Source organism: Sphingomonas sp. CFBP 13706 (genome assembly GCF_014842355.1).
Taxonomy (GTDB): Bacteria; Pseudomonadota; Alphaproteobacteria; order Sphingomonadales; family Sphingomonadaceae; genus Sphingomonas; species Sphingomonas aerolata.
On record NZ_JACYVM010000021.1, the window covers coordinates 1 to 40,495 of the forward strand.

A 40,495-nucleotide genomic window follows, 5' to 3' on the forward strand; every position below is an offset into this window, starting at 1 on the left:
GCCAACGATGCCGACGGACTGGCGCATCTGGCTGAGGTCGGGTTCTACAAGGAAGTGCGGGTCAAGAGCTTCGACAGCATGCTCACTCGCACGCTGGTAGCGGCATGGACTCGCCTCGTGCGGATTGGTACCGAGCTGTCGAACCAGATCCGGGGCCTGATGAAGACGTTCGGTCTCGTCGTTCCCGCTGTGACGGGCAGCAAGTTCGAGCATCATGTTCATGCGCTGCTGGCCGACAATATAGACCTGGGGCAGATCATCCGTCCGCTGCTTGGAGCCTGGCACGCAGTTCGCCTCCGCACCGCAGAGCTCGGACGCAAGCTTCTCGCGGATGCGCGGCGCAACGCCGCCTGACAGCTGCTGATGTCGATCCCCGGTGTCGGTGTTGTGACCGCCACGTCGTTCGTTAGCGCGATCGAGGAGCCCGCCAACTTTAAGCATTCGAGATCGGTGGGAGCGTTCGTCGGGCTGACGACGCGGCGCTATCAGTCTGGCGAGATCGACTATGACGGTCACATCTCCAAGCGCGGTGATAGCCACCTGCGCGGGCTCCTTTACGAAGCCGCGACAGTCCTCCTCACGCGCAGCCGATCCGAATGCGATCTACGCAAATGGGGGCTGCAGCTGCGAGAAAGGCTTGGCTTCAAACGCGCCACGGTCGCAGTTGCCCGCAAGCTCGCCGTCATCATGCATAGCATGCTGATCACCGGTGAACCGTTCAGGGAGAAATCCGTCGCAGCTTAAATTCCCGAGCTCGTCCGCGTCGCAAGGCGCCACGAAACGTCCTGCCGGGACGTAGGCTGATCCATTCCGCGACATTCGTTGCACCTTATGCCTTCATGGCAATGAAGTGCGTGATGAACCTTGGAAGGGTTACCCGCGAAGCCCCATCATGCGGCGGCATATGTCGACCGCGAAGACGACCATGCTCTCGGCAACGACATCTCAGAAACCTCTTGCAACCAACGCGATTAGACGACGAATGTCTGAAGTTGAGAATTTTAAAGGAACGCGCAAATGGCCGGTTGTGGGTCAAGCTATAGCAATCCTGAGATCTCACCGATCTCCAATCAATCTTTTAATACAGGGGCCAATCGTAATGTGAAACGAACGGGCGCGAGTGGTACACGGTATTTCGGCAACGGGCGGCCTTGTGCGTTCCATGTCGTATCCCCGCCCAGGCCCGACTGCAGAGCATCGACAAGCACCGAGACATGGTCGTGAGGCACGATATCGGTGCTCTTGCGCGTGCCGGGCGCGCGGCGCGCGAGATCTTCATAGGGGAATGCGAGCGCATTCATCGACAGCGGACGATCGCCTGCCAGCTTGAGCCCGGTCTGGCCGTCGCCGTCCAGCGTCATCGAGCGGACATCGCTTTTGGTGCCGGTTTCCTGCGGGCGCATGAAGTTGTGGTTCTGATCGGCGATGGCGCCGCGCCACAGGCCGATCGCCGCGCTGGTCTTGCGATCGGCATAGTTCTCGTGCGGACCGCGACCATAATATTCGATGGTCTTGAACCGGCTCGGTGCCGCGAACTGAAAGCCGATGCGGAGTGGGTCCGACAGGTCCTGCTTGAGCGGCGTGAACGCGCCGGCGATGTCGACGCTGCCGTCGCCGCGCATCGTGTAGCGACTGGTGAAGCGGACCGCATCGTCGCCCATGACATAGCGCACGGTGACCGCCGCCGCACCCGAACCGATGCGCTCGGCCCTGACCGACTCGACCGTGCGCGCGGCGGACATCGCCAGCCACGGCGCGTTCGCGGCCTCGCCCCGCGTGCCGATATCATTGTCGGTCAGCGCCCGCGCGAAATTCGGCGCTCCGCCGCTCAGCAACTCGTCGCGCCCCACCCGATAGCTGGCGATCAGGCCGGTCCTCCGGTCGATCGTCAGGCTGGCGTCACCCGCAGTCAACGCGATCATCCCGCCGGTTTCCTGAAAGGTCGTGCGACCGCGCGGTATCGTGATGCGCGCCGGGATCGGGACCCCCAGCGCGAACTGGTCCCAGCCGACGACGTGGCCCGCCGGCACCAGCGGGATCGTGCCTGCCTTCGCGCGAGCGCGGATCGTGACCAGATACTCCGCGCCCGGTTTGGGCGGCAGTTTCGGCAAGGACAACGTGAACGGCTCGGTCGCATGCGCGGTGGTATGCAACGCCGGTACGGCGCCTTGCGCGATGGGAACGCCGTTCTCGTTCACCGTCCAGTCGAAATCGAAGCCGGACAAATCACGGAAATCGTCGCGGTTGGTGACGGTGAACCGCCCCGCGACCGCATCGACTGCGGTGAACTGGACCGGTGCGTACACCTTCTGCACCTCGAACAGCTGTGGATGCGGGGTGCGGTCGGGGTTGAGTAGCCCGTCGCCGAATTCGATCTCGCCGCCGGGGTTGGGGCCGTATTCGCCGCCATCGCCCCAGTACCGCCGGCCGTCCTTCGTGTACCGATACATCGACTGGTCGACCCAGTCCCAGATGAAGCCGCCCTGCAACCGGTCGGGCCGGGCGTAGATCGCGTCCCAATATTCCTTGAAATTGCCGCCGGAATTGCCCTGCATATGGGCGTATTCGGACTGGATCATTGGCTGCTTGAACTCGGGATGCTGCGCATAGTCGAGCATCCTGGCCGGGCTGTCGTACATCGGCGCATAGATGTCCGCGTATGCGTTCGGCTTGAAATCGTTGATTTGGCTGTAGCCGAGATACGAGATCAACCGGGTCGGATCGACCGCGCGTGCGGCCGCCGCGGCCTTCTCGAAGCTGGGACCGGTGCCGGCTTCGTTGCCGAGCGACCAGAAGATGATCGAGGGATGGTTCTTGTCGCGCTCGACCATGTTGACGACGCGGCTGACATGCGCGGCTTCCCAGGCGGGGTCGTAGCCGATCTGGATGCTCTCGGGCGTGCGTCCGCCGCGGTTGGCGGCGGACATATACGCGTGACTCTCGATATTGGCCTCGTCCATCACGTAGAGGCCGTATTCGTCGGCGAGGTCGTAGAGCCGTTCGTCGTTAGGGTAGTGCGAGGTGCGTAGTGCGTTGACGTTGTTGAGCTTCATCAGCTCGATATCGCGGCGCATCGACGCGAGCGAGATGACGTGGAAGGTCTCGGGATCATGCTCGTGGCGGTTGACGCCGCGGATCGTGATCGACTTGCCGTTGACCGTGACGAGGCCGTTCTGGATCGCCACGGTGCGGAAGCCGATGTGGCGGGCGGTCGCCTGCACGGTGTTGCCCTTGCGGTCGAGCAGTTCGACGAGCAGCGTGTAGAGGTTGGGCGTTTCCGCGGTCCAGGCGCGGATGCCGGGCAGCGTGCCGGTGAGCGACAGCTTGGCCCCCGTCGCAGGCGCGGTCTTCGTCAGCAACGTGCGGTCGCCATCGATCACGGTCGCGCGGACAGTGTGACCGCGCGCTGCGTTTGTGAGGTCGAGCGCGATATCGAGCGTGCCGTCGGTATAGTCTGCGCTGAGGCCAGCCTTGACGAACGTGTCGGCAACCCGGGCTTTCGGCGCGGCCATCAGATACACCGAGCGCTCGATCCCCGACACGCGCCAGAAATCCTGGTCCTCGAGATAGCTCCCGTCGGACCAGCGATAGACCTGGATCGCGACGCTGTTGCGGCCAGGCTTGATCCAGCGGGCGACGTCGAACTCGGACGGCAGCTTGCTGTCTTCCGAATAGCCGACCTTGTGGCCGTTGACCCAGACGTAATAGGCCGAGCCCGCCGCGCCGATGTGGAGAATGACGTCGCTTCGCCTCCAGTCGCGCGGCACCTCGACGTCGCGGCGGTACGAGCCGACCGGGTTTGTGGCGTGCGGGATCAGCGGGCGGTTGGCGGGGAAGGGGTAGGTGACGTTGTTGAACCGTGCCTGGTCGTAACCCTCGGCCTGCCAGTCGGCGGGGACCTTGATCTCCTTCCACTGCGACACGTCGTAGGTAGGGTTCGCGAATTCCTTCGGCGCCTTGTCGGCGTCGGGCGAGAAGGCGAACTTCCACTGGCCGTCGAGCGTCACGAACCGCGTCGAGCGTTCCATCGTCCCATCGAGCGCGGCGGCGCGGGTTTCGAACGGGAAGCCGGTGGCGCGCGCGCGCTCCTTGCCGATCGCGAAGACCGCGGGGTTCTCCCAATCGGGCCGGTCGGCGGAGACCTGCGGCTGGATCGGGACGGCGACCGGCGCCCGCTGTGCGGTAATGGGCGCGGCGGTTACCAACAGGGCGGCAAGGAGAGGGCGGTAGGTCATCGGGTCGGCGAATTCCATTCGAGGATGTCGGCGCCCTGCGGGAAGACGAGCCGGACGAAGCGGGCTTTCGCGACAGCGGGGAGGGTAATTGGCGAACCACTGGCGGCGCGTTCGGCTGCGATCTGTTGCCAGACCTTGCCGTCCAACGAGGCCTCGACGCTGAACCGGACCGTCGCCGTTGGGTAGGCCGGGCGGAGCGTCGTCGCGTCAATGGCCTTCACCGTGCCAAGATCAGCCTGCAACCACGCTGCGCCGGGGTTGGAGTGCCAACTGGTGGCGTAATTGTCGTCGCTGGCTGCGGTAGCGGAATGGGAGGGGTCAGCGGAGCCCGACGCGGTCAGCCGGCCAAGCCTCGTTCCCGATCGCCGCGTCGCGGTGCCGGGAACATCTGCGCCACGATGCGTGGGGACGATCGCGAGCCGGTCGCCCGAGATGGCGAGGCGATCGACCGCGACCTGGCGCAGCACCATGTCACGGACTGGCGTGAACGGTAGCGCCTGCCGGTGGTAAAGGACGAAATCTTCGCCCCCCGCGCTGAAGATCGCGTGATGGCCGGGGCTGATGATCTGCCGCTTCGCATCGGTAGCGAGCAGCGGCTGATCCGACACTTCGCTGAAAGGCCCCATCGGCGAGCTGCCGACCGCATAGCGCAGCTGGTACGTATCCTTGGTCGTGTTGCCGAAGGAGTAGGTGAGGAAATATCGCCCGCCACGCTTCAGCAAGAACGGGGCTTCGAAATAGTGCGGCGGGGTGACGTCGCGGGGTTCGCCGTCGAACGTCACCATGTCGGGCTTGAGCTTCACCACGAAGCAGTGGCCGTTGACCCAGTTCAGCCCCGATCCCCAGTAGAGATAGGCCTGGCCGTCGTCGTCGACGAACGCCTCGGCGTCGATCATGTGCAGGCCTGGGCGGAAGTTGCGCGGGATCAGCGGCTTGCCGCCATTGGCATCGCGCCACGGGCCGGCGGGACGATCCGCGCTGCCGACCCAGATCTCGCTGCCGACCGACACGTACATCCAGAATTTGCCGTCGCGACCCTTCACGACCGAGGGTGCCCAGACCTTGCTCTTGCCTGACGTCGGGCTGGTCGCGGCGGCCTTGGTCGGCCAGTTCGGCGTCTCGAAGGTCCAGCCGCGGAAGTTGCGCGAGCGCCACAGGCCGAGTGTGTCGGCGCCCCACGGATCGATCGTCGCGAAGACGAACCACTCGTCCCCATCATGGACGATCGACGGGTCGGCGAAATAGCCGGGCAGCAGCGGATTGCGCATGCCCGGGTCGAGCGCGCCGTCGCGACCCAGCGCGGGCGTTGCTGCCAGTGCTAGCAGGCTGGCGATCAGCAGCCGCGAGGCGCTCACAATGCGGTCTCGATCGCTTCGAGCGAACGGCGCTTGGTTTCGGGGAAGAACGCGAGGACCACCGCGAACTGGAGCGCCATCATGCCTGCGAACAGGATGAATGGTGCGCCGCGTGAATAGGCGGCGACCAGCGGGAACGCCATCGCGATGATCGCATCCATGAACCAGTGCGTCGACGAGCCCAGGCTCTGCCCGCGCGAACGCACGTCGGTCGGGAAGATCTCGCTGATATACACCCAGATGACCGCGCCCTGCGAGAAGGCGAAGAAGGCGATGAAGCCGATCAGCAGCCACAACAGCATGTCCTGATGCTGGCCGCTGAGGAACACATAGGCGACGCCCGACAGCATGACGGTGAGACCCGCCGCACCGATCAGCAACAGCGTCTTGCGGCCGATCCTGTCGATCACGGTCAGCGCGAGCGCGGTGAAGAACAGGTTGCACGCACCGATCACGATCGCCTGGCGGTCCGCCGAGACGCTGTCGAACCCGGCGGCGGCGAAGATGTCGTTGAGGTAATAGAGGATCGCGTTGATGCCGGAGAGCTGGTTGAACGAGGCGATCCCGAACGCGAGCAGGATCGGGCGACGGTGCCGCGCCCAGCTGAGGCGGGGCTTACGCGCGGCGGCGGCGACGTTGGATTGGCGATAGCTGGCGATGTCGGCGGCCGGATCCGCCACGCCGAGCGACTGGAGCACAGCTTCGGCTTCGGCTTCACGACCGCGGGCTGCGAGCCAGCGCGGGCTGTCGGGGATCGTGAACATCATCACCAGCAGCAGCAGCGCCGGCAATGCGGTGACGCCGAACTTCACGTGCCAGTCGAGCGCGCCCAGATCCATGCCGGTGACGATCGCGTTGCTGAGATAGGCCACCAGGATGCCGAGCACGATGTTAAGCTGGAACGCCCCGACCATCATGCCGCGCTTTTCGGCCGGCGCGATCTCGGCGATGTAGACCGGGGCCAGCACCGACGATGCGCCGACCGCGAACCCGGCGAGCACGCGGAAGGCGAGCAGCGATCCCCAGTTCCACGCGGCGAAACAGCCGATGCCGGAGACCAGGTAGATCAGCGCGATGACCTTCAGCGACGTCCGCGCGCCGTAGCGATCGCCGGGCACGCCTGCGAGCAATGCGCCGGCGAGCGTACCCCAGAGCGCGCTGGAGACGGTGATGCCGACCCCCGCCGCATCGAGGCCGAAAGCGGTGCGGATGCCTTCGGTCGTGCCGGCGATCACCGCGGTGTCGAACCCGAACAACAGGCCGGCGAGCGCGCCGACCAGGACGCCGCGGAACAGGGTTGCATTCATGCGTCTTGGCTCCAGTATTCGGGGTCACGCCGGCCGGTATTCGCCCCTGCAATCCTCCCCTTTTTGGGGGAGGATAGTAAGGTCAGAACGTGAAGCGTACGCCGGCGCGGAAGGTGCGGCCGATCGAGTCGAAGTCCTGGACGCCCGACGGGCCGTTTGAGACATACGGGTTGATCAGCTGGTTGAAGACGTTGGTGACGCTCAGATACGTCTCGACGTCGCCTCCCATCGGCAGCTTGTAGCCGATCCGCGTGTCGACCAGCAGCTGGCCGTTGAAGTGGCGCTGCGCCAGATCGGTCGGCACGGTGCCCTTGTCGTACGCGCCGCCGCCGATGAAGCGGCCTTGCGTGAAGACGCTGAACGGCTTGGCGTCGAGCTGAACCTGCCCGGTCATCCGCCAGTGCGGCGCGGTGCCGATCTGGCCGGCGCGATCGACCGCGACGACGTTGGGCGTGCGCTGGATATAGCGATCGACATAATTGCCGAGCAGCCGCAGCGACAGGTTCGCGTCGGTCGCGATACGCGATTTATAGCTCATCTCGAAATCGATGCCGCGGGTGTCGAACGCGGCGAGGTTCTGCGTCACCAGATCGATCTGGATTAGCTGGCCCGCATCATTGCGGCGGACGAACGCACAGCTCGCCGAACTGCCGTTGAAGCAGTCGTCGAGCGTCTGCTGGAACGACAGCGAGGCGATCGCGTCCTTGATTCGGATGTCGTAGAAATCGATCGAGGCGTTGAACCCGCGCAGGAACGACGGCGAATAGACCGCGCCGAACGTCGTGGTCTTCGCGACTTCGGGCGTCAAATTGAGGTTGCCCAGCACGACCGAGCGCACGTTGGTCGCGGTGCTGTTGGTCGCGCGGTCGAAAACCTGCGGCTGGAAGCTGGTCGTGCCGCGCTGGAACAGCTCGTACAGGCTGGGCGCGCGGATATCGCGCGAGCGCGTGCCGCGGAAGCGCAGTTCGTCGTTTATCGCCCAGGTGAGGCCCGCCTTCCACGTCGTCACCGACCCGCTGGTGGTATAATGCGTGCGCCGCACCGCACCGTTGAAGTCGAGCGCCTTGAACAGATTGACGTTGCGGAGCAGCGGCACGTCGACTTCGAGGAAGCCTTCGGTGACCTCATATTCGCCGCTCTGCGCCTTGGCATTGCCGACGCGGTACGCGCCCTCGGCATTGGTGACCGGATTGAACGCCTCCGACAGCGCGTCGACGGTCTGGTTGAAGCTCTGCTTGCGGTATTCGAGGCCCGCCGCGAAGCCGACATCGCCCGCCCAGTTCTGGAACGCGGAACCCGCGATCGAGCCCGCCGCGACGAATTCCTTGAAGCGCTGATCGGCGGTGTTGGTGCCGGTGACGTAGTTCCGCGCGGCGTCGGTCGGCGCATGGAAGCCGAACACGTTGACCGGCACGCAGCCATTGCCGGGCGTGGTCAGCGTCGAGCGACAGACGATCTGGCCGTTCGCCGGGTTCACGACCGCATCGGCGGCGTTGACGTAATTCTGCTGGATGAGGTCGTTCTTGAGCGCGAGATGGCGATCGTTGCGCGCCGCCTCGACATAGGTGTTCCACTTCAGCCCGCCGAACACCGTGCCTTCGAGGCCCAGCACGCCGCGAATCGTCTCGTTGTCGGCGTTCACCTGCGTGCGCGGCAGATCGTCGTCATACCGCCCCATTGTCAACGTCTGCGTGCCGAGCGCGGTCATGCGGTCGCGGATGCTGGTCGGCAGATAGGCGTTGTCGCGACGGATCACGAGCGCGGTGGTGCCGATCTGGTTGCTGTACGACCCGACCTGATAATCATTGTGTGTCTTGCCGTAATTGCCTTCCCCGAAGATCGTCACGCTGTCGGTCAGGTCATAGCTCGCCCGCGTATAGGCGATGTGCTTTTCGAGCTCGGAGATCAGCGGTGCGAACTGCGGACGGGGGCCGCTGCCGCCGATCATCGTCGAGTTGGTCAGGCTGGTGCCGTAGATGAACGGGATCGGCTGTCCGCTTGCGTCGAAGGTCGTGCCGCGGAACGCCGTCGGGCCGGTGATGAGTCCGCCGAAGGTCGCGTTGGCGACGCGCACGTCGCAGGCGAATTCGCGTGACGTGGCCGAACCGGCGGGGAGGGCGATCGGCTGGCAGCTTTTGCGCGAATAGCTCCGGCTCAGGCGATCCTCGACGCCTTCGTTACGGAAGAATTCGCCGCTGATCAGGAAATGGCCGCGGCCCCCGGCGAACGGCGTGCCGTAGGCGAGCTCGTATTTCTGCTCGGCATTGTCGCCGTATGTGGTGACGCCGCCCTGGATCGTGCCGGTCAGCCCAGTGAACTTCTTGTTGATGATAAAGTTGACGACGCCGCCGACCGCATCCGAGCCATACGCCGCAGACGCACCGCCGGTGACGACCTCGACGCGCTCGACCAACGCCTGCGGGAACAGGTTGGTGTCGACCTGGCCGCTACCGTCGTTGGGGATGAAACGGCGACCGTCGAACAATGTCAGCGTGCGCGTCGGGCCGAGGTTGCGCAGGTTGAGATACGCACCGCCCTGGCCGCTCGACGTCTGCGCGCCGCGCGGACCGACCGAGGAGGAAAGCGCGGGGAGCTGCTTCAGCGCCTCGCCGAGCGTGGTCGGCACGGCGGCGTTGAGCTGCGTCGCGCTGGCGACGGTGACCGGCGTGGGCGCGCCGAAGCCGTTGGCGGGGATGCGACTGCCGGTGACGACGATGTCCGCGTCGGCGGTCTCGCTGGGGGCGGGGCCGGCCGAGCTGATCTGCGCCGCGCCGGTATCGGCGGCAGGCGAGGTGCCGTCGGCGGTGACGCTGGCCGAGGGCGATGCGGCAGGGACGGCCGGCTGTGGCTGCGTCTGGACTTGTGCGGCGGCGGTGCCGGCGATCATCATGGCGAGCGCCGAGGCGCCGCCGAATGCGGTCTTGCGGTTGATCATGATATTCCTCCCCTGGGTGACGCGCTTCAGCCCGCCGTTATGTATGTGAAGGCCTTCAGGCCGATCGTTGCGCGGACTGCAGCAGTCCGCGTATGTATCCGTAACAGAATGCAAAATTCTCGGCGCGCGGCGTCCAGACGGGCTTGCCGTCGACGACCAGCGGGTCGTGCATCCCCGGCACGTGATCGGGCATGATCATCCCGTCATAGCCGACCTCGGCATAGGTGCGCAGCGCGCGGACCATGTCGATGTCGCCCTCGTCCGGGAACGTCTCGTTGAACTTGTTGCGCGCGCCGTGGATGTTGCGGAAATGGACGTTGAAGATCTTCTTTCGCTCGCCGAACCAGCGGATCACGTCGAAGACCTGGTTGGCCGGATCGGTCAGGTTCTCGCATACCGAACCCTGGCAGAAATTGAGGCCGTGATACGGACTCTCGTTGATCAGCACGAAGCGCTTGAGGCCGTCGATCGTGCCGAGCACGTTATCGATCCCCTGATAGCCGCCGGGCGGTGTGCCGGGATCCTGCGGGTGGCAGGCGATCCGTACCTTGGTCTCGTTGGCGATCGGCACGATCCGGTCGAGGAAATAGGTGATGCGCTTCCAGAATTGGGTCGCGTCGACCCGCCCTGCGCGGGTCAGCCGGGTCGGTGGCTTGGCCTTTGCCAGATCCCAGCCGAAATATTTCGAGCCGCCACGACCCTCGACGGGCGCGGTGCGGAGCACGCCGAGCAGGCTCATGTTATATTTGACGCACGGGATGCCGACCGCGGCGCAGTTGCTCAACGTGGTCGCGAAGGCCTCGATCTCGCGCTCGCGGTCAGGGTCCTGGCCGAGCATGATGCCGGGGTGCTTCTCGCGGTCGATATGCGTCGAGTTGAGGATTTCGGGTTCGAGCATGTCGAGGCTCAGCCCGTGGCGCTCCGCCATCTGTTTCAGCGCCGTGAGTTCGGCGACGGTCGGATACATCCGCCCATCGGCGACCGTGGCGCGCGCGGAGATGTTGCGGACGCCGTAGCGTGCGAACACTTCGAAATGCGCGTCGGTGGACGGCATGCTCTGGCAGCCCAGTTTCATGCGGTACTGGCTCGCGGCGGGCGGCGTCGCCCGGCGGCGCGACTGCGTCTGGCGGGTCTGCGCCTCTGCGGCCTCGCCGATCACCGACAGCGAAGCGGCGGCACCGGTGCCCAGCATGAACGTGCGACGATGCATCCAGTCCTCCCCTCGATTTCGGCGGCAGATGTTTCCGTCCGTCCGGTCCGGGCATCTCTGGCCCGGACGATGCCTATTGCATCCGGACTGGACCGAATTCCATTGCCAATCCTGGATCGTTCGATGCAATTCGGGACCAGACGAATGGTGATTCCATCGCGTTTGATACCAGACACTGCTGCTTAAGCGTCGTCGCGACTGGCAGATGCTGAATCATGCTAACCACGGCATCGATCGATTGCGCCTTTGGAATGGACCGCATGATACCCCTGCCATAGACCCGGTGATCAGTGATCCAGCGCCGGCGGACAAGGTTCGGCGCGGCAGGGGAGGCAGCATAGAATGGCATTTGGTCCTACAGACGTGGCGAAGACGATCGGCGGCGGGTTGCTGTCGTTCCCGGTCACGCATTTCGACGAAGCGGGCGCGTTCCTCGAAGATCCGTATCGCGCGCATTGCGCCTGGATGCTCGAGCATGAGCTGGCCGGGTTGTTTGCAGCCGGCGGTACGGGCGAGTTCTTCTCGCTGACCCCGACCGAAGTCGTCGACGTCGTCGCCGCAGCCGTCGCCGAGGCCAAGGGCAAGCTCCCGGTGATCTCGGGCTGCGGCTATGGCACCGCGATCGCCTGCGAGATCGCACGCGGTGCCGAGCGGGTCGGCGCGGACGGGCTGCTGTTGCTGCCGCCCTATCTGACCACGTCCAACCAGGAAGGCCTCGCCGCGCATATCGATGCGGTGTGCAAGTCGACCGGGCTCGCGGTGATCGTCTACAACCGCGACAACGCGATCGTGAACGACGAGACGCTGGCGCGGCTATGTGAGCGCAACGCCAATCTGGTCGGCTACAAGGACGGCGTCGGCGACATCGAGTTGATGGCGCGGGTCCATTCGCGGATGGGTGACCGGCTCACCTATATCGGTGGCCTGCCGACCGCGGAGACGTTCGCGACGCCGTATCTGACGATGGGCGTCACGACCTATTCGTCGGCGATCTTCAACTTCATGCCCGAATGGGCGCTCGACTTCTACAAGGCGGTGCGCGCCGGCGATCATGCCAAGGTGCAGACCGAACTGCGCGATTTCGTGCTGCCCTATATCGCGATCCGCAACCGCAGCCGCGGCTATGCAGTGTCGATCGTCAAGGCGGGCATGCGCGTCGTCGGCCGCGATGCCGGGCCGGTGCGTACCCCACTGACCGATCTGACCACGGACGAGGAGCGCGATCTCGCCGTGCTGATCGCCAAGGCAACGCCCGCCGCGGTCAAGCGCGCGGCGTGACATTCTAGTGGCCGGCACTCTATAGATGTCGGCCATGTTCGACCTCAGCCAGCTCCGCTGTTTCGTCGCAGCGGCCGATGAACTGCATTTCGGCCGCGCGGCGCAGCGTCTCAACATGACGCAGTCGCCGCTCAGCCGACAGATCCAGTTGCTCGAACGCATCCTCGACGTGATGCTGCTCGAACGGACCAGCCGCCAGGTGCGGCTGACACCCGCGGGCAGTGCGTTCCTTATCGAGGCGCGCCGTATCCTCCGCCTTGCGGAAAGCGCAGCCTTATCCGCAAGGCGCGTGGCGCGCGGCGATGCGGGGCGCGTCGTGATCGGCTTCACCGCGGTGTCGGGCTACGACCTGATGCCGCGGATCGTCGCGCAGGCGATCGCGCGGCTCCCCAACATCGCGCTCGAACTGCGCGAGATGGTCACGTCCGAACAGGTCGACGCGCTCGTCACCGGGCTGATCGACGTCGCGTTCGTCCGCCCGCCGATCGATCGCCACGAGTTCGAGTCGGTCTGCGTCCTGCGTGAACCTTTGATTGCCGCGCTACCCGCGGGCGATCCGCGGCAGGCGAGGGGCGTGCTCGTCCCCGCCGATTTCGACGGCCTGCCGCTGATCATGTACGCGCGGCAGGGCGCCGGCTATTTCCACGAGATGCTGCTGAAGCTGTTCGCAGAAGCGGGCGCCGAGCCCGACTATGTCCAGCACGTCACGCAGATCCATTCGATGCTAGGTCTGGTCCGCGCCGGGCTCGCCGCGGCGATCGTGCCGCAGGCGGCAACCAGCCTGCACATGACCGACGTCCAGTTCCGCACGATCCAGACCGAACCGGAAAACCCGGTCGAGCTGGTGATGGCATGGCGCCGCGACAATTCGAACCCGGCGCTGTCCCCGATGCGCCAGCTCTGCCTCGATACGCTCGGTTAGGACCGATCGTCAGTCGGCACGCGGCTACATTCTCCGTCAGGCCGGGCTAGTTCCGGCATTCAGGGTGCCGCATCATTTAAAGGGATTGGTTCGCGGGACCGTTGACCCCGGAACCAGTCCGGGGTGACGGATAGTTTTTGGTGCGGTCGCAGTTCAGACCGCCGAAGCCGGTACAATCAGTTGGATACCGCGCTAAAGCGTCTTACGCCTTAAGCTCGACCCGCTTGATCGGCCCCACCACCACCAGGAACGCGAAGATCGTCAGCAGGCAGTGCAGCCCGACGAACACCAGCGCGCCGTCGAACGATCCGGTCCCGGCAACGATGAACCCGATCACGATCGGCGTGACGATCCCCGCCACGTTGCCGAACATGTTGAAGATCCCGCTCGCCACCCCCGACAGTTCGCGCGGCGCGACGTCGGACATCACCGCCCAGCCGAGCGAGGCCACGCCCTTGCCGAAGAACGCGACCGCCATCAGCGTGATGACCAGCCATTCCGCCTCGACGAACACGCACGCGATGATCAGCGTCGCGAGCAGCATGCCGATCACCAGCGGCGTCTTCCGCGCGATGTCGAGCGAGCCGGTGCGGCGCAGCAGCGTGTCCGACAGATACCCACCGACCAGTCCACCGACGAACCCGCACAGCGCCGGCGCAGCGGCGGCGATTCCCGCCTCCATGATGTTCAAACCGCGTTCCTTGACGAGGTAGATCGGGAACCACGTCACGAAGAAATAGGTCAGCACATTGATGCAATATTGACCGAGATAGATGCCGAGCAGCATCCGGTTGGCGAGCAGCTGGCGGACATTGTGCCAGCTGAACACCTGCTTCACGCCAGCACCTTCCTCCATGTGGATCAGTCCGCCGCCCGCCTCGATCAGCGCGAGTTCGGCGGCGTTGATGCGGGGATGGCGGACCGGGCTACGGATGAACAGCCAGAACACCGCAGTCGCGACCAGCCCGAGCGCGCCCATCACCCAGAACACGCTGCGCCAGCCATGCTCGTGGACCAGCCAGCCCATCAGCGGCGCGAACACCACCAGCGAGAAATACTGCGCGGAGTTGAACACGGCCGATGCGGTGCCGCGCTCGCTGCCGGGAAACCACGCAGCGACGAGCCGAGCATTGCCGGGAAACGACGGCGCCTCGGCAACGCCGACCATGAAGCGCAACGCGAACAGCATCGCCAGTACGGGGAGCGCGACCAGTCCCGCTAGCCCCTGCATCGCGGTCAGCAGTGACCAGATCGCGATAGCGCCGGCATAGACCCGCCGCGTCCCGAACCGATCGAGCAGCAACCCGCCCGGGATCTGCGCGAGCACATAGGCCCAGGCGAAGGCCGACAGGATGAAGCCGGTCTGCACGGTCGAGATGCCAAGATCGTGCGATGCCGCACTGCCGGCGATCGAAAAGGTCGAACGATCCGCATAGTTGAGCGACGTGATGATGAAGATCAGCGCGATAATGCCGTACCGAACCCTGGTCGGCTTGCCGCCGAGCGGCTTCGCGTCATGCTCGTAAATCGCCACGTCCACACTCTCCCGAACGCCATTTTTGTGCATGGCTCTTTGCCATTATACGGGCAGTAGGACGAGCAGTCCAAGCCGGTTAGCAACTCGATCCAGTCGGGGATTCGCTCGATCGGGATCGCCGCGTTGAGAGAGAACCGAACGTTGAACGGGCGTGCGCAGCTAGTGAGGTGCGTAACCAGAGAGTACCGTTCCGCGTAATCGAAGGCGTAATCGTTCGCGATGAACGAATGACCGAAGCTGGGTAGGCTGTTGGACACGCAAAGCGTCCGCTTCTGGGTCGCTAAGGCTGAGCAATTATATTGGACGATCTTTGTAACGGGCGGACAGTCAACCGTGACACGCGAGATCAGCGGATCGATACTGACGCTCCGTTTGGTTGCTCGTGCACAGCAGTTTTGCGGTCAGATCCCCACGCGACCGACCAGATCGCCAGTCCGCCGAGTGCGAGTAGGCTGCCCACCCAGCCACTCGCGGTCCAACCGAAACCTGCGGTGATCGCGAGACCGCCCGCCCAAGGACCAAGCGCGTTGGCGAAGTTAAACGCCGAATGGTTGAGCGCTGCGGCCAGCCCTTGGCCTTCCTTGGCCAGGTCCATTAACCGAGTCTGGAGCACCGTGCCGAGACCACCGCCAAGGCCGATCGCGAAGACCGCCAGCGTGATCGTCCATAGCGACCCCGCCGCCAGCGAATATAACGACAACATTACCGCGCTCCAGACCAGCAGCGCGCCTGCGGTCGGCATCAGCGCGCGGTCGGCGAACCGGGGCACGATCACATTGCCGAGCGTCATGCCGATCCCGAATACCGCGAGCACCGCCGGTACGGTCGCCTTCGATACGTGGGTGACGTCGAGCAGCGTCGAGGCGAGGTAGGTGTAGACCGCGAACAGCCCGCCATAGCCGATCGCGCCGATCGCCAGCGTCAGCCAAATCCGACGATCGCGCAGCACGCGCAGTTCGGCGAGCGGATGGCTAGTCCGGTCGGGAACGTCGTGCGGTGCGACCAGCGCGATCGCCGCGGCGGTCGCGGCGGCGATGATCGCGACGATCCCGAAGCCCCAGCGCCAGCCAAGCATCTGCCCCAGCGCATTGGCGAACGGCACGCCGACGATCGTCGCGACGGTCAGCCCCAGCATCACACGGGCGACCGCCTGGGTGCGTTGCCCGTGCGGAACGAGCGAGGCGGCGACCAGCGAGGCGATGCCGAAATAGGCGCCGTGCGGCAGCCCGCTGACGAAGCGGAACACCAGCATCGCGCTGTAGTCGGGGGCAAGCGCGCTGAGCCCGTTGCCGACCGCGAACAGCAGCATCAGCGCGATCAGCACAGTGCGCCGGCTGAACCGGCTAGCGATGACCGCGAGCGCCGGCGCGCCGACCACGACGCCCAGCGCATAGGCGCTGATGACATGGCCGGCGGTCGGCTCGTCGACGTGCAGCCCGGCGGAAAAGGACGGGAGCAGGCTCATCGTCGCATATTCGGTGGTGCCGATCGCGAACCCGCCCATCGCGAGCGCGAGGTGGACGAGACCGACGGGAATGGCGCGAGGGGCTGATCCAAGGGACACGGAGCGGGACAAGGCGAGGCTTTCTGTGCGGGTAGCGGTGTAGAGCGGTGTGAAGCGGTGGCTCAGGCGACGGTGACGGTGCCGGCGAGGCCGAACGGGACTGCGCGGCCGCCGGTATCGAACAGCAGTTGCAGGACATGCTCGCGCAGTCCGGCGGGCAGCGGCACGATCACGCGCGCGGTTGCCGGGTCGGTCTTGGTGACCAACAGCCGCCCGTCGAGCCAGATCTGCGCTGCGCCCGCGACCGCGGCGAAGACGACCTGCCCGCCCTTGGCGGCGACCGCGCGGCGGGGTGTGAACGCGACCCGGAACAGGATGTAGCGGGCAGCCGGGCCACCGGTCTCGGTCGATCCGGGTTTCAGCCACGCCCAGCTGTTCATGTCGCCTTCCACAATCGGCCGGTCGAGATCGGGAAGCGTGGCCGAAGGCGGCGCCTGTCGCCATTCGGTCAGGCTCTGGCGGCCGTCCCGCTCGGCAACGGTGGCGCGCGCCTTCGGTACGACCACCAGCGGCAGGCGCGCGGTCTTCAGTCCGTCGGCCTCTGCGGTCAGTACCAGGCGCGATCCCGCCCCGGAATGCACGAGCACCTGTGCCAGCCCGTTGAACAGGCGGCGCGTCGCGGTGCGTCCGGCGGCAGAGGGCAAGTCGCTTTCATGGCTGTTGGGATCGCCGTTGCCCACGCCGAGGATCGTGCCGCCGTCGATCGTGAAGCAGATCGCGGTCTGGGCGACCGACACCGCACGTCCCTTCGTGTCGAACGCCTCGACCGTCACCGGCACCGCGTCGCAGCCATCACCGGCCAGCGTGCCGCGATCGGGCATCAGGCGCAGGGCGACGGCAGGCCCCGCGGTGTCGACCCTGCAGTGCGCAACCGCGCGGCCGCCGCGGTAGCCGATCGCCTCAAGACGGCCGGGGGCATAGGGTAAGGTGACGCTCGCCATCGCGAACCGATCGACCGGGAGGTCGGCGACCGGACGGCCATTCAGCCGCAACACGACGCGCTCGGCATTAGTGATCACCATTACCGTGATCGGCTGGCCCTCAAGACCCGGCCAGGTCCAGTGCGGCGAGAGTTCGATGACGGGCGCGTCGCTCCACAGCGCGCGGCGGATGTGAAAGGCGCTCTTGGCGAACCCGCATTGGTCCATCGCGCCGAACGACGCGCCGACGCTCGGCCAGTCGAACGGGGTCGGCTCGCCGCGATAATCGAAGCCGGTCCACACGAACCCGCCGGCGATGAACGGCCGCGTCGCGATCGATGCCCAGGCTGCGCGGTGGCTCAATCCCCAGCCGGCATGTTCGCTGTCGTCGTCGGCGAGGACGTGCGCGGCGCGATAGGTGCGCAGGGCGCCGCGGGTCATGTACGCCGACGTGTCCTCCGAACTCAGCAGCGGCCGGTCGGGATAGGCGGCGTGATAGCGGTCATACTGCGCGGTGCCGTAGTTGAAGCCGACGACGTCGAGTTCGTCGGCGATGTTGGGGGCCGCGAACATTGCGCCGTTCAGCGCCGCCGTAATTGGGCGACTGTCGTCGAGCGCGCGCACCACCGCCTTCATCCGCCGGATCATTGCGACGCCGACCGCGCTCGATTGCAGCGATTCCTCGTTGCACAGCGACCACAGGATGATGCTGGGGTGATTGCGGTCGCGGCGGATCAGCCAGCCGAGGCGGTCGAGCGTGTCATCGGCGGCGCTGAGTTCGCGGTGCTCGTCCATCACCATGATGCCGAGCCGGTCGGCGGCATCGAGCAGTTCGGCGGCGGGTGGATTGTGTGCGCAGCGGAGCGCGTTGGCACCCATCGCCTTCAGCCTGCGCAGGCGGTAATCCCACAGGCTGTCGGGCACCGCTACGCCGACGCCGGCATGATCCTGATGCGCGCACACGCCTTTGATCTTCAGCGGCTGGCCGTTGAGGAAGAAGCCGCGCGCCGCGTCGAACCGCAGCGTGCGGAAACCAATCGCGGTGTCGGTCGCATCCTCGACGCGGCCATCTTGGATCAGGCGCATTATGACCCGGTAGAGCGTGGGCGTATCGGGCGACCAGGGCTGCGGCATCGCGATCGGAAGCGATACATGCGCCACGGCTTCGGCGTTTGCGGCGATCGTGACGGTCGTCTCTGCCCGCGCGATCGGGTGGCCGGCGGGGTCGAACAGCGTGGCTTCGACCGTCACGCCGGCGGTGCGAGCAAGCCCGTTAGCAAGCGACACGGCGACCGGCACGCGCCAGCTGTCGCCGTCGTTGCGCGGATCGGCGTGGACCCCGTCGGTGACGATGTGGACCGCGCCGCGCTTCACGAGCCAGGCATGGCGGTACAGCCCGGCGCCTTCATACCACCAGCCTTCGGTGGCGTCCGCATCGACGCGGATCGCGATCGTGTTGAGATCGTCGCCGAACAGCGCGAACGGCCCGAGATCGATCGTGAAACCGGTGAAGCCGCTCAAACTCCGGTGCGCAAGCGTACCGTTGATCCAGACCGTGGCATGCGTCGCGATCGCATCGAACTGCAATTCGAGGTGGCGGTCGCGATCGGTCGAATCGAGCGCGAAGGTGCGGCGATACCAGCCGATGCCACGGCGGCGGAATCCCTGGTCGATGTTCTGTGCCGGGTCGAACGGCTGGCCGAGCGCCCAGTCGTGCGGGATCGTTACCCGCGGCCAGTCGCCGTCATCGTAATCGCTCGCTGCGGCCCCCGTCGCATTGCCGGCCTTGGCGTTGGCATAGGCGGCCTCGTGGTCGAGGATCGGCGGAAACGCTATATCGCCCTCGTGAAAGCGCCAGCCATCGTCGAGTGATAGGCGCGCGCGGGGCGTATCGTGTGCCTGGGTCGAGGCGGCGGCGATCGGCGACGCGATACCGCCGACGGCAAGGCCGCCGAGCGCAGCGGAGCCTGCGAGAACGCTGCGTCTCGTGGGCGCGCTCATCTCGAAAAAGTCTCCGTGAAAACCACCTCGCCCGCAAAGCTCCACCGATCGATCGCGGATTGCCTCGGCGCGGCCAGTACAGGCGGGGTGGCCATCACGGTCTCAGCAATGCTGGCAGGTCGGGTCGAGCAGGTCCGCGAGCAGTGCGCCGGTCGGGTCCCATTCGCCGATCGCCGGGTGGATCAGCAACGCCTTCCGCGCGGTCGGGCGCTCGCCGGTCAACGCCGCCTCGATCGCGGCGCGCTCATATGCCTTGATGCCGTGGACCAGGCCGATCGCGGGATCGGGCAGGGGCGCGATCGGCAGCGGCGTGATGCTGTCGCGTTCGATCCGCGACGACGTCTCGACGATGTCGCGGTCGGGCAGGCCGGGGATCGCGCCGAGGTTGCGCGTGTTGACGACGATCGTCGCGGGCACCGCGCCGGTCAGTCCGCTCATCACGTCGATCGCGATCTTGTGATAGCCGCTGGCGACGCGGAACGGATCGATGTCGAACGTGGAGTCCGGGTGGAACGCGGAGCCGCCCTCCGCCTCGAGCTTCATGTACGAGCCCGAACGGCGGTTGAGATAGGCGGCGTACGCGGTGATCGCGCCGGGCCCGTCGTCTGCGCCGAGGCGATCACGCAATGTCGCGATCAGCTCGACGTTGAGCGTCTCGACCTCGGTGCCGCGGCTCGATCCGTGCTTGCACTGGTTGGCGAGCGCGCGGCGGCGTTCGTAATAGAAGAACAGATATTCAGTCGGGATCAGCCGTAGCGCGCGGATCATCGCCTTGTCGAACACCGGCGCGGAATAGAGCTTGTCGAGCACCGCATCGTCTTCGAGTACGCGGTCGAACACGTCCTCGCCGTGGAGGCGGATGCCGCGCACCCAGCCGAGATGGTTGAGCCCGACATAGTCGCATTCGACATCCGCCAGCGTCGCGCCCAGCGCATGCGCGATGTTGTGGAACAGCTCGGTCGGCGTGTCGCAGATGCCGACGATCTTGGCGTTGGTGTGGTTCGAGATCGCCTGCGTGATCAAACCCGCCGGATTGGTGAAGTTGACGATCCACGCATCGGGGCTCAGCCTTTCCACCAGCTGTGCCTGCTCGATCGCGATCGGCACGGTGCGCATCGCCATTGCCGCACCCGCCGGGCCGGTCGTCTCCTGACCCGGATAGCCGTGCTCGATCGCCTTGCGCTCGTCTGCCGCGCGGCCGGTGATGCCGCCGACGCGAATGCTGTTCATCACGAACGACGCGCCCTCGACCGCGTCCTCGATCGAGGACGCCTCGCGCACGATCAGGCTGCCGCCCTCCTGCTTGACGATCGCGCGGCCGAGCGCCGCCATGATCGACAGCCGGTCGGAATCGGGATCCCACAGGACCAGCTCGCGCGCGCCGAGCGCCTCGGCCGCTTCATTGACGCCGAAGGTGACGAGGGGGGTGCGGACGCCACCGCCGCCGATCAACGTCAGCTTGCGGTCAGTAGGTACGGTCATGGATGCTCCGGAGTTCGTGACGATCGGGAATGGCGGCGAGCGCGCCCGGCTTGCGGGTCGACAAGGCACCGGTGATACAGCCGCGTTGCAGGCGGGCGGCGGCGTTGCCCCCGTCGAGCAGCGCGTCGATAAAGCCTGCGTCGAACGCATCGCCCGCACCGGTCGCATCGACCGCGACGACCGACGGGGGGGCGACGCGGACGAGCTGGCCGTGCTCGACCGCAGCGGCACCGCGGACGCCGAGCTTCAGCATCGGATTGCGGAGCGGCAGTGTGGCGGCGTGTTCGAAGAAGGCGGCGGGGTCGGCACTGCCGCAGAGGAGTTCCGCCTCCTTCTCGTTCGGGAGCAGATGGTCGATCGCGGCGAGCGTCGGCCGGTTGGCCGGGTCACCGAGCCATGCCGGCTGGAAACCCATGTCTAGCGAGGTTGTGATAGCCGCCGCGGCGAGCACCGGCAGAACGACATCGGCGACGTCGCGTGGCAGCGGCATCGCGAAATGGACATGACGCGCCTGTTGCAGCACGGCCAGCCCGGCGCCGGCACACAGCGCGCCGACCTGGTGGTTGACGCCGATGTGCGTGAAGAACGAGCGGTCCTCGGCGGTGGAGACGCTGATCGTCGTGCCGGTCGCGCCGTCGCCGACGACCAGCCCGTCCGCGGCGACTCCGTACTTCGCGAGACCGGTCGCAAACCAGTCGCGGTCGTCGGCGCCGACAAGACCGACGAGTGCGACGGTGCGGCCGAGCTTGGCCAAGCCGCACGCCGTTGCCGCCGCACCGCCGCCCATCGCGCGGACATAGGCGTCGGTGACGACTTCCTCGCCCGGTTTTGGCCAGGATGCGAAGCCGCTGAAGACATGGTCGACATAGATCTCGCCGACAACGGCGACGTCGTATTTTGGCTTGGGCGTTGTCATGCTGCGACTGCCAGGCGGGGGTCGAACGGCCAGCGCGATTCACGGCGGGCGAGCGCGAGGAAGACGATTGCGCCCAGCGCCATCATCCCGAATGCCGCGACGATATGGATCGGGCGGCTGGTGCCGACGATGAACAGCCAGCCAATCAGCGTGACGACGATTGGCAGCGGATAGAGCGGCATTCTGAATACGCTTCCGGCGTCGGCACGCTTCTGGCGGCGCAGTGCGACCACCGCGAAGCATTGCGCGGTATATTGGAACAGAATCTGCACGACGATCAGCACCGCGATCAGGTTTTCGAGCGATACGACCGAGGCTATCGCGGAGGCGATGCCCATGAACAGCAGCGACACGGCGGGGAAGCCGCCCTTGGGATGCAATTTGGCGAACGGCGCGAAGAACTCGCCTTCCGCCGCGGCGGCATAGGGTACGCGCGAATAGCCGAGCAGCATGACCAGCGCGGATCCCCAGCTGGCGATCAGGATTAGGATCGCGACGGTGATGCCGCCGATCGGGCCGTAGATCGCGCTCATGAAATCGGCGACCACCGCTTGGCTCTTCATCGCCTGCTGCCACGGCAGCACGCCGAGGATCGCGAGGTTCAGCCCGATGTAGAGCAGGGCGACGAGCGGGATGGATACCAGAATCGCCCGCGGGATCAGCTTGCGCGGCTCGCGGACCTCGCCGCCAAGCATGCAGACATTATTGTAGCCGCCGTAATCATAGACGCCGATCAACGTCGCGGCGCCAAGCCCCATTAGGAAGCCGTGCGACAGCGTGAACGCGCCGGGTGGAAAGTCGAGCGCGCGCGCGGCGCTGAAGCTCGGCACGCCGCTCGCGATGATCCACAGGCACGCGCCGATGACGATGATGCTGATCGCGACCGACAGGCGCTGGATTGAGCCCACGTCGCGGTAGAGGAGCACGGTGTTAAGAAGACACAGCCCGACCGCGAGCGCGGCGAGGCTCCAGCCGTTTAGCGAGGGCCAGAGGAAAGTCGCATAATGCGCGAAACCGACCGTCCCAGAGGCGATCGACATCGGCCCGATCAGCAGCGTCTGCCAGAGATAGAGGAAGCCGAACAACCGGCCGAGCTTGGCCGACCCGAACGCCTCGCGCAGATAATGGAACGGCCCGCCCGAGCGCGGCAGCGTCGCGCCAAGTTCCGCCCAGACGAACCCGTCGCAAAGGCACAGCAGCGCACCGAGCAGCCAGCCGAGCAGCGCCTGCGGTCCACCCATCGCCGCGAGCGCGAGCGGGATCGTGATGAAAGGCCCGATCCCGATCATGTTGAGAAGATTGGCCGACAGCGCGCCCGAAAAGCCGATCAGGCGGGCGGGGTCGTTCGACGACAGTCCGTCGCTGGAGCGTGCCCCAGCCGGCGTGGTGCCGCCGAAATTGGTCGGTGGGGCAGCCGTCATCGTGGCAGTATCCGATCGTCAGCCATCGCGTCGCCCCCTGCCCGTGCACTCGTAATAAACGAATATTGCCGGGTCTTTGTCAATATAGAAATTTCATTCCATAAACGAACGTTGTAATCGGATCGGCGTTTCGTATGATCGCTGTCAGGGAGACTGGAATGACGGATATGCCGGACACGGGGCCTGTAACAGCGCCCACGACTGCGACCGAACTGCGCGACTCGATCCTCGCGCGCTATGACGGCTTCAGCAAGCGGTTGCAGCATGTCGCGCGCTATGTGCTCGATCATCCCGACGACATGGCCTTGCAGACGCTGACGGTGATCGCTGAACGCTCGGCCACGCAGCCCTCGGCGATCGTGCGTTTCGCCAAGTCGCTCGGCTATACAGGGGCGGGACCGATGCAGCGGTTGTTGCGCGACAGCCTGCTCGCGAACAACGCCTCGCTTGGATATGGCGAGCGCGTCCATCAGTTCACTGCCACGGTCGACAGCTCGGTATCAGCGCGCGGCGTCGGCGCCTTGATCGACGAGTTCACCGAAGCGGATGTGCTCGCGTTGCAGAATACGCGTGCGACGATCGGGCAGGAGGGCTTGGCGGATGCGGTGGCGCTTATCCACAAGGCGCAGATCGTCCACATCGTCGGCATGCGGCGCGCCTTCCCGGTAGCGACCTATCTTGCCTACGCAATGCCGCAAGCTGGCAAACCCACCGTCCTGATCGACGGCGTCGGCGGCTTGGCCTTCCAGCAGTTCCGCGCGATCTCGGCCAAGGACCTGCTGATCGCGATCAGCTATCATTCCTACGCCCCCGAAACCGTCAGCGCGGTCGAGGCCGCCTGCGCGGCGGGTGCCAAGATACTCGCCATCTCCGACAGCCTCGCCAGCCCGATCGCCAAGCTCGCGACGCAGACGCTCGTCGTCCGCGAGTCGCAGGTTCGCGGGTTCCGGTCGTTGTCGGCATCGTTGTGCGTCGCGCAGGCGCTGGTGGTCGGGGTTGCCTATGAACAGGAGCGCGGGGCGGTACGACGGGGGCGTGGACGGAGTCGTTCGCCGGCGGCCGTGGATGCCTCCTAGCGTGATCGCGCAGTGCCGACGCTCGCGAGACATTTGATCTGCCGCAACTCTCAAACGCAATATTCGAAGGATAAATAGAAAATCTCGTTCATATTTATATCAAAGAGAAAAATCATATTGACATAAAAGTGACATTAGCATTCTTTGGCGTCCAAGAATGCCGGCGAGGGGCCGGACGAAATTTGGGGGGCATATGAGCCAGATGAAGCTGCGCGCACGGTTGTTGATGGGGACCATCTCACTGGTCGGGGCGTTTGCCGCGCCCGAACTGGCCTACGCCCAAGAGACATCGCAGACCCTCGTCCAGACACCCGCCGCCGCGCAGGACGCCGCCGCGCGGAAAGCCGACGCATCAGCGCCCGCTCAGGCTCCCGATGCCGATTTGGCGGCGACCCCCGGTGCGGCCGGTGGCGACATCCTCGTCGTCGGCAACCGCTACGACGCGACCGCGCTCCAGATGCGTTCCGCCAATACGACCAACGTACTGTCGGCAGACGATCTGGCGCATACCGCGGTCCACAACGTCGCCGAGGCACTTGGTCTGCTCCCTGGCATCAACGTGATGAACACCGGCTCGGCGTTTGCGGGCGGTGTCGACGGCGCGTCGCGCGGCGAGGGCATGTTCGTATCGGTCCGCGGTTTGAACGCCGAATACAACCTCAACCTCATCAACGGCGTCAACGTCGCGCAGGGCAATCCGTACAGCCGCGGCGTCCAGCTAAGCCTGTTGCCACCGTCGGGTCTCCAGACGATCGTCCTGAACAAGACGTCGCAGCCCGACATGCTGGGCGATGCGATCGGCGGCACGATCGATTTCCGCACGCCGTCGGCCTTCGATTACAGCGACTCGATGCGCGCCAGCGTCACCGCAGGCGGTCGCCTCGAAAGCCGTGCGCGCGCCTATGGCAAGAGCGGCCTTGGCTACAATGTCGGCGGCGATTTCTCGACCAAGTTCGGCCCCGACAAGCAGTTCGGCTTTTATGCCAGCGGCTTCTACGACATCCGCCATTACGCCAATAGTCTGGTCGGCGGTATCCAGGCGTCGGGCTGTTGCGATTTCGGTTATGACTTTGCGGTGCAGAATGCCGACGGATCGAACCCGAGCAACCTCGATCCGGCGGCGAACCTGATTCTGACGGGCGCCAATTTCGGCATGTCGTCGGGCTCGACCGAGCGCTACGGCGGTAACGCGACGTTCGACTGGCGCCCCGACGACGACACCGCGGTCTACGCGCGCTTTACGTATGCGCAGGCGAACACCGAGCAGAACAGTCACCTGACGCAGATCATCGGGATGAACAAGCAGACCGGATCGAACGGCACGCCGCTCGGCAACGGCCTGTACGCGCCGATCATCAGCAACGTCTCGACGCGGTTCTGGTACGAGACCAATCCTGCGCTCGCCAAGCTCGGCACCGCGCAGATCGGCGGCGAGAAGCATCTCGGCGCGCTGACCGTCACGCCCAACATCTTCTACAGCTGGGGTACCAATGCGCGGCCCAACCACATCGAGGTTGCGGCGCGTACATTGGGCACGGACGGCAATGGCCTTGCGTTCGGCGGCGGCACGCTGTTCGGCTACAACAACGGCTATCCCGTGCCGTTGCTGACGCCGGCGCTGTCGACTGCGCTGAACAATATTCCCGGGATGCCGGCGGCGGGTGGTGCGCCCGAATATACCCCGCAGACCAGCAGCCAGAAGAAGGGCGGCGCCAAACTCGACCTGCGGTATGACTTCGAGGGCAGCCCGCTGCAGTTCATCAAGGTCGGCGCGCGGATCGAGAAGAGTCGCCGGATGCTCACCAACCGCGATTACACCGTCCCCAATTATGGCGGCGCGACGACGTTCGGCGATCTTGGCCTGATCTCCAAGACCTATCCCAGCGTCTGGCCGGGCCGCTACGGCTGGGCGGTGCCGGAGATCGACCAGAGCAAGCTGTTTGCCTTGTTCGACAAGCTTGGCGGCGCCACCGACGCGACGATCGACACGTGCGGCAGCAACCCGATCAACAGTTTCAACTGCAACACGCAGCGTGCGACCGAGACGGTGTATGCGACCTATGCGATGGCACAGGTGGATGTCGGCGACCTCCAGCTGATCCCCGGCGTTCGCTACGAGCATACCGATATCCACAACACGTTTTGGGTAACTCCCAATGTCAATGGTGTAACGGGCACCGGTGCGTTCGACAGTAACGTCGCACGGTTCGATGCGCTCCTCCCGAGCATCGCCGCCAACTATCGTCCGAACCGCGAGTCGGTCTACCGTGCGTCGGTGTGGACCAGCTATGTCCGGCCGCCGTTCCTGCAACTCGGTGGTGGCACGAACACCGCAGTGTCCGGTGGCGTCACCACCATCACGCAGGGCAATCCCGACCTGAAGGCTATCCGCGCACTGAACATCGACGCATCGGGCGAGTGGGACTTCAACCAGGGCGGCCACATCATGCTCGCCGGATTCTACAAGCACCTGCGCAACTACATCTACGACAATGGAAGCAGCGCCGGCATCGTCACCGGCACGAATGTCGGAGTGACGCAGGGCACCGTCACCTACAAGCCGCAGAATGGTGGGTCGGGCGATATCTACGGCATCGAACTTGCCGCTCGCCAGAAGTTGTCGGCATTGCCCGGCTTTCTCAGCGGCTTCGGGGTTTCGGGCAACATCACGCGGCAATGGACGAAGGTCGACGTGCTCGGCGACGGTACGCGGATGGACCGAATCCAGAACGCGCCCGACCTGCTGGCCAACGCACAGCTGTTCTACGAGAGTGGCCCGGTGACGTTCGACATCAACTACAACCACGCCGGCAGCTATGTCTCGATCTACGACACGCTCGGCAAGGGATCGAAGTGGGACAATGTCTGGGTCCGGCCGATCAACCGCGTCGACTTGCATCTAGGGTTCGCGGCGACCGATACGATGAAGCTCGACGTGTCGGTGTCCAACGTCTTCAACACCTACAGCTATTGGGCGCATATCGGTAAGAACAGCCTGGCGGTGTCCGATATCGTCAATTCGGGGACGACCTCGCTGCTCACCGCAACCTGGAAGCTGTAAATACGATGGAAACGACGCGCCGCGATCTGCTGACGGGAGGCTTGGCGATCGTGGCGGCGACGTCGGCGGCGGGGCCGGCGCTGGGCCGCGCGACCAGGACCGGACCGGGCGTCGACCCGTGCGACCTGGTCGATCCGTTCATCGGGACCGGCGGGCACGGCCATACCTATCCCGGTGCCGCGCGGCCGTTCGGGATGGTGCAGCTCGGCCCCGACACCGACAATGCGCGCTGGGACGCGTGCTCGGGCTATCATCACGACGACAGCTCAATCCTCGGTTTCTCGCATACGCATCTGAGCGGCACCGGGGTCGGCGACCTGCTCGATATCCTGGTCGTACCGCGCGTCGGGCCGGTGGTGCTTAGCCCGGGTTCGCTCGCCAAACCCGAAGGCAGTTATCGGCAGCGGTTCGCGCATGCCGAGGAACGCGCCTCGCCCGGCTATTACGCGGTATCGTTCCCCGACAGCCGCATTGCCGCAGAACTCACGGTATCGGATCGCGTCGGTCTGCATCGCTATCGCTTCCCGGGCGCGGGACATCTGCTGGTGGATTTCGCGCATGGCAGCCGCGACGAGCCGGATGCCGCGAGCATCGGCTTCGATCGCCCCAAGCCGACCCCGATCACCGATGCGTCGCTGCGGCTGGTCGGGCGCGACATGCTGGTCGGCAGCCGCCGCGTCCAGCAATGGGCGGGCGGGCGCGTGATCCACTTCGCGATGCGGCTTTCGCGGCCGTTCGCCGAAGCGCGGCTCTTCAGCAACGATGCACCGGTCGCGGGCGCGCAGGTCGCCGGCGCCGCGCTGAAGGTCGCGCTGATGTTTCCAGATGCGGGCGCCGCGCCGCTGCTCGTCAAGGTCGCGCTGTCGGGCGTCGATGTCGACGGCGCGATCCGCAATCTCGACACCGAGCTGCCACACTGGGATTTCGACCGCGTCCACCGCGAGGCGCGCGCCGCATGGGCGATCGAGCTCGGCAGGCTGACGGTCGAGGGCGCCGCCGAGAGCGATCGGCGGATCTTCTACACCGCAGCCTATCACGCGCTGCTCGCGCCGACGCTGTTCTCCGATGTCGACGGACGCTATCGCGGGATGGACACCGCGGTCCACACGGTCCCGGCGGACCAGCATAATTACAGCACCTATTCGCTGTGGGACACGTATCGCACGCTGCATCCGTTGCTGACGCTGGTCCAGCCGGAGCGCAACACCGACCTCGTCCGCGGACTGGTCCGGATGACGAACGAAAGCCCGCACGGGCCGCCGATCTGGCCGCTCCAGGGGATCGAGACGCATTGCATGATCGGCTGGCATTCGGCGGTGGTGATCGCCGAGGCGGCGGCCAAGCGCGTGCCCGGGATCGATTACGCCGCCGCCTGGCCGCGGTTTCGCGCGCTGGCTTTCGACCGCGATATCAAGGGCCTCGATCCGTATCGCCGGCTCGGCTTCATTCCCAGCGACAAGGTGGCCGAGGCGGCGAGCAAGACGCTCGAATACGCCTATGACGACTGGGCGATGGCGACGCTCGCCGATGTCGCGGGCGCGACCGAGGATGCGGCGAAGCTGCGCGCGCGATCGCGCAATTACCGCAACCTGTTCGATGCGAAGACCGGCTTCATGCGCCCGCGGCTGGCGGAAGGCAAATGGGCCGAACCGTTCGATCCGCGCGCGCTCGGCCACGACACGGCACACTGGCGCGACTTCACCGAATGCAATGCGTGGCAGGCGACCTTCCTCAATCAGCACGACGTCTACGGCCTGATCGACCTGTTCGGCGGCGACACCGTGTTTGAGGCCAAGCTCGATGCGCTGTTCGCCGCGGAGAGTGGCGTCGCCGGGGATTCCGTGCCCGATATCAGCGGCATGGTCGGGCAATATGCGCACGGCAACGAGCCCAGCCACCACGTCGCCTATCTCTACGCCTATTGCGGCGCGCCGTGGAAGACGCAGGCTCGGGTGCGGATGCTGCTCGCGGGGCAATATCGCGCCGCGCCCGATGGCCTTTCGGGGAACGAGGATTGCGGGCAGATGAGTGCCTGGTACCTGATGAGCGCGATGGGGCTGTATCCGGTCGATCCGGTCAGTGCGGTCTATGTGTTCGGCGCGCCGTTGTTCGCGCGCGCAACCATGGCGGTCGGGCAGGGGCGGCAGGTGGTGATCGAGGCACCGGGCGTCGGCCCGGACGCGGTCTATGTCCAGCGCGTGACTTGGAACGGCAAGCCCTGGACCAAGAGCTGGATCGCGCATGCCAATCTGGCGAAGGGCGGGCGTCTGGTGTTCGAGATGGGCCGCCGCCCCAACCCCGCCTTCGGTCGCGATCCCGCCGACCGGCCGCCCTCGTTCGGTGCTCTCAGACCGTCTGCGTGACCTTGGCGAGATGCGGTGGCGCATCGGGGTCCAGCCCGCGCGCCAGCGACAGCGCGTTGGCCGCGCGGTAGAAGCTTTGGAGCATCAGGATCGGCTCCAGTGCGGGGTGCGCCTTGGCGGCTGGCAACACGCCGCCGATGATCGCATCCGCGAGCAGCACGCGTGCGCCACGGCCGGCAAAGTCCGCGGCGGCCACGCGCACGCTTTCGCCCGACGCATCCGATCCGGCGATCGCGAGGACGGGAAATCCCGGTCCGACGATCGTCATCGGCCCGTGGCGGACTTCGGCGGCGCTGAACGCCTCGGCATGCAGCGCGCACGTCTCCTTGAGCTTCAGTGCCATCTCCTGCGCGATGCCGAAGCCGTAGCCGCGCCCGACGACGAACAGGCTGGTCGCCGATACCAACGCAGTCGACATCGCCCGCCAGTCTTCGTCGAACGCCTTTTCCAGTCGCGCAGGCAGTGCCACGACCGCATCGGCGAACCCGGCGTCGTCTGCGACCGCCGCGACGATCGCGGCGAGCCCGGCCATCGCCGCGATGCATGATTTGGTCGCGGCAACCGAGCGTTCCGGTCCGGCGCTAAGCGCGATCATGGTGTCCGCCCGCAAGGCGAGCGGCGATGTCTCGTCATTGACCAGCGCGACGACGTGCGCGCCAGCGCATTGCCACGCGTCGACCGTCGCCAGCAGGTCCGGGCTGCGGCCCGATTGCGAGATCGCGATGCACAGCGTGTCCGGTCCGCCGCCGGCCGGTGCGCCGAACAGCGACGCGGTCGACGGTGCCGCCGACACGACCGGCAGCGCCAGCATCGTCTCGAACAGATACTTGCCGTACGACGCGGCATGGTCGGACGACCCGCGCGCGCAGGTCACGACCAGTCGCACGTGGCGCGCGCGAAGCGTCGTCGCCAGTGCAGCGATCTTCGCACGATTGGTGCCGAGCAGCCGCGCCACCGCGGCCCCCGCTTCGCGCGCTTCGGTGAACATCGCCGTTGTGCTTTCGAAAGGATCGGTCATCGTGGCCCCCAAATCTAATTATGAACCAAATATTCCATCTTAGTTATAATTGCTAGATTCGTTTCTAATATCTGGATAGCCTCACGATATGACGTTGATCCCAACCCGCCGGACGTTGCTCGCCGGCCTCGCAGCGTTTGCCGGCAGCGGTGCGGTTCCGATCAGGGCCGCGGCGCGGTCGTCACGCCAGACCAAGCGCCCGCCGATCGCTGACCGTCGCTTCGTCAGCCTGGCGGTGGAAACCGAGATTGCGCGCGTCTCGGTGGGAACCGGTGACCCCGAACTGCGGTGGCTGTTCGCGAACTGCTATCCCAACACGCTCGACACGACCGTCGAGATGGGCACGCTCGATCGTCGTCCCGATTCGTTCGTCATTACCGGTGACATCCCGTGCTTGTGGCTGCGCGACAGCGCCGCGCAAGTGCACGGCTATCTATCGCTGGCCCGCAAGGATCCGGCGTTGCAGACGCTGTTCCGCGGACTGATCGCCCGGCATGCGCGCTGCATTTTGATCGATCCCTATGCCAACGCGTTTGCGCGCGACGTCACTGCGGGCACGCCGCTGTCTTGGGCAAAGGACGATCTAACAACGATGAAACCGGGCGTCGCCGAGCGCAAATGGGAAGTCGATTCGCTCTGCCACGTCGTCCGCCTCGCGTACGGCTATTGGCGTGCGACCGGCGACCGTGCGCCATTCGACGCGCGATGGGGCGGGGCAGCGCGGACGATCGTCGCGACGTTCCGCGCGCAGCAGCGCAAGGACGGCCCCGGCCCCTACCGGTTCCAGCGCGCGACGGAGAGCGCGACCGACACGCTGATCCTCGATGGTTACGGCGCGCCGACGCGCAAAGTCGGCCTGATCCACTCGATGTTCCGCCCGTCCGACGATGCCTGCGTCTATCCGTTCCTGATCCCGGCGAACCTGTTCGCTGTCGCCGCGCTGCGCTGGCTCGCGGTTTTGGCGCACGAGACGCGCGGCGACACAGCGTTGGCGACCGATGCGATCGCGCTCGCGGACGAGGTCGACGCGGCGTTGCGCGCGCATGGACGGATTGGCGAGGGCGCGGCGGCAGTCTGGGCGTATGAGGTCGACGGCTATGGCAACACGCTGTTCATGGACGATGCCAATGCGCCGAGCCTGTCGTCGCTGGCGATGCTCGGCTGCGTGCCACGCGACGACGCGCTGTTCCGCCGGACCGAAGTGCGCTGCTGGAGCGACGCGAACCCGTATTTCTTCCGCGGCCGCGCGGGCGAGGGGATCGGCGGCCCACATGTCGGGCTCGGGATGATCTGGCCGATGTCGCTGATCGTTCGCGCGATGAGCAGCGACGACGACGCAACGATCGCCCGCTGTCTGCACGTCCTGAAGACCACGCATGCTGGTACCGGCTTCATGCACGAGGCGTTCGGTGCGGACGATCCGTCGCATTTCACCCGGCCCTGGTTTGCCTGGGCCAACAGCCTGTTCGGCGAGATGATCGTCGATCTCACACGCCGCAAACCGCATCTGCTGGCCTAGCGCGCCTTGGTTCAGACCGTCTCCATCCGGCCCGACCGCACCGATCGCGCCGCCGCCTCGGCGAGCGCCAGCGCGGCGATTCCGTCGCGCAGCATGACCTGCGGCGCGGCGCCGTCGATCACATCGGCGAAATGCGCCATCTCGTTCGAATAGGCCTGCGCATAGCGGTCGAGGAAGAAATTCTGGAACGGATCGGTGCGGCCGCCGGTGGGCCCCCAGGTCTCCACGGTTGTCTCGGTCACGTTGCCTGCGCGGATCATGCCCTGCGCGCCATACGCCTCGATCCGCTGGTCATAGCCATAGCCGCTGCGACGGCTCGAACTGATCGTGCACAGGCGTCCTTCGGCGGTGCGCAGAGTCGTGCGCGCGGTATCTACGTCGCCGATCGCGGCGATCGCCGGGTCGATCAGGCAGGACGCGCTCGCAAAGACCCCGACCGGCTCCGCGCCGAGCAGGCAGCGCGCCATGTCGAAATCGTGGATCACCATGTCGCGGAACAGCCCGCCCGAACTGGCGAGATAATCAGTCGATGGCGGCGCGGGGTCGTGGCTGACAATATGGATCGCCTCGACCGCGCCGATCGCGCCCGCCGCCAGTCGCGCGGCGAGCGCGGCGAAATGTGGATCGAACCGCCGGTTGAACCCCATCAGCACGCGCGCGCCGACGCCGTCGAGCCGCGCCGCAACTGTTCGGGCCCGGTCGAGATCGAGGTCGATCGGCTTCTCGCAAAAGATCGGCCGACCGGCATCGGCCTGGGCCGCGGCGAGCATATGGTCGCAGTGCAACGCAGTCGGGCTGGCGATCACCACCGCATCGATCGTGGGGTCGCTCAGCGCGCTGCCGACGTCGGTCGCGGTTGCGCCATACTGCGCCGCGAGCTCCTGCGCGATATACGTGGTGGCGTCGGCGACGCAGGCGAGCCGCAACCGCGGGTGCGCGGCGATGGTGGCGGCATGGATTCGGCCGATCCGCCCGGCGCCTATCATTGCGACAGCGTGCACGTCACTCTCCTGGCCAAGCCTTTAGCGTTGGCCGTACCCGGCACGCACCGCGTTGTCGAACCACCATATTCGCCGTATGTGCCAGTATCGTGGACATAAGGCACAGCGAACCGATGGCGACGATCGAGCTGATCACGGTCGGCCGTTCATGCGTCGACCTGTACGGTGAACAGGTCGGCGGTCGTCTCGAGGATATGGCGACCTTCGGCAAATATGTCGGGGGCAGCCCGACCAACACCGCGATCGGTGCGGCCCGGCTCGGCCTGCGCACTGGTCTGCTGACCAAGGTCGGCGACGATCACATGGGGCGCTTTATCCGCGAACAGCTGGAGCGCGAAGGCGTCGCGACGCAGGGCGTGCTGACCGATCCCGACCGGCTGACCGCGCTAGTCCTGCTCGGCATCCGCGATCCCGAGACGTTTCCCTTGCTGTTCTACCGCGAGAATTGCGCCGATATGGCGCTGTGCGAGGCGGACATCGATCCCGCGTTCATCGCGTCCGCCGGTGCTGTGCTGGTCAACGGCACGCATCTGTCGCAGCCGGGGGTGTTCGCCGCGAGCATGGCGGTAGCTCGCTCGATGCGCGACGGCGGCGGACGGGTCGTGTTCGATATCGACTTTCGCCCCGTGCTCTGGGGGTTGACGTCGCGCGCTATGGGTGAGAACCGCTTCGTCGCCGACGCCGCGGTCACCGCGACGATGCAGCGCATGTTGCCGCTGGTCGATCTGGTCGTCGGGACCGAACAGGAAATCCACATCCTCGGCGGCTCGCTGGACACGGTCGCGGCGCTGGCGGCGATCCGGCGGCTGACGTCCGCGCCAATTGTCGTGAAACTCTCGGCGGAAGGCTGCGTCGTCCTGGAGGGTGCGGTTCCCGCCGCGCTAGACGGCGCGTGCGTGGTGCCGGGCTATCCGGTCGAGGTGTTCAACGCGCTGGGCGCGGGCGATGCGTTCATGGCGGGGTTCCTCCGCGGCTGGCTGCGCGGCGAGACGCTGGCGACGGCGGGCGCGTGGGGCAATGCGTGCGGCGCGCTGGTGGTGTCGCGGCATGGCTGCGCGCCGGCGATGCCCGGCTGGGACGAGCTTTACAGCTTTCTCGGGCGGGCAAGCTGGCCCGATCGATTGCGCACCGACCGCGTGCTCGAACATCAGCATTGGGCCGCTCACCGCACGCGCCGCTACGACGAACTGACCGTGCTGGCGGTCGATCACCGGACCCAGTTCGACGAGCTGGTGCGGACGTCGGGTCCGGGGGCGCGCGCACGCGTCGCGAGCTTCAAGACGCTGGTCCTGCGCGCGACAGACCGGCTCGCGGCGCGCGCGCGCAGTTTCGGCGTGCTGCTCGACGGCGGCGATGGTGCCCGCGCGTTGGAGGCTGCGGCGGATCTCCCGTACTGGACCGGCCGCCCAATCGAGGTGCCCGGATCGCGGCCGCTCCGGTTCGAGGATGGTCTCGATCCGGCGGTGACGTTGCGGGGGTGGCCTGTCACGCAGGTGGTCAAATGCCTGGTCTACTACCGGATGGACGATGCGGCGGATTTGCGGGCGATGCAGGACCGCCAGCTGGTCCGGCTGTTCGAGGCCTGCCGTGCCACGCGGCATGAACTGCTGCTCGAGGTGATCGTGTCCGCGCACGGTGCCGTCGCCCCCGACACGACGGCTCAGGTCCTCGAGCATTTCTACACGCTGGGAATCTATCCGGACTGGTGGAAGCTGGAGCCAGCGGACGACGGCGCGACCTGGCATGCGATCGCCACCGTGATCGATACGCATGATCCCGATTGTCTCGGCGTCCTGCTGCTCGGATTGTCGGCCGCGCCTGCGGTGCTGCTCGAACGCTTCGAGATCGCCGCCGCCTATCCGATCGTCAAGGGGTTTGCGGTCGGACGGACGATCTGGAACGATGTCGCCCGGCGCTGGCTGGATGGCACGGTCGACGAGGATACGGCGATGGATCAGATCACGGTGAATTTCCGCGTCCTGATCGACGCGTGGCGTACCGCGCGCGCCAAGGCATACCGATGAGCGACACCGTCCGCCTGACCGCCGCGCAGGCGCTGGTCCGCTGGATGACCACGCAGCAGGTGGAGATCGACGGCGTCGCGACGCGCTATTTCGCGGGCATGTGGGCGATCTTCGGTCACGGCAACGTCGCCGCGCTCGGCGAGGCGCTGGCCGGCGTACGCGAAACCTTGCCGACCTACCGCGCGCACAGCGAACAGGGCATGGCGCATGCCGCAATCGCGTTCGCCAAGGCGCATCGTCGCGAGCGGGCGATGGCGTGCACGAGCTCGATCGGGCCTGGCGCGACCAATATGGTGACCGCTGCCGCGCTCGCGCACGTCAACCGCCTGCCGGTGCTGTTCCTGCCCGCCGACGTCTTCGCGAGCCGCCGCCCCGATCCGGTGCTGCAGCAGGTCGAGGCGTTCGCCGACGCCACGGTCAGCGCGAACGACTGTTTCCGCCCGGTCTCGCGATTGTTCGACCGGATCGTCCGCCCGGAACAGCTGATGGATGCACTGCCACGCGCGATGGCGGTGCTGACCGATCCGGCCGCGTGCGGTCCGGTGACGCTGTGCCTGTGCCAGGACGTGCAGGCTGAGGCGTTCGATTACCCGGCCGCGTTCTTCCGCGAACGGTTGTGGCGGCGGCGGCGCGCCGAGCCCGATCGCGGCGAACTCACCCGGCTGATCGCGGCAGTGCGCGGTGCGCGCAGGCCGCTGATCATCGCCGGCGGTGGCGTCCTCCACGCACGCGCCAATGCGACTCTGGCGGTGCTGGCGGCAGCGACCGGCATTCCCGTCGTCGAGACGCAGGCGGGGAAGGGCTCCTTGATCTGGGATCATCCGCAGGCGCTCGGCGGGGTCGGCGTGACCGGCACGTCGGCGGCGAATGCGGCGGCGGCGGCGGCCGACGTTATCGTCGCAGTCGGTACGCGATTGCAGGACTTCACTACCGGATCGCGCACGCTGTTCGCGGTGGATGCGAGGCTGTTCCAGATCAATGCCGCGCTGCACGACGCCGCCAAGCACGATGCCGAGCCGGTAGTGGGCGACGCCGATGTGATCCTGCGCGCTTTGGCCGATGGCTTGGCCGTGTGGCAAGTGGCCGACGCCTGGCGCACGACATTACGTACCGCGCTGGCGGACTGGAACGAATCCTGGCTCGCGGCGACGGCGCCTGATGACGCGATGCCGTCGGATGCGCAGGTCGTCGGCGCGGTCTGGCGGCAGTCGACCGTTGATACGGTCGTCGTGTGCGCAGCCGGTGGCCTGCCGGGGGAATTGCACAAATTGTGGCGCGTGCTGCAACCCGGCGGCTATTACGCCGAATACGGTTATTCGTGCATGGGGCACGAGATCGCCGGCGGCCTCGGCGTCGCGATGGCGTTGGAAAGCCCCGAGAGGATGCCGCCGCGCGACGTGATCGCGATGGTCGGCGACGGCAGCTATCTGATGCTCAATTCGGAGCTGGCGACGGCGGTAATGCTGGGCGTCAAACTGACGGTGGTGCTGGTCGACAATCGCGGCTTCGGATGCATCGATCGACTTGATTGCGCCAGTGGTGGGCCTAGTGCTGAGGCAGGGCTGGATAACCTGTTGCCCGACGCCGCGCCGCGGATCGACTTCGTCGCGCACGCCCGCAGCATGGGTGCGGTTGCCGAGCGGGTGCAGGACATCGCCGCTCTGGAGACCGCGCTCGCGCAGGTCCGGCCGCTACGCCAAGTCAGCGTGATCGTCGTCGAGACCGATCCCGCGCGCGCGACAGCCGCCGGCGGGCATTGGTGGGACGTCGCCATACCTGCCGTCTCGACCTCTGCCGCGGTCTCTACGGCGCGGGCGGCGTATGAGACTGCGTTGGGGTCGACGTCGTGATGATCCGCTGGGGCGTCAGTCCGATCGGCTGGGCCAACGACGATTTGCCGGCATTGGGGGCGGGAACGACGCTCGACACGATCCTGTCGGACGCGCGGGCGATCGGTTTCGACGGTATCGAGCTCGGCCACCTGTTCCCGCGCGACCCCGCCATTCTGGCGCCGATCATGGCCGCGCATGGGCTGGCGACGATCGGCGGGTGGCACGGCATGCGGCTGCTGTCGCACGATGCGGAGGCGGAGATCGCCGCGATGACGCCGCACCTCGACCTGCTTGCCGGCATTGGTGCGCAGATCGTCGTCGTCGCCGAGACGTCCAACGCGATCCACACCGATCAAACGCATCCGCTGCGCGCGTCGCCCCGACTGGCTGAGCCGGACTGGCCGGTGTTCGGCCGGCGGCTCGACCAGGTCGCGGCGCATGTTGCCGGACGGGGCCTGCGGCTGGCCTATCATCACCATCTCGGCACAGTGATCGAGACCGCTGACGATCTCGACCAGCTGCTCGCCGCGACCGGTCCGGCGGTCGGACTGACCCTTGACACCGGCCATGCGCGCTATGGGCGGATCGATCCGGTGGCGACGATACGGCGATGGCCGGAACGCATCGCCCACCTCCACGTCAAGGATGTGCGCACCGATCGTCATGCCGCGATTGTCGCGTCCGGCGGCAGCTTCCTCGACGGTGTCACGGCGGGCATGTTCACCACACCGGGCGATGGCGATCTGGACTTCGTACCGGTGACCGCGGCGTTGCAGAGTGTCGAATATGCGGGGTGGATCGTGATAGAGGCGGAGCAGGATCCGGCGCTGGCCGATGCTCGGGCGTATGCCGCGTCCGGCCTCGCAACGATCCGCCAACTGATGGAGCGCTGAATGTCGCACTTGCGGATCGCGTCGAGCGCACCGGCGGATGACGGGGTCGTCGTCGTGGTAACGCCCTCCAGCGCGGGATGGGACCATGTCGGCTTCATGGTAATCAGGCTCGCCCCCGAACGAGTTCACCAGGGTGGCGATCCGGCCCGCGAGCTTTGCATGGTGATACTCACCGGGACCGTCGATGTCGTCGCTGGCGATCAAAGCTTCGTGGGGCTGGGCAGCCGCCGCAGCGTTTTCGACGGGCCGCCCGCTGCGCTATATCTGCCGGCCGGGTGGGCCTACACCGTCCGCGCCTCCTGTGAGGCGGAGATCGCCTTCTGTACCGCGCCCGGTAGTGTCGGGCGGGCGGCGCGTTTGATCCTGCCCGATGCGATGCCGTACGAGGTTCGCGGCCAAGGGACGAACACGCGGTTTGTCCGCAATATCTTGCCGGAAAGTGCGGTTGCCGACAGTCTTCTGGTCGTGGAAGTGATTACGCCCGGCGGGCATTGGTCGAGCTATCCTCCGCACAAACACGACACGGATGCCTTTCCCGACGAAACTCGACTGGAGGAGACGTATTACCACCGCCTGTCTCCGCCCCAGGGTTTTGCCCTTCAAAGGGTCTATACCGACGACCGGACCTTGGACGAAACGATTGCAGTCGGCGACGGCGACGTGGTGCTGGTGCCGCGCGGTTATCACCCCGTCGCCGCAGCGCCCGGTTGTGAGCTCTACTACCTTAACGTCATGGCCGGCCCTCGACGCTCTTGGCGCGTCCGTGCGGACCCCGGTCAAGCTTGGAACGCTAACTGCAAGCGCGGCAAGCAGTCCGTGTAACGGAAAACATCAGGATATTGGGTCGCAATGAGTTACCGGCATTCCTTCCATGATGGCAACGTTGCCGATATTGTGGAGCACAGCCCTGCGAGATCGTCGGCCAGCTGTATCTGCTGCATCCCCGTCGGCGACCTGACGAACAATTTGTCGTCGAACACCTCGCGCAGTCAAGTAAGCGCGCCGCTCATCGCCGGCTGGCTCACACGGATGCGCTGGCCAGCACGTATGACGTGGCGCTGCGCGTACAGGGCATCAAACGCCTTCAACAAGTTCAGGTCAAAGACCGCTACATCCACCGGACAGCCCTAGAAGAATGAGGTCAGTCGGGAAAGCGATCGAGGGGTATGTTTAACCCCGCCCTTCCTGACAGAACTGCCTACTGGGGGCGGAGGTCCGCCCCCTTTGCTGCGTACGCAGCGATCTGAACGAACGGCCGTGTGTGGACGCCCCGCTGGATACAAGGGGGTTTTGAGAGATTTGTTCGCGCAGGTTCAGGTGCTTCCGTGTATTCGGCCTGTTGATGCAGCCATCAGCACGGCTGCTGGCCTGTATGGAGATCGCGGATCGGGTCCAGACCGAAGTTGCGCGCTCAAGGCGCTCGGACACATCCCTGGTTTTGCCAATCCCGTCTTCTGACAGTTGCGCCATACCTCTCTACTGACCTTCCTTGCGTCCCTGACGCCTCAAGCCTTGACGGTTACACCGCCGCAGCCGGAGCTCTATAGGACCCGCCATGCGCCATCAGCGCCCAGACGGTCCTCGCCATCTTATTGGCCAACGCCACCGTGATCAGCATGCGCGGCTTGCGAGCCAGCATGCCGGCCAGCCATGCGCCGGCTTTATCGGGGTCACGCGCCGCAACCTTCGTAACCGAACTTGCGACAATAATAAGAGGCCTCCGCAAGCTACGCTCGCCCATCTTTGTTGTGCGCCCCAGCCGCTCCTTCGCCGCTAGAGTGCTGTCGGGGTACGAGGCCAAGCCAGGCTGCAAAATCACGCCCGCGTCGGAACGTGCTGGCAGCAGGCGCTAGCGCCACAAGCGCAGTCGCGATCACCGGCCCCACCCCCGGAATGGTCATCAGCCGCTTCGCCACGGGGTCAGTCTTGGCCCGGTGCGCGATTTCGCGATCCAGAAGAGCGATCTGCGACTGAAGCGCTTGAAGGCTTTGAGTGATAACTGCCAGCACTGGCCGCGCCACAGGCGGTATATCGGATGCAGGATCGGCAACAAGCTCGACCAGCTTCCCGACATGCCCGACACCCTGCCGAACGATGTAGCCAAATTCGGTGAGGTGTACTCGTAGGGCGTTGATCAGTTGCGTGCGCTGGCGCACGAGCCGATCGCGCGTACGGAAGATTACTCCGGAGGCCTGTGCTTCGGCGCTCTTACCCTGCACGAACCGCATCGTCGGGCGCTGCGCCGCCTCGCAAATCGCTTCAGCATCGGCCATGTCGTTCTTCTGCCGCTTCACGAACGGCTTCACGTAGGCCGATGGAATGAGCCGCGTGTCATGGCCTACTGCGGCGATCTCGCGAGCCCAGTAATGGGCGCTCGCACAGGCCTCCATTGCCACCACGCATCGTGGCAAGGTCGAGAAGAATGACAGAACCTGATCACGCCGAAGCTTTTTGCGGAAGATAACAGCACCGCTCGGATCCGAGCCGTGAACCTGGAAAACCGACTTGGCCAGATCGATGCCGACTGTGCTAACCTCACCCATGGACGCCTCCTCAGTGGTGTTTTCAACACCCCCACTATGGCACATCAATGCCGTCAGGGGGCGTCCACCCCAACGAAGTTGG

At 65.9% G+C, this 40,495-nt stretch carries 23 protein-coding genes and 2 pseudogenes; 11 read left to right on the top strand and 14 right to left on the bottom strand.

Annotation, left to right across the window (positions count from 1 at the left end):
• Positions 1-744, top strand: a pseudogene (locus IFS44_RS19950) (IS110 family transposase); the annotation flags it as partial.
• A 326-nt stretch (positions 745-1,070) separates the two neighbouring features.
• Here IFS44_RS19950 and IFS44_RS19955 read toward each other — a convergent pair.
• The 5 genes from IFS44_RS19955 to IFS44_RS19975 all read right to left on the bottom strand — a co-directional run bounded on the left by IFS44_RS19955 (position 1,071) and on the right by IFS44_RS19975 (position 11,042).
• Positions 1,071-4,235 (bottom strand): glycoside hydrolase family 2 TIM barrel-domain containing protein, encoded by a 3,165-nt coding sequence (locus tag IFS44_RS19955; protein ID WP_192099798.1) that lies wholly within the window; start codon positions 4,233-4,235, stop codon positions 1,071-1,073.
• A complete protein-coding gene (locus IFS44_RS19960) occupies positions 4,232-5,590 on the bottom strand; it encodes a family 43 glycosylhydrolase (protein WP_342366510.1) in 1,359 nt (452 codons plus the stop codon). Before IFS44_RS19960 ends, IFS44_RS19955 begins: the two co-directional genes overlap by 4 nt.
• Complete coding sequence (locus tag IFS44_RS19965; RefSeq protein ID WP_192099799.1) at positions 5,587-6,897, bottom strand: sugar porter family MFS transporter; 1,311 nt, start codon at positions 6,895-6,897, stop codon at positions 5,587-5,589. Before IFS44_RS19965 ends, IFS44_RS19960 begins: the two co-directional genes overlap by 4 nt.
• A gap of 82 nt (positions 6,898-6,979) precedes the next feature.
• Positions 6,980-9,832, bottom strand: coding sequence for a TonB-dependent receptor domain-containing protein (locus tag IFS44_RS19970; RefSeq protein WP_192099800.1), 2,853 nt, complete (start codon positions 9,830-9,832; stop codon positions 6,980-6,982).
• Between the two features lie 55 nt (positions 9,833-9,887).
• A complete protein-coding gene (locus IFS44_RS19975; RefSeq protein ID WP_192099801.1) occupies positions 9,888-11,042 on the bottom strand; it encodes a mannonate dehydratase in 1,155 nt (384 codons plus the stop codon).
• Between the two features lie 342 nt (positions 11,043-11,384).
• Here IFS44_RS19975 and kdgD point away from each other — a divergent pair, with 342 nt between their 5' ends.
• On the top strand, positions 11,385-12,320 hold the full coding sequence (gene kdgD / locus IFS44_RS19980) for a 5-dehydro-4-deoxyglucarate dehydratase (protein WP_192099802.1): 936 nt from the start codon (positions 11,385-11,387) through the stop codon (positions 12,318-12,320).
• Positions 12,321-12,354: 34 nt separating this feature from the next.
• A complete protein-coding gene (locus IFS44_RS19985; protein WP_192099803.1) occupies positions 12,355-13,242 on the top strand; it encodes a LysR substrate-binding domain-containing protein in 888 nt (295 codons plus the stop codon).
• A gap of 202 nt (positions 13,243-13,444) precedes the next feature.
• On the opposite strand, the gene IFS44_RS19990 is transcribed toward IFS44_RS19985, so the two are convergent.
• The 6 genes from IFS44_RS19990 to IFS44_RS20015 form a co-directional block, all read right to left on the bottom strand.
• On the bottom strand, positions 13,445-14,776 hold the full coding sequence (locus IFS44_RS19990; protein WP_342366511.1) for an MFS transporter: 1,332 nt from the start codon (positions 14,774-14,776) through the stop codon (positions 13,445-13,447).
• A gap of 349 nt (positions 14,777-15,125) precedes the next feature.
• On the bottom strand, positions 15,126-16,343 hold the full coding sequence (locus tag IFS44_RS19995; RefSeq protein ID WP_446740870.1) for an MFS transporter: 1,218 nt from the start codon (positions 16,341-16,343) through the stop codon (positions 15,126-15,128).
• A 62-nt stretch (positions 16,344-16,405) separates the two neighbouring features.
• A complete protein-coding gene (gene galA / locus IFS44_RS20000) occupies positions 16,406-19,264 on the bottom strand; it encodes a beta-galactosidase GalA (protein WP_192099805.1) in 2,859 nt (952 codons plus the stop codon).
• A 102-nt stretch (positions 19,265-19,366) separates the two neighbouring features.
• Complete coding sequence (locus IFS44_RS20005; protein WP_192099806.1) at positions 19,367-20,746, bottom strand: family 4 glycosyl hydrolase; 1,380 nt, start codon at positions 20,744-20,746, stop codon at positions 19,367-19,369.
• Positions 20,730-21,662, bottom strand: coding sequence for a carbohydrate kinase family protein (locus tag IFS44_RS20010; protein ID WP_192099807.1), 933 nt, complete (start codon positions 21,660-21,662; stop codon positions 20,730-20,732). Before IFS44_RS20010 ends, IFS44_RS20005 begins: the two co-directional genes overlap by 17 nt.
• Positions 21,659-23,083 carry an APC family permease gene (locus IFS44_RS20015; protein WP_192099808.1) on the bottom strand — a complete coding sequence of 475 codons (1,425 nt, stop codon included), beginning with the start codon at positions 23,081-23,083 and terminating at the stop codon, positions 21,659-21,661. The genes IFS44_RS20010 and IFS44_RS20015 overlap by 4 nt, the downstream gene beginning before the upstream one ends.
• A 158-nt stretch (positions 23,084-23,241) precedes the next feature.
• On the opposite strand from IFS44_RS20015, the gene IFS44_RS20020 reads away from it, so the two are divergent.
• The 3 genes from IFS44_RS20020 (at position 23,242) to IFS44_RS20030 (ending at position 29,583) form a co-directional block, all read left to right on the top strand.
• A complete protein-coding gene (locus tag IFS44_RS20020; protein WP_192099809.1) occupies positions 23,242-24,159 on the top strand; it encodes a MurR/RpiR family transcriptional regulator in 918 nt (305 codons plus the stop codon).
• A 193-nt stretch (positions 24,160-24,352) separates the two neighbouring features.
• Positions 24,353-27,220 (top strand): TonB-dependent receptor, encoded by a 2,868-nt coding sequence (locus IFS44_RS20025; protein WP_192099810.1) that lies wholly within the window; start codon positions 24,353-24,355, stop codon positions 27,218-27,220.
• A gap of 5 nt (positions 27,221-27,225) precedes the next feature.
• Positions 27,226-29,583 carry a GH92 family glycosyl hydrolase gene (locus tag IFS44_RS20030; protein ID WP_192099811.1) on the top strand — a complete coding sequence of 786 codons (2,358 nt, stop codon included), beginning with the start codon at positions 27,226-27,228 and terminating at the stop codon, positions 29,581-29,583.
• Here IFS44_RS20030 and IFS44_RS20035 read toward each other — a convergent pair.
• Positions 29,567-30,601 (bottom strand): SIS domain-containing protein, encoded by a 1,035-nt coding sequence (locus IFS44_RS20035; protein ID WP_192099812.1) that lies wholly within the window; start codon positions 30,599-30,601, stop codon positions 29,567-29,569. The genes IFS44_RS20030 and IFS44_RS20035 overlap by 17 nt on opposite strands.
• A gap of 88 nt (positions 30,602-30,689) precedes the next feature.
• Here IFS44_RS20035 and IFS44_RS20040 point away from each other — a divergent pair, with 88 nt between their 5' ends.
• Positions 30,690-32,120, top strand: coding sequence for a glycoside hydrolase family 125 protein (locus tag IFS44_RS20040; RefSeq protein WP_192099813.1), 1,431 nt, complete (start codon positions 30,690-30,692; stop codon positions 32,118-32,120).
• An 11-nt stretch (positions 32,121-32,131) separates the two neighbouring features.
• On the opposite strand, the gene iolG is transcribed toward IFS44_RS20040, so the two are convergent.
• Positions 32,132-33,121, bottom strand: coding sequence for an inositol 2-dehydrogenase (gene iolG, locus IFS44_RS20045; protein ID WP_192099814.1), 990 nt, complete (start codon positions 33,119-33,121; stop codon positions 32,132-32,134).
• A 113-nt stretch (positions 33,122-33,234) separates the two neighbouring features.
• On the opposite strand from iolG, the gene IFS44_RS20050 reads away from it, so the two are divergent.
• Genes IFS44_RS20050 through iolB form a run of 4 tightly spaced genes read left to right on the top strand, consistent with a single transcriptional unit; the run spans position 33,235 to position 38,692 of the window.
• Entirely contained in the window at positions 33,235-35,145 is a 1,911-nt protein-coding gene (locus IFS44_RS20050) for a bifunctional 5-dehydro-2-deoxygluconokinase/5-dehydro-2-deoxyphosphogluconate aldolase (RefSeq protein WP_192099815.1), read from the top strand.
• A complete protein-coding gene (gene iolD, locus IFS44_RS20055; RefSeq protein ID WP_192099816.1) occupies positions 35,142-36,995 on the top strand; it encodes a 3D-(3,5/4)-trihydroxycyclohexane-1,2-dione acylhydrolase (decyclizing) in 1,854 nt (617 codons plus the stop codon). Before IFS44_RS20050 ends, iolD begins: the two co-directional genes overlap by 4 nt.
• Complete coding sequence (iolE, locus tag IFS44_RS20060; RefSeq protein ID WP_244650473.1) at positions 36,995-37,870, top strand: myo-inosose-2 dehydratase; 876 nt, start codon at positions 36,995-36,997, stop codon at positions 37,868-37,870. Before iolD ends, iolE begins: the two co-directional genes overlap by 1 nt.
• Positions 37,871-38,692, top strand: coding sequence for a 5-deoxy-glucuronate isomerase (gene iolB / locus IFS44_RS20065; protein WP_192099818.1), 822 nt, complete (start codon positions 37,871-37,873; stop codon positions 38,690-38,692).
• Positions 38,693-39,389: 697 nt separating this feature from the next.
• Here iolB and IFS44_RS20070 read toward each other — a convergent pair.
• Positions 39,390-40,413: pseudogene (locus IFS44_RS20070) on the bottom strand (IS110 family transposase).
• Positions 40,414-40,495 lie beyond the last annotated feature (82 nt).

What these genes read in the sequence shown, in the direction of transcription:
- IFS44_RS19955 (WP_192099798.1), bottom strand. Translation starts at nt 4,235, where the DNA reads ATGACCTACCGCCCTCTCCTTGCCGCCCTGTTGGTAACCGCCGCGCCC.
- IFS44_RS19965 (WP_192099799.1), bottom strand. Translation starts at nt 6,897, where the DNA reads ATGAATGCAACCCTGTTCCGCGGCGTCCTGGTCGGCGCGCTCGCCGGC.
- IFS44_RS19970 (WP_192099800.1), bottom strand. Translation starts at nt 9,832, where the DNA reads ATGATCAACCGCAAGACCGCATTCGGCGGCGCCTCGGCGCTCGCCATG.
- IFS44_RS19975 (WP_192099801.1), bottom strand. Translation starts at nt 11,042, where the DNA reads ATGCATCGTCGCACGTTCATGCTGGGCACCGGTGCCGCCGCTTCGCTG.
- kdgD (WP_192099802.1), top strand. Translation starts at nt 11,385, where the DNA reads ATGGCATTTGGTCCTACAGACGTGGCGAAGACGATCGGCGGCGGGTTG.
- IFS44_RS19985 (WP_192099803.1), top strand. Translation starts at nt 12,355, where the DNA reads ATGTTCGACCTCAGCCAGCTCCGCTGTTTCGTCGCAGCGGCCGATGAA.
- galA (WP_192099805.1), bottom strand. Translation starts at nt 19,264, where the DNA reads ATGAGCGCGCCCACGAGACGCAGCGTTCTCGCAGGCTCCGCTGCGCTC.
- IFS44_RS20005 (WP_192099806.1), bottom strand. Translation starts at nt 20,746, where the DNA reads ATGACCGTACCTACTGACCGCAAGCTGACGTTGATCGGCGGCGGTGGC.
- IFS44_RS20010 (WP_192099807.1), bottom strand. Translation starts at nt 21,662, where the DNA reads ATGACAACGCCCAAGCCAAAATACGACGTCGCCGTTGTCGGCGAGATC.
- IFS44_RS20015 (WP_192099808.1), bottom strand. Translation starts at nt 23,083, where the DNA reads ATGACGGCTGCCCCACCGACCAATTTCGGCGGCACCACGCCGGCTGGG.
- IFS44_RS20020 (WP_192099809.1), top strand. Translation starts at nt 23,242, where the DNA reads ATGACGGATATGCCGGACACGGGGCCTGTAACAGCGCCCACGACTGCG.
- IFS44_RS20025 (WP_192099810.1), top strand. Translation starts at nt 24,353, where the DNA reads ATGAGCCAGATGAAGCTGCGCGCACGGTTGTTGATGGGGACCATCTCA.
- IFS44_RS20030 (WP_192099811.1), top strand. Translation starts at nt 27,226, where the DNA reads ATGGAAACGACGCGCCGCGATCTGCTGACGGGAGGCTTGGCGATCGTG.
- IFS44_RS20035 (WP_192099812.1), bottom strand. Translation starts at nt 30,601, where the DNA reads ATGACCGATCCTTTCGAAAGCACAACGGCGATGTTCACCGAAGCGCGC.
- IFS44_RS20040 (WP_192099813.1), top strand. Translation starts at nt 30,690, where the DNA reads ATGACGTTGATCCCAACCCGCCGGACGTTGCTCGCCGGCCTCGCAGCG.
- IFS44_RS20050 (WP_192099815.1), top strand. Translation starts at nt 33,235, where the DNA reads ATGGCGACGATCGAGCTGATCACGGTCGGCCGTTCATGCGTCGACCTG.
- iolD (WP_192099816.1), top strand. Translation starts at nt 35,142, where the DNA reads ATGAGCGACACCGTCCGCCTGACCGCCGCGCAGGCGCTGGTCCGCTGG.
- iolE (WP_244650473.1), top strand. Translation starts at nt 36,995, where the DNA reads ATGATCCGCTGGGGCGTCAGTCCGATCGGCTGGGCCAACGACGATTTG.
- iolB (WP_192099818.1), top strand. Translation starts at nt 37,871, where the DNA reads ATGTCGCACTTGCGGATCGCGTCGAGCGCACCGGCGGATGACGGGGTC.